Origin of the sequence: Peribacillus frigoritolerans, from assembly GCF_004358755.1 — a bacterium.
Lineage (GTDB): Bacteria > Bacillota > Bacilli > Bacillales > Bacillaceae > Bacillus_P.
In genome coordinates, this window is record NZ_SMZY01000003.1 from 459164 (window position 1) to 516834 (window position 57671).

The following is a 57671-nucleotide window of genomic DNA, read 5'->3' on the forward strand; positions in this document are numbered from 1 at the left end:
TTAAAACTTATTTAGCTTTTTCAAAATTCAAATCCCAGATAATCCCGAATGTATCTTTCACCTTTGCATAAGTAGCCCCCCAGAATGTATCCTGAAGCTCCATTATAATTGTTCCTTTTTCAAGCAGAGCACTGTAAACGGTTCTAATTTCATCCTCTGTTTCAAACTCCAGCACCAAGGAAAGATTGTTGCCCGTTTCAACGGTGTTGCCTGGAAAAGCATCTGAAACCATCAGAAGAAACTCACCTTTCTTCAAGCGGGCATGCATAATCTTATGTTCAGCCTCAGGCGGAGTTGGATAATCCGCTTCGCCATACGTCTGCATTTCAGCAATCTCGCAGCCGAAAACTCCTCTATAGTATTCCAGCGCTTCTTTCGCATTCCCATTAAACATTAAATAAGGTGTTGCTTGATGCTTCATGAACAAACACTCCTCTGCAATGGATGATACCGTCATTATAGTGGACAGCTTCCAGATACTCAATCCAATAATTATCTGAAGAATATGAAAACGTATGGAAAATGTTCACAAAGATGCGACATCTTTTTGTCAAATGCTCCCGACTATTACTTTCCAGTACAAATAACTGTTAATATGTTAGATAATCAAGTATATTAGGTTGAGTTTTGGATTTAAAAAGAAAAGGAGAATTGTGATGAAAAGTACTGAGGTAATCGTAGAGGATTCTCTTTCTATAAAAAGCATCTTTTCTTGGAGTAATTTTAAAGCTATCGTCAAAGACGGCATTGTGAAGTCTAACCTTCTCGGGATGTTTGCCGGCCTTTCTGTAGCATTGTCTGTATATAATGTCAGCTTCGTGGATAATATTCTGGTCGTCATTCTTGCTCTTCTTGGCACAGCAGCTGTTGTAGGCGGTGCCGGTGCGATCAATAACTATTACGACCGCGATATCGACTCCCTTATGAAACGCACGATGGAGAGACCGACCGTTACGGGGTCCATTCATCCCAAGTTCGCTTTATGGCTTGGCACCGCTCTTTCCATAAGCGGAATTGTGTTCTTGTTTATCATTTCACCTTTAACAGCTTTTATTGGTGCTCTTGGCTTATTTTTATACCTTGTCCCTTATACAATGTGGACAAAAAGAAAAACAATCTATAACACTGAGGTAGGAAGCTTATCCGGCGCCATTGCCCCTCTGATCGGCTGGGCAGCCATTTCGTCTGACATGTTCCACCCTGCAGCAATCGGACTATTCGTTTTAATGTTTTTATGGCAGCCTCCGCATTTCTATGCGATTGCCATCAGACGTTTAGAAGATTATAAGAATGCAAGTGTGCCAATGCTTCCTGTTGTCAAAGGAACACCGCGCGCTAAAATTCAAACAATCGTTTATTTAATTTTGCTGCTTGCATCATCATTCCTGTTCCTATCGTTCAGCAAAGTCGTCGCTTTTTCAATGTTTGCACTGACGCTTGCATGGATGCTTGCCGGAATCATCGGCTTTAAAAAGATGGATGATTACAAGTGGGCCACAATGATGTTCATTTTTTCACTGAATCATTTGACGATTATTTTTACAATGCTTATTATTGTTTCTTTCCTATAAGAAAAGCGCAAAATTCTATACTTCTTATCTCTATAAAAAAAGTCAGCCCTTGGGCTGACTTTTTTCTATTCCGTCATGACGCCCCATCCATCTGCATAGCCGCCAAGAGGCTTGGTGATGGCATCTAGCTTCTTTTGCATGGCCGTAATCTCGTTATGCTTTAAATGCATCTTAACAGAGCCAAAGCATGTCCATTCTTCCACATCATCGTCATACTCCATCATAAATTTGTAGCCTTTATCAGCTAGTGCTTTCAAGATGGCTTCTCCATTCTTCTGATCCGGAACCGCCACATAAAAATCAACCATATGGGGCTTTTTAAAATTAACGCCCTCTTTATAAAGCATATTCAGAACTTTTCCATCTTCATCCTTTGGAAAATTCATATGAATCCCTCCATTCATTAAAAAAAGTGCATCTTCATTATCTTATAACAATCAAAAATTGCAATCCCCATCTAAAGTCTGAGAAAACTTCAATCCAATGATGAATTTTCCCACGCAAACTTTTCCATATAATGAAAGTAACAAAAGGAGGCGGAAACGATGGATACAAACAACTTTTACGTTTTAGAGGAACTTAGAAAATTGGAGCAGGAGAAGCTTCATAAAAAAATGCAGTATAACGAAACATATCAATTATATTCTGATGTACCAAGAAAGAAAGTATGCGCGGACTTTATCTTGTTTAAAATTTGCATTTAACGGAGGAACAGCCAGAATTTAAATCTGGCTGTTTTCTAATTCAAAAAATCGCTCAATTTTTATAAAATTCTCATCTAAATTCGAGCTGCCGTCCACATGTAAAACTTTAAATCCCAATCTCAGCGCTTCTTCATTCACAAGCTTTGCGAATAAGGCATCTCTCTTCATCCAATTATTAAAAGCAATCTCAGGGTCTTCAGTATCTTTGAGTACACCTTTAATCCAATCACGCTTCTGATAATGCTTTCTTTGAAAAGCCTCAGTTGGGATCAGCCAGATGGCTTTATGATTTTCTTTTATATAGGACGCTGCGAGTGAAGGCATTAACTGATTCCCTTCGACAATAACCGGCTTGTTGATCTCTTGGAGGTCTTGTAAAACAAATGAGAAATCTTCCTGAAAGGATTGAATGTAGACCCTTAATTGATCATCAAGGCTTCTTGAGTAAAAAGCTTCATTTGGATTCATCTCTGCAACTTTTTTCATAGCCAGGTGCTTCTCAGGCGAGATGAATTGTACATGCTTATAAAAGTGATCATCACATGAGTACAGCTGAAGACTATGTTTTTCAGCAAGCATTTTTGCTAGCGTACTTTTGCCGGAACATGAAGAGCCGCCAATCCAGTATATCATTCAGGTTCCCTCCTCACTTTAAAAACGGCGATCCTCTCAGGAATCGCCGTCCCTCTTTATTTTTTATGGTTATCCGCGTAAACTGCCATTGCATTCCGCATGTAAGCAGCTAATCCTTCACCGAACTTATCAATGTTTTTCGTAAACCGTTCATCATCCACATACATTTGCCCGAGTCCTTTAAAAGCATCAAGGGAATAATCACCAAACTCGTTCAGCAGTACATACCATTCTCCGATTGCAGCCTGTGACTCTTCTGAAGAAGGTGATTCATGACGCAGATCTGCAAGCTTTCTATAAAGATCGTTAAAGTTCTCCTGTATTTCTTTTGGCATGCCGGCAGCTTTTGCGTTTGCCTTATCAACCGCCTCGTCTCCCCAGCGTTCACGCGCTTCCTGTTCATAAGGATTTTGACTGAAGTCAAAGCCTTCAAATTTTTCTTTTTGTGACATCTTAATTTCTCCTTTCGCATGTTTGATTGTTTTCTCAACCGTTGCAATCATCTGATCCAGCCGGTTCCGCTTCTCAAGCAGCATTTTTCTGTGCAGCATGAGCGCTTCTTCCCGGTCAAATGAAGGACTGCTGATAATTTCTTTTATTTTCTTTAAAGGGAAACCAAGCTCTTTAAAAAATAAGATCTGCTGCAGCGTTTCGAGGTTTTTGCTGGAGTAAAGCCGGTATCCAGAGGCGGTCATCTCATCTGGCGTCAACAATCCGATTTCATCATAATGATGCAGGGTGCGCACACTAATTCCAACTAAATCCGCGACTTCTTTTACTTTCATAAGCTGTCAGCCTCCCTTCACTTTTCACTTTAAGGTATGACGTAACGTTAGAGTCAATATGTTTTTATTTTCCAAAAGGCTGTTTTCGTATAGATTGTTGTTTTTCATTATAAATGTTGCCCGTTCCTTGCAGCGAGAGGAACTTGCTTTCCGCGGGGAGCATGGGAGCCTCCTCGGCGTTGCCTGTGGGGTCTCCCAATTTGCTCTATTTTCCGCAGGAGTCAAGTTCCTTCCGCTGCAATCCACTTAGGGTTTTTACATTTTGTCTAATAGCAACAATATTTACTAAAAGAGCCTTCCAAATAAAAAAGACTTTAGCATCATGCTAAAGTCTAGTTGGTCAGACTGCCTCTGTCCCCCACTTCTTCTCATCCTGCACAAACAGAATGCCAAGCTCGTGGTGTTCGCCTTTGTAAATGGCTCCCTGGACATAGCGGATCTCTCCGTTTAAGCCGATGACTTCCATTTTGCAGAAAGCACCGTTAATTTGCAGGGCCTGGTAAAACTCATCGACCGTCTTGACCGAGGCTCCATTTGTTTTCATAATGATTTCGCCAACTTCAAGCTCAAGCTTAACGGCAGGTGAGTGCGGCAAAATGCCGAGCACCATCAGACCATGATCCCGCTTTGAGAAATAGAAGGCTGCCGAGTTATCATTCATCCGCTGCTTTACGGTCAAAAATTCCCTGCCGATGATGGCAAGCAGTGCTGCTGCGAATGCAAGCGGCATAAACCAGACACTTACGACCGCTACGGCTGAAATAATCAATCCCAGCCAAATGACGCGCTTAGACGTCACCATAATACTTTCTTTAGGCAATGAACCCTGAACTCTTTGATGAAACCCAATGATGTAAGGAATGAACACAAAAAGAAACGGCTCGTCTCCGATGGTAATCACAGGCCACCAAGACAGGCTTTCCGTTAATGAGCCGCCTGGAATGAGCAAAAACAGCGGCAGAAGCCATGTGCGGTTTGCGACATGATTTCCGATCGGAAGTCCCCTGCTGCTTTTTAATAGAAACGGAGAAGTCTTTAGATGCGCTGTCCGGTAAGCAAGAACACCTTCCGCGATCATAAGCAGTCCCATTACGATTGCAAGTATGGAAAAGCTTGTCTCATTTAAATCAGGTAAAAAAGAGACGTCATCTGCCTGCATAAAGAGAAAAACAGCAAAGATGGTCAGCCCCATCGTATAAGCAGGCGAAAGAAAACGCAGCTGAAAAGTAAGCGACAGAATGACGGTCACAGCTGCCAGCAGAATAATGGAACCCAGCGGAATCATCATGCCAAGTCCAAATGTAACGGCAGACAAAAGAAGACCGGCCATCAGCCCTTTAGAATATGTAAACCGCACTTCTTCATAGATATCTTGAATTCTTGTATGGAAGGATTTACGCTCCCGCTTAATGCGAATAAACCCTAGCACAAGTGAATAAATAAGGAAAAAATAAACGAGAGGATGAATAAAAAACCTTCCCATTGCCAAAAGAAATTCCAGCAACCAGTTTTCGAGCAAACTTCATACACCACCTTGATTGCTTTCGTCTGTTTATTAAGTAAACGATTAATGCTATTTTATCAGAAATAGAATAGGATGAATATCATATTCTGACCCAGTTTACTTTAATTTGCTCCAAAGATGCAAATTCGAAAGTGAAAAATCAAGGAGTGAATCATCTACTTTAAAATCCAGCACTTCTTCAATCAGCTGCATAGACCGTTTTATATCCGTGAGGTTTAACGAAAGACGCTTGTAGTTCTCCGTTAAATAGTGAAAGTATTCTTGAATGCAAACTTTATCGATTTCCTGCAGTCTCTTAACATCTGTGTAGTTTGCCAAGTACATGCAGAACAGCTGAACCCATTTGCTGACCTTCGCATGTGAGGAATTTGCAGTTTGTAGTCTTTCTTTAAATTCTTCTGTCAACTGTCGATAAGTTTGTTCTCTCATCACACTTGCCCTTTTTTTCAATTGATCTCCCCATCTTTCTGTGTTTAGAGTGTGTTGTAGAACAGTACTTCCATCGTAAAACTATTATCCCGATTAATCAACTAGCTAAAGTTTCATTTTTATGTGCGCGAAAAGTCTCTACTAATTATAAAAATACGGAAATCCCTTCTGATTTTCGTCGTTTTTCACACAAAAGATTTGAAAATCGTCCTAATTATAGTTATTTTGTTAGTAAATTCCATAAAAATAGAGCCAGCTCACTAGTTTGCAAGCTGGCCCTGTTTTTATTTAGATAATGTTTCAATAGCTTTCTCAAGCTGAAGATCATGTTTTCCATCTAAACGCTGCTCAGAAACCTTTTGATTAATGGTTTCTGCTGTTTGAACATCAATATTTCCTGTAGCTGCAAGCTTGTTTTTCTTTTGGAAATCCTTTACGGCTTCAGCCATTTTCTTGCCAAAATATCCATCTTCTCTGCCTGGTTCATAGCCTAATCCTTTTAAAAGAATTTGGGCTACTTTTATTTGCTCATCATTCATATCGACTGCGAGCGGTTTTTCCAGCTGAATCGGCGGGGTTGTCAGATGTTTAGGCTGTGAAACCCTGATGGTTGGTTCAACCCCTTTTTTATGAATCCAATTGCCTTCAGGTGTAAGCCATTTATAAAGAGTCAGCTTGATGTTGCTGCCGTCGCCCATAGGAACAGCCTGCTGAACAGTGCCTTTTCCAAATGAGGTCTCGCCGATAATCTCATACTGCCCGGCTTCCTTTAAAGCTCCCGCAAGAATTTCAGAAGCAGATGCACTTCCTTTATCAATCAGGACTGTAACCGGATAGTCCTTTTTCTCAGTTAAGCTTGAGAAATAGCGTTTCTTATCACCATTGCGCTCTTCAATTTGAATATATGGCTGATCCTTTGTCACAAATTGCTTCAGAATTTCTTCAACACTTTGTAAGTATCCGCCCGGATTTCCACGAACATCAAGGACTAGTCCCTTCATGTTTTTTTGTTCGAGCTTTGCTAATTCCTCGGTGAAATCTTTAGCGGTATCCTCTGAGAAAGAGGTAATTTCTATATAGCCGTATTTAGATTTCCCTTTCGTTTTAACAGAGCTAAAGACTGTTTCGATTGGAATTTCGTCACGTGTCACATCAAAGCTCAGTTTTTCTTTTGAACCAGTCCGCAGCACTTCAATTTTAACCTTTGTCCCTTTTTTACCGCGAATTTTCAGAACCGTATCGTTCAAGTCGCTGCCGACTACAGACTCGCCATCAATGGCAATGACCTGATCGTTCGGCTGCAGGCCTGCTTTTTCAGCCGGTGAATTTTTAAATGGAGAGACGATAATGATTTTGCCGCCATCCATTCCCACTTCAGCTCCGATGCCTTCAAAAGAAGAATCAAGACTGTCAGAGAATTGTTTGGCCGTTTCTTTATCCATATAGACAGAATAAGGATCATCCAGAGTGGACAGCATGCCTTGAATCGCACCTTCAAGCAGCTCCTCCTCATCGACTTCTTCCACATATTTGCTTGAGATTAAGTCATAGGCCTGTTTCACTTTTTCAAGTCCTTCAACTTCCTGATCCCGATCTTGCTTTAACACATCAGTCACAGCAGGAACGGCAAGCTCTTCTGCTCTTGTCTCCTGCTGATCATGCTCCATAAACTGCTGACCTGCGTACATGCCGCCTGCCCCCAGTGCCACTGAGAGAATCATCATAAGAGCTGTGACTTTTTGCTTCATCTTGTTCCTCCTTCTAAAAGGTAAAGTATGTACGGTCTTTTGAATAAACTCGTATCTCTAGTATATGTGAAAAAAGGATAAATCATGTAGGACAAGATGATTTCTCTGAAAAATACGGGAGCATGAAAAAAGAATCCTATTGCTTAGTTTCATTTGTGGTTCTTCGATAGATGTTTTGGTTATCATTGGTACCCGTTCTTTTCCGCTCCAGTCCCTTCCTTTCCGCGGTCCGGCTGGGAGCCGCCTAGATTAAAGATAGTAGTAAAAATGGCCACTCTCTATAGGAGACAAATAAAAAAACTCCTAAAACACAATGTTTTAGGAGTTTGATGACTATTGTAAGAACTGCATTGGGTTAACAGGGTTTTTCCAAGCACCATCGTGAATTTCGAAGTGAAGATGCTTGCCTGTTGAACGGCCTGTGTTACCCATGAATCCAAGCTGCTGACCTTTGCTTACAGATTGTCCGCTGCTTACATGGCGTGCATCCAGATGAGCATATAACGTTGTATATACTTTGCCGTCAATATTATGCGAAATGAACACTACGTTACCATAGCTGCTTGAGTAGTAAGAACGGATAACTGTTCCTGCTGCTGATGCTACAACCGGTACATTGCTTGCTCTGTTTGCAATATCAATACCAGCGTGCAATTTGCCCCAGCGATGGCCATAACCTGATGTAAATGTACCTTGTGCAGGCCACATGAACTTACCTCCAGTTACTGCCGGTGCAGGTGCTGGTGCTGGCTCCGGAGCTGGTGCAGGTGCCGGCGCTGCTGATTCATTAGATGAACTGTTAGAAGAAGATGCTGCCGGCTTTTTAGCCGCTGCTTTTGCTGCTGCTGCTTTCGCTGCCGCCGCTGCTTCAGCTTCCTGCTCTGCTCTTAAAGCAGCTTCTGCCGCTTCGCGTTTACGCTGTTCTTCTAATTGTTTTTGACGTTCCATTTCTTTTTGGATCGCTGCTTCCTGCTCTTTCAAGAATGCTGCTTCGTCTTCTAATTCATAGATAGCAGCTTCCGTTTCTTGATGCTGAGCTTTCACTTGCTTAATTAAGCCTTCTTTTTCTTTTGCTTGCTTTGCTAACTGTTGTTTTAAAGATTCTAACTCAGTTAATGCTGTTTCAAGCTTCTGAAGCTGGCTACTTAGTTCTGCTTCACTTTGCTCTAGAAGTTTTTTGTCTTCCTCGTGGGCTTTGATAATTTCTTTATCTGCATCAACAATCGTTGTTACTGCACTTACGCGTGTAACAAGATCACCGAAATCCTGAGCACCTAGTAGCACATCTAAATAGCTTACTACACCGCCGCTCTCCTGTAGAGATCGCACACGGTCCTCTAGAAGTAGATTACGTTTTTTGATACGCTCTTTAACTTCTTCAATTTGAACCTTTAATTCTTCGATTTTTTGTTTTGCTGCTTCGATTTCAGCTTGACGCTCACGAATCTTCTCATTTGTATCAGCCGTTTGCTTATCAAGTCTTTCGATTTCGTTATTCAAGCTTTTCTCTTTTTGTTCAAGCTCTGATAACTGACCTTGTTTTTCTTGGATGTTTGAATCAATGCCGGAACGCTCATTTTGAATATCTGCTTTTTTCTTTTCAAGATCAGCGTTTGCATAAGCTTTTTCTTGGGTAATTGGAATAATAATAGAGCTTGTCCCTATTAAAGCAGCCAACCCAAGCGATAAGATTTTCTTTCTCACTCTCTAGTTCCTCCCTTTATCTATCATCCTCTGAACGAGGAAACCAGCAATCTATCAGATTGCCAGTTTATACTCTTAAGAACTTGCGGACAGACATTAAGCTTCCCCATACTCCGATTAATCCGCCTATTAAGATCAGAATAGCTGATACTTGGAAGACGAATGGACTAAACGGCAGTAATTGAACAAATGAACCTGCAACTTTCGGTTCAACCCATGTAAATAAATAGTTGTACGTGGCCATTACGAGTACAATCGGAATGATTGAGCCCATAATTCCAAGCATTAACCCTTCTAAGAAGAACGGCCAGCGGATGAACCAGTTTGTCGCGCCTACTAGTTTCATAATCTCTATTTCATGCCTTCTGGCAAAAATCGTAATTTTAATCGTATTTGAGATAAGGAACATGGCTGTAAAGACTAATCCAATAATCAATGCGATGCCGATGTTTCTTGAGATTTCAACAAAATTGAACAGTTTTTCTACTTCTTCTTTTCCGTACAGAACTTTATACGCTCCATTAAATCCCTCAATCTTCTTCGCGATTTGAGGTGTATCTCGCGGATCTTCGGTTTTGATGACGATCACATCATTCAAAGGATTGTTCTGTTCAAAAAGCTGATACGATTTACCCTGTTCTCCCATGCTGCTGATCAGGTTATCAAGCTCTTTTTCTTTCGGAGAAAGTTTAATAGATGCGATGCCGCTCAGGTTGTCTACCTTGTTCCTGAGCTCTTTTTGTTCCTCCGGAGTGCTTGTCACATCAACCAGCACACGTATTTCAACGTCCTCTTCAACTTTAGAAGCAAAGTTGTTTAAGTTCATCATAATAACCAGGAACGTTCCGACAAGAATTAAAGTGACAGTTACGGCACTGACTGACGCAAATGTCATCCAAGCATTACGGCTTAAGCTTTTTAATGTTTCTTTGAAGTGACGCCCAAGGGTTCTAATCATAAATCCCATACTCCCCTCTAGCCTCGTCACGCACAATCTTTCCATCTTCGATCGCGATGACTCGTTTTTTCATGGTGTTTACTATTTCACGGTTGTGTGTCGCCATCACAACAGTCGTTCCTCGATTGTTGATCTCCTCGAAGATGCTCATGATCTCCCAGGACGTATCAGGGTCAAGGTTTCCTGTCGGCTCATCTGCAATGACAACCCCAGGATTGTTAATAATTGACCGTGCAATCGATACGCGCTGCTGTTCTCCTCCTGATAACTCATTAGGGAAAAATCTAGCTTTATGCTTGAGCTGAACAAGATCTAAAACGTCCAGCACTTTCTTTTTGATAATTCTAGGATTCTCTCCAATAACTTCAAGAGCAAATGCAATGTTCTCAAAAACTGTTAACTTAGGCAAAAGTTTAAAGTCCTGGAAAACAACGCCGATGCCTCTTCTTAAATAAGGAACTTTCTTTTCCCGCAATTTAGCAAGATTAATCCCATTGATCACGATTTTGCCGTCTGTTGGTCTTTCTTCACGGTACATCATTTTAATAAATGTTGATTTACCAGCACCGCTCGGACCGACAACATAAACAAATTCGCCCTGATCTATTTTTACATTTATTCCATTAATGGCAAGAACGCCATTCGAATACGTTTTAAAAACGTCTGTCATTTCGATCATATTTTCATCACCCAAAGCTGTTTATTTTGTAGATTACGTGGTGTCCGCTGGTTTGTGTTTAATAGAGAGTCTCGGAATATGTATCCAATATTTTCATATATTAATAAGATTACCCACAAAAAATATTATAACATCAAAGTTCGGCAAAAATAGACTTAAAAATATTACAGTTTCATTTCAACGTCGTAAATTGTAGAATTTTATCGTTTTACAATCGTTTATGGTTCCAATGTTAGAGGGAATGATAACGCTTTAATGTAAATATTAGAACTTTCTGACTAAAAAGACAATCTTTTTTTAGGGAATATATAATGGTAAATTTTTCTGAGTGTCGAAATGTTTTACTTGCGGATTTGGTCCAATTAGGTTAATTAGGGGAAGAAAAAATAGGAAAACCAGCCATGATTTTGGCTGGCCATTATATGCAAATTACTTTTTCTGAGCCAGCCATTCTGCTACAACAGCCGCGTCTGTTTCATTAATAAGTCCAGCTGGCATTCCGCCCTGACCTTTATTAATAATGCTTTCAATTTTCTCTTCATCATATTTAGCGCCTACTTTTTCAAGGCTTGGTGCTGCGCCGCCGCCTTCAAGATTTTGCCCGTGACAGCTGATGCAGTTTTGCTGTGCGATTTCTTCAGCTTTTGCCGTATCATTTGAACCTGTATCGTCCTTTGGCTCTTCTCCGGCATTATCTCCGCCTCCGCATGCTGCAAGCGCAAGTGATGTTCCAAATAATAGTGCGAATAGTTTTGTTTTCATTGCCTAAATCCTCCTCAAATAAGGATATAAAATACATTTCTATTATATCCTATCTACGCCCTCTTGAAACCTTCGCCGAGCACATCAGATGCATCCATAACGACGACAAACGCAGATGTATCAATGCTTTTTACGAGTTGTTTCAATTTGGTGAATTCTGTTTGATCGACTACACACATCAAAATCGGCCGTTCATTATCCGTGTAGCCTCCAAAAGCAGACAGTTTGGTCACTCCCCTGTCAATTTCACTGAGAATCGCCTTTCTGACCTCTTCTTCCTGATTCGTAATGATCATTGTCATCTTAGAACGCCCAAGCCCGACTTGAACGATATCAATCGTCTTGCTGGTAACATAGAGAGCTACAAGTGCATAAAGACCAAGTTCAATATCAAAAACAACGGCTGCTGTCAGCACAATCAGACCATCTATTAAAGCTACACATGTTCCAAGAGAAAGACCCGTGAATTTATGAATGATCTGTGCCGCAAGGTCTGTCCCTCCTGTTGAGGCTTTCCCTCTAAAAACAAGACCGAGACCGAGGCCAACTCCGATTCCGCCGAAAATCGCGCCAAGCAAAGGATCTGTGGTCGCAGGAGCCAGATCTTTTGTTAAAAAGACGACAAATGGAAGGAAAATGGTTCCTATCAGTGTTTTTAAACCAAATTGCTTGCCCAGGAGCAGAACTCCTGCAATAAATAAAGGAATGTTGAAAGCCCACTGAACATACGCAGGTTCAAACCCAAATATCGAATCGGTAATCGTACTGATTCCGCTCACTCCGCCGGATGCTATGCGGTTAGGCAGAAGAAACAGATTAAAGGCGATGGCAACGATTCCAGAACCGAGTAAAATAAATAAATAAGAAGTGATTTTTTCTAAAACAGGATTGTATGTACGAGTGCGTTTACGCTGAAACATCTTATATCCTCCATCTATGAAAACACTTGTTTTTTGACATAACCTTACAGAGTATAGCACCCGTCTGATCAAGCTGTAAATAACAGCGGGATAACGTGCTAAAGAGGTAAAGGGTTGAGGTTAGTTTTTACTATAGATGAAGGATTTAGCCGTATTTAGTTTTGGTCGAAAGAGTTAAAATCTCTGAACTCCCCTGATTTTATGGGATTTACTGTCCGAAATTGGAACTATACTAGCCGAAAAGCGTTTTTTACTTGCAAAAAAAGGAGAAATACTTGCCGATTTGATTCATTTACTATCTTTTTTCCAGACACCTCCTATTTAAGATGAGGATATTGCAGAAAAAAGGATTTTCTCTCGGCCGAGCAGTTGGTCGAAAGAGCAAGACACGAATGTGCAAATCGTATCACCATAAAAAAGCAGCCGCCCAAAGGACAGCTGCTTTATTTCTTTATGAAAGTTTAGAACGCAAGTATGCATCAATGAATGGATCTAAGTCGCCGTCCATGACACCTTGAACGTTTCCGCTCTCCGTACTTGTACGGTGATCTTTTACAAGAGAGTAAGGGTGGAAAACGTAAGAACGGATTTGGGATCCCCAGCCGATCTCCTTTTGTTCTCCGCGGATTTCGTCAAGCTCTGCCTGCTGCTCGTCAAGCTTCAGCTGATAAAGCTTTGCTTGAAGCATTTTCATGGCTCTCTCACGGTTTTTAATCTGTGAGCGCTCAGTTTGGCATGTCACAACCGTATTGGTTGGAACATGAGTGATACGGACGGCTGAGTCAGTTGTATTGATATGCTGACCGCCGGCTCCGCTCGCACGGTACGTATCAATTTTCAGGTCCTCTGTGCGAATATCAATGTCGATTTCATCATTGAATTCAGGCATGACTTCACACGATACGAATGAAGTATGACGACGGCCTGATGCATCAAATGGTGAAATACGGACAAGACGATGAACACCTTTTTCCGCTTTTAAGTAACCGTAGGCGTTATGACCTTTGAATAGAAGCGTGACACTCTTAATGCCTGCTTCATCACCAGGCAGATAATCAAGTGTTTCAACCTTGAAGCCTTTCTTTTCGCCCCAGCGAGTATACATGCGGAGCAGCATGGAACCCCAGTCCTGGGACTCCGTTCCGCCGGCACCTGGATGAAGTTCAAGAATCGCATTGTTTTTATCATGAGGCTCGCTTAATAGAAGCTGAAGCTCAAATTCGCTCATGGCTGTTGTCAGGTCTGTTACTTCACTTTCAAGCTCAGCGTGAAGTTCAGCATCAAACTCTTCTTTTAAAAGCTCATGAGTCATTTCGAGATTTTCATGTGTCTCGTTCATTTCATTGAATTGGTTAACCGCTTCTTTTAAAGCATTGCTTTCATTAATAACTGCCTGTGCTTCACTTTGACTGTCCCAGAAATTCGGATGGGACATCATTTCATCTAGCTCATCAATGCGAGCCTGTTTATGATCGAGGTCAAAGAGACCCCCTAAAAGCCGCTAATTTCTTAGCCATTTTTTCAAGTTCGTTCCGGATATCTGCAAGTTCCATAATAATTCTCCTCTAAAATGGGGTAAAGAGAGGTGCTTAACACCTCTCTTTCCTGATTTACTTACCGCAGCAGTTTTTGTATTTTTTGCCGCTTCCGCATACACATGCTTCATTTCGGCCAATTTCCATCTGCTTTTTCACAGGTTTTTTCTTAGGCGCTTCGTCTCCCTCTTTCGGGTGAACGGCCTCCTGTGGTTTTGCAACTTCCTCACGCTCTAGGTTGTTGCGGATTTCTGCTTTCATGATATATTTTGCAGCATCTTCTTCAATCGATGCAATCATGTTTTCAAACATTGCAAAGCCTTCCATTTGATACTCGCGAAGCGGATCTGTCTGACCATATGCGCGAAGGTGAATACCTTGACGCAATTGATCCATCGCATCAATATGATCCATCCATTTCGTATCAACCGCACGAAGCAGAATAACCTTTTCGAATTCGCGCATCTGCTCTTCGCCGAACGCTTCTTCTTTTTGGCTGTAGCGTGCTTTTGTTTTCTCAAGCACTAGCTCAGTGATTTCTTCAGATTCTTTCCCTTTGAAATCATTCACTGTAAAGATGCCTTCTTCAAGAAGATTGGCATTCAGATAATCAAGCAGTCCTTCAAGATTCCATTCCTCAGGAAGCTCGTCCTTAGGAGTGTACATCGCAACAACACGCTCAACTGTTGATGTCACCATGCCTTCAACGATGCTGCGAAGGTTTTCTGAATCAATAACATCAAAGCGCTGCTTGTAAATGACTTCACGCTGCTGACGAAGAACATCGTCATATTGCAGAAGCTGTTTACGCGCATCAAAGTTATTGCCCTCAACACGTTTTTGCGCAGATTCAACCGCACGGGTAACAATTTTACTTTGAATCGGCTGTGAATCATCCATGCCGAGACGATCCATCATCGCCATCATATTCTCAGAACCGAATCGTCTCATCAATTCATCTTCCATTGAAAGGTAGAATTGAGTCACACCAGGATCTCCCTGACGGCCAGAACGTCCGCGGAGCTGATTATCAATACGGCGGGATTCATGGCGTTCTGTCCCGATAACAGCTAAACCGCCAAGCTCTATTACACCAGGTCCAAGCTTAATATCTGTACCGCGTCCTGCCATGTTTGTTGCGATTGTAATAGAGCCTTGGTGACCGGCATTCTCGATAATTTCGGCTTCGCGCTCATGGTTCTTCGCATTAAGAACATTATGAGGAACACCTTTTTTCTTCAAAAGCTTAGAAATAAGCTCTGACGTTTCAACAGCGACTGTACCAACCAATACTGGCTGCCCTGCAAAATAACGAGTCGTTACATCATCCACAACCGCTTTAAACTTGCCCTCCATTGAACGGTAGACAAGATCAGCGCGGTCATCACGGACAACATCACGGTTCGTAGGAATCGCAACAACCTGCATGTTGTAAATGTTGCGGAACTCCTCTTCTTCCGTTTTCGCTGTACCCGTCATACCGGAAAGCTTCTCGTACATGCGGAAGTAGTTCTGGAACGTTATTGTCGCAAGCGTCATGCTCTCATTTTGAATCTCAAGACCTTCTTTAGCTTCAATCGCCTGATGAAGACCATCACTGTAGCGGCGGCCTTTCATTAAACGTCCTGTAAACTGGTCTACGATGACAACATTTCCTTCTTCGACTACGTAATCGACATCATTGTGCATCACAACATGCGCTCTTAATGCCATATTAATATGATGATTCAATGAAACATGTGTAAGATCAAAAAGATTTTCGATATGGAATGCTTTTTCAGCTTTGGACATCCCGTCTTCTGTCAGCTGAACGCCTTTTGTTTTTTCATCAAACGTATAATCTTCATCACGTTTAAGAGAACGGACAAAACCGTTTGCCTGCACATAAAGCATGGTTGACTTTGCTGCAGAGCCGGAGATAATCAGCGGAGTACGCGCTTCGTCAATCAAGATGGAGTCAACTTCATCGATGACAGCATAATGAAGCGGACGCTGAACCATCTGCTCTTTGTAAAGCACCATGTTATCGCGCAAGTAATCAAAGCCTAATTCATTATTAGTAGAATACGTGACGTCAGCTGCATAAGCTGCGCGCTTTTCTTCTTTTGAAAGGCCGTTTGTATTTAAGCCTACTGTTAAACCAAGGAATTCATAAAGCTTGCCCATTTCAACAGCATCACGGCTTGCCAGGTATTCATTGACTGTTACTACATGAACGCCTTTTCCAGAAAGAGCATTCAAGTAAACAGGCATTGTGGAAGTTAACGTTTTACCTTCCCCTGTTTTCATCTCAGAGATATTCCCGTCATGAAGGGCGATACCCCCCATCAGCTGAACAGGATAAGGATATAAGCCAAGAACACGCTTTGCAGCTTCGCGTACGACCGCAAATGCTTCAGTCAGAAGATCATCGACGCTCTCGCCTTTTGCAATGCGGCCTTTGAACTCCTGTGTTTTCGCCTTTAGATCTTCATCAGAAAGCTTTTCCATATCTGATGCAAGCGACTCTATTTGATTAGCCATTTTTTCATATTTATTTAATGCACGTTTGTTAAAATCAAACACCTTATTTAAGATTCCAAGCATTTTATACGCTCCTCTGTCTAATGAAGTGCCATACATGAACAGTATTCATGAGAACCCGCTAGAAATTTCAAAACTATTATCTATTTTACCATATATTTAATGTTTTCAACAGTATATCGGGTATGTACAAAAAAAGCGTGTTTCCAGTTTGAAAAATAGGGTGTTTTCATATGGATTGTTGTCCCAGGATAAATTTTGTCCGTTCCTTTCCGCTCCACTAAGTTTTTTTAACATTTAGTCTAATAGCAACAATATTTACGAAAAGAGACAATCAAAGACAAAGATAAAATCCAGACAAAGTAAAATGCAGCCCGCTCAAAGAACGGACTGCATTGGGTCGTTTGTATTATTCAGTTGGTTCAATAATCGCATATTTACCGTCTTTACGCTGGTAAACCACATTCGTTGTATTCGTTTCAGCATTTGTGAAAACGAAGAAATTATGGCCCAGCATGTTCATTTGAAGAATTGCTTCTTCACTGTCCATCGGCTTTAAGTTAAAACGCTTCGTGCGGACAACTTGAATTTGATCTTCTTCTTCCTGAACGGCCGTTTGTGCCTGTGCACCTTCCTGCTCGTCTGTTCCATTAGCGAACATGAATTTAGCAGAACCCTGCTCGCGCAATTTGCGGTTTACTTTTGTTTTATGTTTACGGATCTGACGCTCAAGCTTGTTTGTTACAAGATCGATGGCAGCGTACATATCCTCGTTGTATTCCTCAGCACGCAACACTAAATTGGTCATTGGAATCGTCACTTCAATCTTTGATTCTTGATCATTGTAGAATTTCAAATTCACATTTACGTTTGCTTCGATTGAATCCTCAAAATAGCGTTCCAGTTTGCCGATTTTCTTCTCGACATACTCTCTTAAAGCTGGAGTTACCTCAATGTTTTCGCCTCTGACGTTATATTTCAAAATGAACTCCTCCTTTGTAAAGGATATGTAAACTTAATTCTTCTTTTCCCTCTAGTATTCCTGCTCAAACGTAAAAATAATGTTAACAGGATGTGAAATTTGTTGAAGATTGCGGCAGAAGAACTTCCCTAGAAGGATGTGAATAGAATATGCCGGGGAATCTTTATTTATTCTACAGAAAAAATCCCATCCGGATGCAGATGAGATTACTGGAGGATGTATGGCATAAGGTATGCCTGAACCTCCCTTTTCCATTGGAGAAACAAAACGGAAAGCTCTTCTTTAATAAAAATTTGAAATAAAAACGCATCGTCTTTATTTAATGTAAACGGCTTCAATTCTTCAATGATCTGATCAAATAAGAGAATCTGATTTTGGAGATACTCATCATCTCCTGCCAGGTGAAACATGCCGGAATGTGTCGTATCGATTTGGATAAACGCATCCACAAGATCATCCATGACGCGTTCTCCTTCCGTATATTCCATGGATTCAATGCTCTGAATCAAATAGTGAAGATCCTCCTCTATAAAATTCAGCAGCTCGTTATACGAATAAAAAAGCTCATATTCACTTTGAGTGAGCGATTTATTTGCGTTTATCATAGTACATGCCATCGACTGAAGTGTTCTGATAAGGATTAACGTACTTTTGATTCGATGCTTTTTGAACTCTGAGCTTGGTGATATCGTTTTTAATTTCCTGTTTCAGCAGATTCAGCTTCTCATGAATAATGGCATTCCATTCCGTAATCTCTTTGCCAAGCAGCTTTTCCTCACGGTTGTAAGGAGGCTTCAGCTGTTTGATCAGGCTGTCACGCTGCTCAATCCAATCCTGGATGTTAACGATGTGGCTGTCTCTCATGTCTTTATCTGCTGCACCGTGCACTTCCGACAGCAATTGCTTCGTAAGCTGATGCAGTTTGTTAACAGCACTCACTAGACTTGCCCTCCTTGACCGAACTGCTGCCTGCGGGTCGATTGAATCACTTGCTTCCACGTATCGCGAAACTCCGTTACATACTCTTCCACTTCAGTAAGAATGGCCAAGTCGTTTGATATATTAGCTTCTACTAAACGACGATTTATATAGTCATACATCGACATCATCGATTCTGATACAGCAGCCTCAGGATTTAACGTAATCATCAGTTCCTGAATAATCCGCTGTGCTTTTTGAAGATTGAGGTTTTTCTCTTGGGTATTTTTCTGATGAATTGCCTGGCGTGCCTGCTTAATAAATTTAAGACAGCCATTATAAAGCATCAGCGTTAATTCGCCCGGTGAAGCTGTACTGACTGAATTTTGCTGATACGCTTGATAGGGGTTGTTCAGTGCCATTTCTATTTACTCCTTTATTAACCGAATTGCTGCATAAGATAATTCATTTGTTCATTTGAACGCTGAATGGCTTTTTCCATCGCCGTGAACTGCGCCCAATAACGGTCTTCCACTTGCGTTAACCGGTCTTCAAAACGATAAATTTGATTGTCAATCGATGAAAGGTTTCTGCCGATTGTAAACTGCTGGCTTGTTGAGCTTGAAGTTCCGGCCTTGGCATTCAGCTTATCCATCGTTGTTTTTAAGTTGTCATAAAGGTTTGTGATAATTCCCTTTTCACCGCTTGTCGGACCGGTGCTTGTGAAAAGCTTCTCCACACCTTCAGGATTCTCTTCAATCGCTTTTTTCAGCTTCGCTTCATCGATGATCAGCTTGCCGCCTTCACGATAGTTCGAAGTAGTTGAGATGCCAATGTTGGACAAATGAGTGAAAGATGAGCCAGATGCGGCTGATAGAGTAGAATAAAAATCTGTACGCATTTGGCTGAGTGCACCCGTTAAGATGGAGTCTTTTCTGAGCAGTCCACTTTGTGCTTTTTCATCCCATTGTTCCTGCTGTTTGTCCGTTAAAGATTCCCGCTCTTCATCCGATAGAGGCTGGTAGTCACGGTAGCGTGTTTCATCTGTTTTACCCTGGATTTTAGCAATGGTTTCATTATATAAAGTCACGAACTTTTTAATGTTGTCAAAGACAGCGTTCGTGTCGTTTGTGACGTTAATTGATACTGCAGGGTCTGCTGCTGTGAATGTGTCTTTTAGAGTGAACGTAACACCGCTCATTTCAAAGGTGTTAGATGTACGCTCGGTTGATAGACCGTTTACTGTGAATTTTGCGTTTTGGCCGCCCGTCTCCGTTCCAGAACCAAATCTCAAAACATTGTTCAGGAAACCAGCAGAAGTAATGATTTCATTTCCAGCCGTGTTAAAATCACCTGTTTCATTTCTGGTCAGCGTAATTTTATCTGAAAACGAATCGTATAAAGCGGTAACACCCAGCTGAGATGAGTTAATTTTATTAAAAACAGTATTTAAGGATTCCGTTCCCTGGATAAGAAAATTTTCTTTGATTTGCCCTTTGGACGTGTGTGTTTGCACATCAAAAGACATGTAATTGTCTGTACTCTCGATTACGTAATCTACTTTTACTGTACTGCCTTTTTTGACAGTCTCTCCGAATGTGAGATTGCCGTCACTGTCTAACTGTACTTCTCCAGCCTGCGGCGTTCCTGTTACTAGAGTAAAAGATTTCCCGTCCACTTTTACGACTGCATCTTTATCGAAGTTTTTAAGAACTTCTCCGCTCTCTAATGTCAGTTTTAAAGAACTTCCATCGGCAGCAGCGGTAATCGTCTGATTTTTCACCGTACCAGTCTGCCAGTTAAAATTCTGGTTGGCAAACGAATCTTTGATTTCGTAAAGAGATTTTGAAGGATCCACTTTTGATCCGGATGCTGATATTGCACCAGCGTTAACTTTAGTTGCAGCAGTCGCCAGCTGGTCTACTTTCGAAATGCTATAAGAAGATGTATTAGCCGAACTCGTAGCAGTTGCCGTCACTTTTTCGGAATTCGAGCTGTTCGTGGCGCGGGCACGGTAGTTGCTAGAGAGCTTCATATCAAAGGTCGCATTACGGAATGCAAACAAAAGGCTATTCATTTCACGATAGCCGTCCCGCTGCCATTCAAGCGTTTGTTTATTTTGCTTTAATTTATCAAGCGGCATTCTCTCTGCTTTCATTAGATCGGCTACAAGCGAATCAATATCCATTCCACTTGCTAAACCACCTATTCGAACCATGCTGAATCACCTCTCTAAATTTTTTTGTCTACAACAAATCCTAGAAACTCTGTCATTGCTGCATATAAATCGAGCATTTTTCTAGATGGAATTTCTCGTACAATCTCTTTTGTTTGATTATCAACGACTGTCACGTAATATTCATTCAGCTTTTCATGAAGCTGGAATTGAATATGCGTGTTAGCAGGCTGCAGAAAATCATTAATGCCGTTTATCACTTTTTCTAATTCTTCTTTTGGAAATGCAGATATGTATTCTTCTTTTTTATGTTCTGGAAGTTTAATAGGTTTCGTGTCGATTTCTGAGATGCGCGGACCGGGCTGGGATGACATTTTTTCGATCATCATGGTGGGTCGCTCCTTGGGATTAATGTTCTAATGATTATATCGGTTGGACTTATAGGATGTTGAAGGCTTAAAGTTTAAATTCAGCTTAAATATTGAATGGAGGTATCTGCATAAAAAAGACCCGGCATAAATATTCTACACCTAGTTGTATCCATTGTTTCAGCCCATCGCTATGGCAAAATGATATAACATAAAATTTCCCAATAGTTTGGAGCAGAAATGATGAGAAAAGTTATAAAAACATGTTTTTTTATCTCTATATTACTTATCGCTGGATGCAACAAGGAGGATGGAATGGATAAAAAAGAGATTGAAGAAATGGCTTCAAATGTGGCCGCAGAATATCTTCTTGTTGAGGAAGACATAGACTTTGTTGTAACTAATGTCCAGGTCACGAAAGAGGATGTGGGTGTAGCATTTGTAGATGGATATGTAAAAGATGATAAAGATAAAAAAATGTACGTCATGATAGATTACCTGGATGATTTTAAGGTTGGCGGTTATGGAAATCTAGAAGATAAAGAATAAAAAGAGCAGATTCTCAATATGAGACTGCTCTTTTATTTATGATTTTTTAAGATCCCCAGTGCTGTAAAGCATTAGAGTAGTGGGGGTCAGACGCTTTTTTTGATAGTATAATCATTTTATGTAAAATTTCCCAATAGTTTGGAGAAGAAATGATGAGAAAAGTAATAAAATATGTTTTTTCATCTCCATATTACTTATCGCTGGATGCAACAAGGAGGATGGAATGGATAAAAAATATATTGAAGAAACAGCTTCGAATTTGGCTGCCGAGTACATGCTTGTAGAAGAAGATATAGATTTTGTTGTTACAGATGTTCAGATTACGAAAGAAGATGTTGGTGTTGCATTTGTAAATGGGTATGTAAAAAATGAGGGGCGTTAAGAAGAAACAAGCTATGGTCTTGGTAGAAAGAAGACTAGTAAACATAGTATTGAGTATTATGAAGAATAAAACATCATACAGACAGCCTGTATTAGAAAATGAGAGTGCATAAATAGAGACCCTAGGAAAAATCCCTAGAGTCTCTTTCTTTTTTGCTAATCTAAGCCGTGGGGCGAAGATTAACGAAGTAATTGAAGTACACCTTGTGGCTGTTGGTTAGCTTGAGCCAACATCGCTTGAGCAGCTTGAGAAAGAATTGAGTTCTTAGTTTGGTTCATCATTTCTTTAGCCATCGTGCGAACATTAGCTTTCACAAATGACCAGACTATATCTTCACCTCATATTCCCAGGCTCAGCAAATTCTTGGAGTGTGACCTTAATTCTTAATTAAAATAGCCATATATGCCATTGTTGTATATCCGTTATCCCTCAGTAAATTAAAAGCCCTTTTCAAGTAAACATTGTTATGTTCAACTGATTTAGAAAATGATTGGATTAGTGTAATAACTAATTCTATTGTAAGACACTTGTGGAAACCAGCCATACCGATTAGATGAAGTTTAATCATTGAATAATGTAGGATGAGCATTACATAATCTTCGAACATATTTTTATTTCCAAACGGGAAGAGATTCTTGAAGACGTAGTTTACTAAATAGTTTTCGAGAATATACTCATGTTCACTCATAAAAGGCTTATAATACTCCTCAAAAGCCTCTTTATATTTTTCTGCAACTTCTTCAATATTTGATTCGTTCGTATATTCAATGCCTTGTAATGTCTCCGATAAGCAATTTTTGTATCTTTCGCTTCCTATCCCGTGTGCTACCCGATAATCCAGCAACTCTTTGCATAACTCCATTTGAATTGCTAAGTGTGTCGGGTCATTAGAAAAAACAGATTTTGCTCCTCCATTTGCCATCATAGTTGCGTAGTGTGCAATGATGTCTTGAATAGAATCTAATTTACCATGGTCAACCGCTTCTTGCACTTTTCTAAAGAATAATCCTAGGAAAATTAGACGTTCATTTAGAGAGTATGTTCTGTCCTGCAGTACTTGTATGGTAAAAATACGAAGTTCCCAGAAATATTTAATTGGTTTATTCATTAAATTCGGATTACTCGTATCTAATTCTTTAGCGATAAAAACTTGTCTATTTAATTCTTCTGTCTCATCAAATTCAATTCCATTCGGGTTCAATAAAGCTAATCTTGCCGCTTCGGGACAAGACATCGTTAGTGATTTCTCAACAACACCGTTTATTCTATTCAAAGATCGTGGGAAAGTCGTACATGTATTCGATAGAAAGTCCTCTCCAAGATTTAATTGTACCTTACATAAATTCTCTTCAGATAAAAAAGAGCATCTTCCTTCTTTACCCATTTTAATTTTGGCAAAATCATCTGATGAAGGATTAGATCTGTTCCGTATAATATTCTTTTTGAATAAGGGTTTTAGTTCTTTATCTTGATCTCTTTTATATTTTTTATATGTAGCCTCATCAATATTTACTCGCCAACCAGTACAACACGAATCTTCACAAGCAGAGCCAATACATGAAAATTCTTTTACATATTGTGGAATTAACAAAGATCTTGTTTTTTCAGTCATTTTTTTCTCTCCCTCTTGCTGTTACATTGACTAACATAAATTTCCTCATTTAGGGAAGGAATTTATGTTAATCATGTAAATCTAAAAAAGGAGTGGGAAAACCCCACTCCCTAACCAGTTTATTAACGCAATAATTGAAGAACGCCTTGTGGTTGTTGGTTAGCTTGAGCCAGCATGGCTTGAGAAGCTTGCGCCAAGATGGAGTTTTTGGTTTGTTCCATCATTTCTTTAGCCATATCTACATCACGAACACGTGATTCAGCTGCGGTCAAGTTCTCAGAGGCATTGTTCAAATTACTGATTGTATGCTCCAATCTATTTTGAATAGAACCAAAAGTAGATCTTTTTTCAGATACTGTTTTAATAGCAGCGTCTACAGCCGCGATATCAGTATCAAATGTTCCTTTTGTACCATCCGGTTTAACAGCATTTACAGCTAAACCAGTCGCATCCATATCAGTAGCAAGTTTAACGTTTAATTGTTGAGTTTTGTTAGCTCCAATTTGTAAATCGATATCTAAGGTACCATCAAGTAATTTTTTACCGTTAAATTCAGTACGATCTGAGATTCCAGTAAGTTCTGAATTAAGCTGAGTAATTTCATCATTTATTGACGATAAATCTTCAGCACCTAAAAATCCATTTCCACCCTGTACTACTAGTTCTCTCATTCTTTGAAGAATCGAATGAGTTTCACCCAAAGCACCTTCGGCAGTTTGGATTAATGAAATTCCATCTTGAGCGTTACGAGCGGCTTGATCCAACCCACGAACTTGTCCACGCATTTTTTCAGAGATTGCAAGACCTGCTGCATCATCACCTGCTCGGTTAATACGTAGTCCTGAAGATAATTTCTCCATTGATTTACCTTGAGCTGTAGAAGCACTGTTCAACTTGTTGTAAGTATTAAGAGCCGCAATATTATGATTAATTCTCATTTTAAATTTTCCTCCTTGAAATAATTGTAGTAATCCACATCCATGTGAATTCTTATATACTCGCAGTCGCAACAGCCGGCCGCCTGTTGGTTCTGCTTGTTACACTTCTTATATCGTCATGATTGGGAGTTGTTTTATAGCATTTAGAAAATATTATAATAAAACCTTAAGCGAATGTGCTTAAGGTTTTCTGTTCTTTAATTGAGCAAGCATATCTAAAGATACTTCTGCTGCTTTGTTATTTTCTTCCTGAATTGAGAGGTAGATTTCTTTGCGATGGATATCTACGTTTTTAGGAGCGTTAATACCGATTTTCACTTGGTCGCCAGCTATAGATATTACTGAAAGTTCAATATCATCGCCAATTTGAATGGCTTCTCCAGTTTTCCTAGTTAAAACAAGCATTATGCTCCCTCCCATAAACGGTGCTTAGTTGTGTACTCGGACTTATTTAGGATGAGTTGCTTGCCTAATCTTTTTCCTTTATTTAAAATCAACGGACCTTGCAAATTCGCAGTTGAGTTAGTAAACGGATCACTCACTGTTAAAATAACAAACACTTCAACATCATCTGGAGATTCTATCATTAATAATTCTTTTGATGATTCATCCAAATCAAATTCATAGTCTTTAAAAAAGAAAAAGGGACTAGTGACGACAAATGCGGTGTTTTGCGATTGAATGGATTGAAGAATAAAGAAAGAAGATCCTTCTTCAAGTGGAAGCATGATAAAGTGCTTCTCTTCAATAAACCCTGGAATCCCATGTTCAAAGGTAATCTTGTGTGCTTCATCAATTGCTGCTTCCCCGTGATATTTCGTTTGAATTAACATGCTTCACATTCCTTTGTTTGAGTCTATTAAATCTTTTTGTCTATTGAAACGAAGTCTATCTTCAGCTGGTTTCTCTCAGCAAGTTCAACTTTGACCTCTCCAGCTTTATAATCCATGATCGGCTTGTTGATCTTGCTCTCAATAATTGGGGTATTGGTCTTCACATCAATATTCACTTCTGCAGGCTGATAGTCGAGCTTGACGCTGAAATGTGATGGAATAAATCCAATGTTAAATTGCTTGATTTCACGTTCGCTGTTTTGTTTCGCCTGAGCTGTAAGAGGCCTGCCGCCATTTTCAATTCTCATTTGTTCATCGCCTTGCTGGATTCGTCTTGCAATCCCGGCGAGAACGTCTTGGTGCCCTTGATCAGCTGCTTCAGCTATCCGCTTAGAAATATGCTTTAAATCAACATCTTCTCTGGCTTTTGTCTGATCTATCGTCAGCTTACCTGGTGTAGTTTGAATGGTTAGCTCTGCTTTTGGCTGCTGGATGGACAGATCCGCTTTTGGCTGCTGCATTTCCAGTGTAGCATTGACCGTGTCTAAACCTATTTTAGCAAATCTGCTTTCCAATCTTATTTGAGGAATGTTCATGTTTGTCCTCCTAGTAAAAAAGCTATCTTATAAAAAGATAGCTTATCTTAAAAAGTCCATTAATGTTGGCTGAATGATTCTGGCACCGACCGATAACGCAGCGCGGTGGATGCTTTCTTGTGCTGTTAAGTTCATGATGACCTTTTCTAAATCTGCATCTTCGTTTTCGGATAGAATGCGAGTCGACACAATTTCTTGTTTTCCAACCCGATCTTCTATGAGTTCCAAACGATTGTATCTTGCTCCAAGTTCTGCTCGTTCCGCAGACATTGAGTCCATTTTCTCGTCAAGTTCAGATAATAGACCGTCTAATCCAGATGCATCACCCAAAGTTAAAGCTTTCTCGATGGAACCCATCACCGCAAATAAATCTTCGCTGAAAACATTATCCGAATTTATATTCGCCTTCAACTGAACACCTTTAGAAACCTCAATTTCAAACGGAGACTTATCAATATTTACCGTCACTGTTCCATCAGCATTCAAAGTAACAGGGGCTTCCTTCGTCTGCGTCCCATTAAAAATATAATTCCCTGCCACCTGCGTATTCGCAGAACCAACTAAATCTTCCTTCAGCTGTTTAATCTCCGCACCGATTGCTTTTAAATCCTCAGGTCCATTCGTTCCATTACTGGCCTGAACCATTAACTCACGCACACGCTGCAAAACTTGTGTTCCTTGTTCAATTCCAGCCTCTGAGTTTTCCATCCATTGATAGGCCTCTGAGATGTTGCGCTGGTATTGTTCGACTTCGGTTAAGTTCGTGCGATAGTGCATCCCCTTCATGGCTACCACTGGATCATCTGAAGGACGGTTAATTTTTTTGCCGGTTGCAAGCTGATCTTGGTAGGTGCCCATTTTTTCATAGCTTTTGCTTAAGTTGCGAAGTGAGTTGCCTGCCAGCATGCTTTGGGTTACGCGCATGATTGTTCACCTACCTTCTTAGTCCGTTAATAATGGTATCGAGCATTTCATCCTGCAAAGAAATCATTTTGGCAGAAGCATTGTATGCGTGCTGGAATTGGATCATGTTTGTCATCTCTTCATCCAATGAAACGGCACTGACTGATTGGCGGCGCTGGTCGACTGCTGAACGGAGCACATCGCTGTTGCTGACTAAGCGGTTTGCTTCCTGTGCATCAACGGCCATGCCTCCGATTAAGCTTTCATAGAAATCCTGGATCGTTGTCGTTTTGCCTCCGATTGAGAAGGTCTGATTCTTCACTTCTGCTAGTGCAAGCGCATTTTTGCCATCACCCATGTTGCCATTTGAAGAAGCTGCAATGTTATCAGTTGAGTCAATGATAGACTGATGAAGGGTTAACAAAGATGCTGCATCTTTTGGCGGATCTGTCATGTTAGTAAAATCAAAAAATGGTGTACTGCTTGCCCCGCCTTCTTCAATTCTTTTGATGCTGTATCCAGCTTCCTGAACTTTGTTCACTTCAGTCGCAAAGCTGTAGGCCAATTGATCAAGCTGCCCCAGCATTTCTGGATACAGCCCGGTTGCTTCTCCGGCAAGATTGTATCCGTACGAATCGATTAGACTGCGGATTTCTCCAACACTGCCAAAATCTTTTACATCTATTGCATTTGATCCGATAGAAACTGAGTCTACCAGTTCATTATCAGAAGAAAACCCAATGCTGATTTCATTGACAGCTTTATTTTTACCATCAACTAGCGTTCCAAGGGATTGACCGTTTGCACCCATGATTTCAATCGTGACAGCACCTTCTGCAATAGAAAGCGAGTTTCCGCCGCTTTTTTCGTTCGAAATTTTAATATTTGCAAGACCTGATAGCTGATCAAGCAGGCGATCGCGTTCATCATACAGATCGTTTGCCAGATAGCCATGCGGTTCAATTTCAGAGATTTGTTTATTGATGCTGTTAATCTGTTTTGCCAGTGAATTGATTTCTTTTGTCGATACTTCTAATTCACTTTTCAATTCTCCTTGAACAGCTTTAAGGGAAGTTGATAAGTATTTGAACGTTTCTGCCACTGCAGCACCGCGTTCGCGTACAACAGCACGTGCGCCTGCATTTGTAGGATTCAAAGCGAGATCCTGCATCGACTGCCAGAAGCGGTCAAAGCTTTTGGAAAGGCCCGTTTCCGATGGTTCGTTCATGATCTCTTCCATTTTCAAAAGAGAATCGGCACGAGAATCCCAGTAGCCTACTTTGTTATTTTCATAGCGGAATTGTGTATCGAGAAAGCTGTCTCTTACCCGCTCAATGGTTCCCGCTTCAACACCTGTGCCAATCTGTCCCGGAAACTCAGGTCGGTTCATGGATGGCGCAGGATATGGTTCTGTCTGCACAAAATTAACACGCTGTCGTGTGTAGCCTGGCGTGTTGGCGTTTGCAATATTATGTCCAGTTGTATTTAAGGCGCTTTGCTGTGTAAACATACCTCTTTTTGCGATTTCAAGACCTGAAAAAGTCGAGCGCATGGTTCATTCCTCCGAGCATTAGGCTTTTGAGTCAAATAAGGATCTTCGTTTCGGTGCTGAAGCCGATCCGCCCGGAGGCTTATAGGCTGGAGATTGTTCCTTCGGCATCAGCATGTCCATTGATATCGAGACAAACTGCAGGGCCTGGATGGTAAGCTGCTGATTCAGCTTGTTGGCGTTCTTCAGCTGCTCCATTACTTCCGTTAATGACTGAAGAAGTAGAGAGAATTTTTCTTTATCTGCTGGCTCTGCTTTTTCAATGCATGCCGATAAGGTTAAATCATCTTCCCGGTTTAAATAAGCCGAAGCAAGAGCGATCCGTTCATTTTCCACTTGCTTGATGGCCTGTATATAGATTTGTTCCTGCTTGAGTGTTTGCTGCAACACAGTCAGGTCTTCTGTCTTCAGGGCTTCTGTTTTCGTTTGTGCTAATTGATATAGCTTGTGATTTAGCCCGAGCAGCTTCTCAAGCTTTAGAATTAATGACTGTGCTGACACTGCAAGTCCTCCCGAATCTATTTTTGATAGTGTTTAATCACGCTGTTTGCGATAGCCTTTGGATCAATCGTATAGGTGCCGGTTTCAACCTGTTTTTTTATGGATGCAACCTTTTCCTGTCTTGCCTGATCAATGGCATTTTGCTGCTGAAGCTCTTTAGCCTGTGTTGAAATTTCAACCTTATCCTGCTTTTTGGCTGGCTGCGCTGCTTCCTGCGGCTTTTCTGTATTGCGTTTATAAGGGTTTATCCCTGCTGAGTTTAAGTGATTGATTTTCATCCCTTTTCCTCCATTCTTTCGTTCTTCTCGTTACTATCTATATCGGCTGAAAAAAATTGTTGTTAATATCTTTAGTTGTTTTTAGGCTGAATGGTATAGTAGGTTGCCTGCTTTTCTGTGACTTTTTGCCGGCGTTCTTCTTCCTGTTCTAATTCAAACAGCTGAGTTTTGATGTCTTTTCCGCACGAAGTACAAAGCTTATTTTCTCTGATCAGCGTTCCGCATTTCTGGCACGGATATCCAAGGTTCGGAAAGTTAGCCAGCTGAATTCTGCCTTGTCTAATGAATTTTAGAATCAAGTCTTCTTCCACGTCTGTTTGTTCTTCTACCTCGAAAAGTGTTGCCATACGATTTTTACTTTGCTTTAAAAAGCCGTAAACTACTTCGAATTTTTGTTCTTCTTCTTTATAACATGCATCACAGACGGTTTTAAACTGTGTTCTCACAAATAGCTGGTAACATTCCGGACAGTTCGATAGTTCTCCCATAGATGATTCTCCTATCATTGTACTATATCTTTACTATCGGAAGCAGGCTGAAAACGTTTAGCCCCGGACAAGCGTAAGAGAAGAAACACTTTCGGCGCCATGACCGATAAGCAGTTTGGCTGCGTGTCTGATTGTTGTTCCTGTTGTATAAATATCGTCAATCAGAAGCAGTTTTTTTCCGTAAATATCAATGGCATCATCTATGAAAAAAACATTTTCAGTCTGAAGGCGTTCCATTCTTGTTTTCTTGGATTGTTTTTCTAAGTGAATTCGCATGAGAGGTTCGTGAATGGGGGCATTGAGGAAATCAGCAAGCAAGCGAGCCTGGTTGAACCCTCGTTCATAAAGCCGCTCTTTACTTAGGGGAATGGGGACGAGCAGATGAACCTTTGAGAAGTGTTTCGAGAAGATGTTTCGGAGGGGCTCGGAAAAGAGGTCAGCTAATTGGGCATCCCCTCTATATTTGTATCTGGCGATTAACTCTTTCATAAAATCATTGTACTGATAAACAGATCGATTACCCGCAAGAGCGCTGCTAAACACGGGATCTGCTTGCCATCGTTCACAGTCATAGCAGGGTTTTGCTTCCGATTGCGGCCGATCACACATCGGACACACAGCACCTTCTATCAAACTGAATTTAGATGAACAATCAGAACAGCATGCACTTCCTTGCTCATCTAAAAAAAATACACTTCGCCATGTGACAGCTTTCTCAAGCTCAGCATGGCAAATGAGACATTTGCTCATTTCTCACCTCTCACATAATTTTCACACCGCGGCATGTCTGAGACCATTTTTGCACATTCAGCTAAATTGACGATTAATGTCGTCATTTGCTGTTTGTCGACAAATTCCGCTTTTACATATGCAACCTTTTCAGGATTGGTTACATATCTTGGCTGAACACGGTTTAAAACAAGGGCAAGCACGTCATTTAAGCATTCTTCACATGTACAAGTCATCTGCAGAGCAGTCATATATTCATATAATAAATCAATCATGATTCGTTCCATCGCATTTACTACCAACGCTCTATCCCCTGTCTGTTCATCTTTTAAATGATTATGCCACAGAAGGAATATGTTGGATAGAAATAATACCTTAAACAGTTACAAAGTCACTTTTTTCGCATCTTCATTCATCATTTGAATATGCTTTTTGGCACGAATCATCGCTTCTGTTTTCCCGTAATGAAAAAAGCGCACATCACCGCTTGGATGCTTCGCACTTCTGCCGACTCGCCCGGCAATTTGCACAAGTGCGCTCTCTGTAAATACGTTGTCCTCTGCACCTAACACAGCGACATCAGAATTCGGAATGGTGACACCTCTTTCTAAAATTGTGGTTGTAATAATAATGGGAACTTCTCCATTTCGGAAGCGCTGAACCTTTTCCTTGCGGTTCGGGTCTTCTGCATAGACCCCTTCTATCAAAGGGTTCTGCTTTTTCAAAAGAGCCGTTGTTGCTTCTAATACTGGTATGGATGGAACGAACAGAAAGGCTTGTTTTTTAAATTCCAGTTGGGAAGTGATCCATGCTTGAACATTTTTTGGAAGGCATCCTTTTTGAAGGGCGCGTTTGTAATTCCCGCACCATGAAAAGACAGGTACAGGCAGCGGATGACCGTGGTATCTTTGAGGGATTTTGACTTGATTGACGATCTGTTTTTTCAGGGCATCGGATGGGGTTGCGGTTAAATAAATGAGGGAGCTGTGTTCTTTTCTTGCCCGTTCAGCAGCAAACTGGAGACTTTGATCAGCTGAGTAAGGAAAGGCATCAACTTCATCTATGACCATTAAATCAAACGTTTGTTTAAAACGGAGAAGCTGGTGAGTCGTGGATATGGTGAGGTTGGCCTGCTTAAACCGGTCTTCGCTTCCTCCATATAGAGCGGCAATTTCCGCTTGAGGAAAAACGGACTTAAGTCTCGGGGCAAGTTCGAGAACAACATCCATGCGCGGGGTAGCAATGCAGACTTGCTTGTTTTCAAGCAGAGCTTGTTCAATTCCTTTGAAAAGCATTTCTGTTTTCCCTGCACCGCACACAGCCCAAATGAGGAGGTCATCTTTATTTTTTAGAGCATCAAGCATGCGGTCTGACCCTTTTTGCTGCTCTTTTGATAGCTGCCCCTCCCATTGCATCGCTTTAAATTCAGGCTGCCGGATCTCTGATTCAGGACCCGTCCAGTTAAGAAGAGGTGTACATTCGCTGACTCTTCCCATAAGGATGCAGGCGCGGCAATAAGAGCAATGTTCACCGCACCTTGCACACTTAAATGAAGCAATCATGCTTTGATCCCTGTTGTTACAGCGATTACATCTAAACTGTTTATTCGATTTCTCCAAGCCATACTCATACTCAATATAGCCGTTTTCATAATGCCGGTGGATGAGTTCAAACGGAAATGGAATTTCATCGATGAGCAGCTTTTTTCCCTGAAGATGTTTTTGGAGGTCTGTGGAATAGGTAAACGATGGATTGATTTGGCTAACACGGAGGTGATGCTTTGAAAACGGAAGTCCTTCTTCGTCATTCTCTGTGGGTTTCAACAATCCATTATGTATGTGAAATCTCATTCTGCATCGAATTTTGTTTGTTCGATTTTTCTGAATCTTTTTTCCACACTGATGGGTGTACGGTTTAGATGTCTTGCTATATCACGGAATTTTATCCCTTTCTTTCTTAAGTCAATCAGCTTTTTATCTTCTAGTGTTGTCCAGTGACGGTAGGCTCTTTTCTGTAAATCAATTTCCTGCAATAAGACCACTCCTCTAATTTAATGTAGCATTATCTTAAGTATGTTAAATTTTGCAGAAATTGTCTAGTCTTGTCATATGATTAAAAGATAAGGAAATCAAATTTTCGGTGCTAATTTCGTTATTTTTGCGTTGATTTTCGGATTTTGTTGTTTCGGCGAACGAAATAGTTTTGCGAGTATTCCAAATTAAGGTAAATATGCAGTGGTGAGCATTATTTTAATAAATTAATTCTTCATTTTAACTATCGAAAATTTTTTTTCACTTGTGGATTAGTTTTGGTGTGATTTATGACTATGCAAATCAATTCTCTCAACAAAAAAACTGACCCCACAAGCCGCAAGCTGCAGCCTTAAGAGTCAGTCTCTCATTCCATTATCTCTTATACCACCCAAGTCCCATCGCACCTTCACCTAAATGCGTGCCGATAACCGGTCCGAAATAGCTGATGGAGTATTCTACATGGGGATACTTCGCTTCTAGTTCTTCCTTCATTTGCTGAGCTTCATCCGGGCGGTTGGCATGTATGATGACCGCGCGCATTGGTTCTCCAGCACGTGCGACTTCATCAAAAAGATCGTAGATGCGGTTGATTGCTTTTTTGCGTGTGCGGATTTTTTCAAACGGGACGATCAGTTTATCGACAAAATGCAGGATAGGTTTGACCTGCAGGAGGCTGCCGATCATAGCCTGCGCACCGCTTAAACGTCCGCCGCGCTGTAAATGTGATAAATCATCTACCATGAAATAAGCTTGATTTGTCTTTTTCACTTCGTTCAGCCGTGCCATGATTTCCTCAGGTGATTTGCCTTCTGCAGCAAGTTCCGCGGCCTCAATAGCATAAAACCCTTGAACCATGCAGCTGACTTCTGAATCGAATGCATAAACCTCAATGTTATCAACCATTTGGCCCGCTGAAACAGCTCCGTTGTAGGTTCCGCTGATTCCGCTTGATAAATGAACACTGATGACCGCATCATTTTCTTTAGAAAGCTCTTCGAATAATTCAACAAACTTTCCCACTGAAGGCTGTGACGTAGTCGGAAGCTCGCCTCTGTTTTTGACTTCTGCATAAAAGTCTGCAGCTGTAATTTCAACTTCCTCCTGGTACACTTCCCCGCCAAAAATCACGCTCAGCGGAATCATATGAATATTTAACCGCTCCCGTGTTTCTTTTGGAATATAAGCTGTGCTGTCCGTAACTATTGCCGTTTTCATATATGTACCATCCTTGTAATCGACTTCTCTTATTGTTCTTTTATTTTATAAGATAATCCTTTTCATTTCATTACTTTGTTAGTAAAGGCTGTTTTTTCATAGATTGTTGTTTTTTATTATAAATGTTGTCCGTTGCTTTCCGCGGGGAGCATGGGAGCCTCCTCGGCGTTGCCTGTGGGGTCTCCCAATTTGCTCTATTTCCCGCAGGAGTCAAGTTCCTTCCGCTACAATCCACTTTAGGTTTTAACATATAGTCTAAAAAAAGCACTGTTTACGAAAAGAGCCTGTGTAAATAAACGAAGAATAAAAAAATAAATCCCTGCTATCTACTATAACAGGGATTTGAGCGATATAGAAATGCATTCTAAAAAAAGAGCTGTTAAAAGCAAAAAACCTGCCGAAGCAGGTTTTATCGCACTTCCACCCAGCCGTTTTTGATGGCAACGACTACAGCTTGAGTACGGTCATTAACGTTCATTTTTTGAAGAATGTTGCTTACGTGATTTTTAACGGTTTTCTCACTGATGAAAAGGGCTTCGCCGATTCCGCGGTTGCTTTTTCCGTCCGCAAGCATTTGCAGCACTTCGCATTCGCGGCGAGTTAAAATATGTAATGGACGTCGGATTTCAGTCGTGATGGTTGTTGTGCCTCCGCCTGATCCGCTTGTCGCAAGACGTCTGAATTCATTCACAAGGTTATGTGTTACTTTAGGATGCAAGTATGATCCGCCATCAGAAACGACTTTAACAGCTTCGATCAGTGTGTCTGCATCCATTTCTTTTAACAGATAGCCGCGAGCGCCTGTTTTCAAAGCGTGAGTTACATAGTTCTCATCGTCGTGAATCGACAGGATGATGACCTTTGTTTCTGGATTTGCTTCCACCAGCTGTTTTGTAGCTTCCACGCCGTTTACTTTTGGCATGTTGATGTCCATGATGACAACATCAGGCTTGCTGTCTTCAACGATGGCTAATGCATCTTCGCCGTCATCGCCTTCTGATACAACTTCAAAGCTTGGTTCGAAATCCAAGATTCGTTTGACGCCTTCTCGGAATAATTGGTGATCATCGATTATCGCAATTCTTGTCTTCATGCATACGCCTCCCATTTTTTTATTCTAGTCTATTACACAGTGATGCCGTCAATATGTCTTTGGTCTATTTTTTCAGACGTTGAGAGGCACTTGTATCATGATGAATGTCCCAAGACCTATTTTAGAATCAATTGTAATTCGGCCGTTTAAGAGCTCTACACGCTCTCGCATTCCAAGGAGACCGAACGATTTGTTCTGATTTTGCTTCATTTCTTTCGTATCGAACCCTTTTCCGTTATCCTTGATCATCAGAATGATATTATTCTGATTCACCTCAACCTTAACCTGAATCTCACGGGCTTCTGCGTGCTTCAAAGCATTTGTGACTGCTTCCTGAGCCAGTCTGAACAGTGCTACTTCAAAACGCGGCGGAAGCCGGTTTTCTTCAAAATCGCCGAGGCTTGAAAATAAGATGCGGGTTTTACCGTTATACTCTTCGATTGTATAAAGGTACTTTCTGAGGGTCGGTATGAGTCCAAGGTCATCCAGTGCCATTGGCCTTAAATCATAAATAATCCTCCGAACCTCATACAGGGCATTGCGAACATTTTGGCGAAGGCTGCGGATTTCTTTAAATCCTTCGTCAGAACCCCGCTCTCTGAAGATCCGTTCAATCAGCTCAGAACGCATCATGACGTTAGCAAGCATCTGCGCAGGGCCGTCATGTATTTCTCTCGAAACACGCTTGCGCTCTTCTTCCTGAGCTTCAATGATTCTCAGACCGAAATCCTGCTTCTGCTGTGCATCTTCAATCAGCATGCCTACCTGACGAAGATCCTGATGCAGATAATTCAAGACAACAGAGATTTGGCTCACAAGCACCTCAGCCCGTTCAATCGTCTCCTGAAGCCCAAGCAGCCTTCTCTCTAAATCATCACGCCGGTCTCTGAGCTGCTTCTCTTTTTGCTGAAGCATGGTGAGCTCCACCTGAAGCTTGTGGGCTTTCTCATAGGCTTCCCGGATCTCTTCCTCGCTGAATTGCTTAAAGTGCTTGCTCACCTCAGACAGACGCGATCTTGCAAACCTGGCATGGACCTCAAGCTTGTCTCCCTGTTCGATCACATCATTAACTTGTATTTTAATTTGTTTTAGTTCTTCTACAAGCTCTTCATATTGCTGACGGGACTGTTCGCCGATTTTAAAAATCTCGCCTTTGCTGCCGTCAACCGTCTTTACCATCTTATCCAGAATTTGATCAAGCACTTTGCAGTCAAGCTTCTTGGAGTCCACTATATCTCCTCCACTAATGGGTTAAAATAAACTTCACACAATATAATGATTGAAGTGAAAATTTTGTCGCTTTATAATATAAGAATGTGCATTTATAATTCCATTTGCCTTCTATAAGCTTGCAAGGAGGTGTACGAGCATGCTTTCACACTATTATACCGTAAAAGGATACGGAGAGCATGAAATATCCATACAGAAATCACGTTTTATTTGTTATATAAACCGCGCAGAAACCGAAGAAGAGGCGCAGGCCTTCATTCAGCAGATAAAAAAGAAGCATTGGGATGCGACACATAACTGCTCAGCCTATTTAATCGGCGAACACGATCTGATCCAAAAAGCAAATGACGACGGGGAACCAAACGGAACCGCAGGAGTGCCGATCCTTGAAGTACTTAAAAAGAGACAGCTGAAAGATACCGTTGCCGTTGTCACCCGTTATTTCGGCGGCATAAAGCTCGGTGCAGGCGGATTGATCCGCGCATACGGAAGCTCAACCTCTGAAGCCCTGAACGCAATCGGCATCGTCGAGCGTAAGTTAACGCGCGTGATGCATACTAAGATTGATTATACATGGCTTGGAAAAGTGGAAAATGAACTGAGAAATTCACACTATCAGCTTAAAGAAATTCATTATCTTGATACCGTTGAGGTTGAGACGTTTGTCGAAGAAGGTCAGAAGGATCAATTCATAGAGTGGATGACGGAGCTTACAAATGGCCAGGGTGCAATCAGCGAAGGTGCTCAAATTTATTTGGAACAGCCAAAAATTTAAATGGACAGAGGAGTAACTTATGAATAGGCAGGAAGTTAAAAAAATAAAGAAAAAGAAGAAGAAAAGTGTCTTTAAACGAATTTTATTTTTGTTCTTCATACTATTTTTATTAGTCGGCGGATACGCTGGATATGTTTTTTATCAAACCTATCAGGCAGCAAACAATTCATTTGATGATTTAGGAAGAGATAAATCAAAGCTCCGCGATGAGGCGGTCACCATTTCCAACGATCCCGTTTCCATTCTGTTAATGGGTGTTGAAAACTACTCGAGCGGCGGATCTGGAGGACGGGCTGATACACTGATGGTTGCTACGTTCAATCCAAAGGATCAAACGATGAAATTGCTGAGTCTTCCACGTGATACTCGCGTAGAAATCCCAGGTAAAGAAACAAAGCGAAAAATCAATTCAGCCTATTCAGCAGGCGGAAAAGAATTGACGATTGAAACAGTCGAAGGATTCTTGGAAATTCCGATCGATTACTATGCAACAGTCAACTTTGAGGGCTTCAAAAACATCATCGATATCGTTGGCGGCATTACTGTTGATGTTCCTTTCGATTTCACTCAAAACAGTGATGATCCAAAGGCTGAGAAACTCGAGTTCACCGAAGGCCCTATGAAAATGGACGGAAGATACGCATTGGCCTATGCAAGAATGAGGCTGCAGGATCCTAATAATGACATTGGACGTAACGAAAGACAGCAGCAGGTTGTAAAAGAAGTGATCAATGAAATCGTATCAGCAGGCACTCTGCTAAAGGTTGACAAGCTGACAAACGAAGTTGGCAAGAACGTTGAAACCAACATGAGAATGTCCGAGCTATTAGGCTTCTATAAAAAGTACAACAACTTTAACACGAATAAAATTGAAACTGTAAAGCTTGAAGGCGTGGGAGAATACATCGGCAACGCCGCTTACTGGATTCCGGATGATGAAAGCCTTGAAGAAGTAAGAGATGAACTGAGAGAGCATTTAGAGCTTCAAACATCTCAGGACGATACGTTAGAGAGCAATTAATACAGAGAATCCCAAGCCTTATTGGCTTGGGATTTTATTCTATTTACTGAAAGTTTATCAACTCGTAAAAGACTTGGTCCAACTTTCAGCCTTCATTACCAGCAAAGAAAACATAAAAAAACCGCACAGCAGCTGCTATGCGGAATTAATTATCTTTTTGAGGCTTTGAGTTTTCTGAATGCGTTGATAAGCGGTTTATGGCCTTCCCCGATCAATCCGATGAGTTCAGCTGTAATCTGGATGAAAAACAGCAGAATCATCATAATCAAGAGAGCCATCCACATCGTTGCATTTGAGAAAAGAATAGCTGACAGTCCAAAGCATGCACTGAAAAAGTAAATAAGCAGCACGGATTTTCTGTGGCTGAATCCCATGTCCACTAAACAATAGTGCAAATGCAGCTTATCAGGTGCAGCAATATTCTGTCTGTTCACCAGTCTTCGCACAATCGCAAAGAGTGTGTCGAAAATAGGTATAGCCAGTACAATGATCGGTATAATAAAACCGAATAATGTGATGTTCTTAAATAACCCCATTGTCGAAAGGATCGCGATGGAGTATCCGAGGAACAGCGCTCCGGTGTCTCCCATAAAAATCTTCGCAGGGTAGAAATTGTGAATCAGGAATCCGAGTGTGCTTCCGATCAGAATGACACATAGAGATACAACCGCAAACTGAAAATTCGTAAACGCCATGATCAGAATGCTGGTCATCGCTATAGATGAAACGCCAGCAGCAAGTCCGTCCAATCCATCGATCAGGTTGATGGCGTTTGTGACGCCGACAATCCAGAGGATGGTTACAGGATAGCTCCAGTAATCAAGGTAAATCAGTCCGAGAAACGGAAGGGTAATCTTGTTAATGAGCAATCCGGATGAGACAACGACTGCAGCTGCAGCCAGCTGCCCTGCAAGCTTATACTTTGCTGAAAGAGTAAAGCGATCATCAAGGATACCAATAAAGATAATGATGAAAGCACCGATTATTATCTCTTTCATATACATTGATTCAGGACGCAGGTAGAGGTAACCTGCCACAACGCCGATAAAGATGGCGAGACCGCCAAGCCTTGGCATTAGGCCCTGATGAATTTTTCTGCTGTTGGGCTTGTCTACCGCCCCGATTTTAATTGCAAGTTTTTTTATAAGTGGTGTAATAGATACAGCCACTATAAACGATACTATAAAAGCTATAATATAATTAGAATAATCTAACATGCTTACACCAACTTGTGTGAGATATTTTCACTTCCTCCATCATAGCAAAAATATATAAACTTGCAATTATTATTTTGTTAAGATTCTGTACGGTTTATTCTAAGTATGAACTCTTTTTGAACAAAATAATAATGGCTATTGCTGCTTCAGCAATTTTTTATAAAACGATACTAACTTTCTTTCTTCAGTTTCCCAATTATAGGTCGTTTCGAAACTCATTCTTCCATTTACACCAAAATCTTTTGTCATTTCAGGGTTATCAAGCAGCACATTCAGCGCATCTGCAATGGATTCAGGCTTCTCAGGATCAATTAAAAGGCCGCTGTCCGAATTCTCCACCACTCTTCGGTAATGCGGGAAATCTGAAGCCAGAATGGCAACACCTGCTGCCATGTATTCAAATAATTTATTTGGCAGACAGACCAAATGATTGGGCTCAGGCAAATAAGGAATAATTCCTATTGAAGCCTTTGAGAGATAGGTTTCGATCTCTGAATAAGGCACACTTCCCATAAACTCCACACGGTCAGCAAAACCGTATGCTTTTACCTTTTCTTTGATTTTCCGCTCAAAGGCTTCAGACTCAAATCTTCCAACAAAAAGAAATTTCGCATCCGGGTGCTTGTCCGCTGCTAATGCAAAGGCCTCTGTTAATTGTTCAATTCCTCTGATAGGAGTGATACCCCCAAGATAAAGAACCATGTCTGGGTCTTTCAGGGCATAATGATTCAGCTTAAACATTTCAGTCAGAGGATAATTTTCAATCTTGCAGGAGTCATAGCGCTGATATCTTTCTCCTACTTCATCCGTTGTATAAATAACTCCTGATAAAATGGGAAGACATATTCTTTCAATTGCCTCGTAGATGAGACGAACAGGTTTTTTCATCCAGCTTTTCAAGTATTTTTTGCTCATAATCGCATTCGGATAATGCTCATGGGCATCAAAAATGACAGGTTTCCCGGTGAAAATACGAAGCAGAACGCCTGCTGGGATAAGCTCTGGATCATGGAAATGATAGAGGTCTGCATTTGTTTTTCTTGCAGCTTTAAAAACCGTAAACGTATGTAAAAAGCGCTTCAATTCCTGCTTTGGCTTTTCGATTGGAATAAGCTTGATTGAATCATCCAGGATCATTTCAGGCTTCGGTGCGACAAGCGAAACATCATACCCCGCCTTAACTAGAGACTTGCATTGCTTATGATAAATACGTCCGTCATATGCGTTATGAACAGACGTGATGACACAGATTTTCTTCATGATATCCATTCCTTTTTTGAAGTTATAGCAGAGTATTACTTTTAGCGCATTGATGTCCAGCTCCAGCGCCTAGCTCCTCGGTCAGAACGGATCCGCCAAAAAAGTCAAACCCGGACTTTTCCGTCGGATCCTTATCTGCCTTTCGGAGCTGACCAAGGCACTTCCGCTTTTCTTAACTCAAAGTTGTAACTTTTCAATTTATACTTTACACTATTATATTGACATATCCTAATTTTTAATGGAAAGGGATCACTATGAAAATCGTTTATATAACACAGCACTTTCCGCCTGAAATTGGTGCCGCACAAGGCCGTGCCTTTGATATGAGTACGAATCTTTCAAACCTGGGGCATGATCTGCATGTGCTGACGGCCTTTCCAAATCATGAATCAACTTCTAAATTGTACAGCAAAGAGAAGATGAACAAGCTATCGGTTTATCGCTCTTTTCGCATACGTGATACTAAAAAAAGCTCAATCCGGCGTTTGGCCAACTACTTGTCGTTCATGTGCTCAAGCATCGCAAGCGGCTTGCTCGTCAAAAAGCCGGACATTGTTTATGCAACCTCTCCTCAGCTTTTTCAAGGGGTTACCGGGTATGTGCTGAGCCGCATTCATAGAACAAAGTTCGTTTTCGAAGTCCGTGATTTATGGGTCGACTTCGCTGAAATTTTAGGTCAGTTTAAAAACAAAAAATTGCTGAATCTTGCCAGAAAACTTGAAAATTTCATTTATAAGAAAGCCGATCTGATTGTTGTCGTCACACACGGCTACAAAGATCGTCTGATAGACCTGGGTATTTCAGCAGATAAGATCATCGTTATTCCAAATGGAGTGAATCCAAATTCCTTAAAACCTGTAATAAAAAGGAACGATGTGAAAAAGGAATACGGGATTGAAGATAAATTTCTCGTCCTATATACAGGCAACATTGGTGCAGCGCAAGGTCTTCAGACCATCATAACGGCCGCGGTGAAGCTGAAGGATGACCCTTCTGTCTGCTTTATGTTCATAGGTGAAGGCGTTGAAAAAGAAGCTTTAATGGAACAAGTAAAAGCAAATCATTTAACCAACGTGCACTTTCTGGACAGCAAAAGAAAAGAAGAATTGGCTTCCTACTATGACAGCGCCGATCTTGGCATTGTCAGCTTAAAAAAGCATCCGCTATTTGAGATCACCATTCCATCCAAAGTGTTTGATTATATGGCTGTGTCACTTCCGGTACTGATTGGCGTTGAAGGTGAAGCAAGGGAGATCGTAGAGAAAAATCATGCCGGCTTCACGTTTGAACCTGAGAATCCGGAAGACTTTATCCGCGCACTGAAGCTCGCTCAAAGCCAGCCTGAAACACTTAAAGATATGAAGAAAAACCTGCGTTACCATCTCCTTCAATCATTTAACAGAGAAACACAGGCAGCAGAGCTTTCGGAAGCCCTGCAGGACTGCAAAGAATCTCATAGTATAAACCATATAAAAAAGACGACCTGATTTCAGAATCAGGTCGTCTTTTTTATCTAAAAGAAATATTGTGTTTCGCGCTTTAATTGTCCAGCTCCTCGGCCAGAACGGTTCCGGCAAAAAAGTCAAACCCGGACTTTGGATCCTTATCTGTATGTCGGAGCAAAACGGGCGTCTCCGCTTTTCTTATTATACCTCAAAAGGCACAGGCTTCTCATCACGCTTTTTAAAATAGTGCAGAATCGCTTCCACAATACGTCTTGAAGCTTCTCCGTCCCCGTATGGATTAGAGGCTTTCGACATCTCTTCATAGCGTTCTTTATTGTTAAGCAGCTCGTAAGCAAGCTGATAGATTGTTTCCTCATCTGTGCCTGCAAGCTTCAATGTTCCTGCTTCAATTCCTTCAGGGCGCTCAGTTGTGTCGCGGAGAACAAGAACCGGTACTCCCAGAGATGGCGCTTCTTCCTGCACGCCGCCTGAATCGGTAAGAATGATATGAGCTTTAGAAGCGAAGTTATGGAAATCATAAACGCCAAGCGGCTCGATCAAGTGAATTCTTGGATCATTTCCGAGAATTTCATCTGCGACTTCACGAACAGCCGGATTTAAATGGACAGGGTAAACAACCTGCACATCATCATGCTCTGTGATTAGACGCTTAATCGCACGGAACATGTTGCGCATTGGCTCTCCTAAGTTCTCGCGGCGGTGAGCTGTTAATAGAATCATGCGGTCTGATCCTACTTTTTCAAGCACTTCATGAGAGTAGGAATCCTTAACAGTTGTTTTTAAAGCATCAATCGCCGTGTTGCCAGTTATGTAAATGGTCTCGCCTTTTTTATTTTCCTGAAGCAGATTTGCCTCCGCTTTGTTCGTTGGGGCAAAATGAAGATCTGCGATTACGCCTGTAATTTGACGGTTCACTTCTTCAGGGAATGGAGAGTATTTGTTCCATGTTCTGAGTCCTGCTTCTACATGGCCGACAGCAATCTGATTGTAAAAGGCAGCTAAGCTTGCTACAAAAGTTGTCGTTGTATCACCATGAACAAGTACAAGATCAGGCTTAACGTCCTTCATCACTTCATCTAAGCCTTCAAGCGCCTTTGTTGTCACACCTGTCAGCGTCTGACGGTCCTTCATAATGTTCAGATCGTGATCTGGAGTAACTTCAAACAATTCCAGAACCTGATCAAGCATTTGACGGTGCTGGGCCGTTACAGTAACGATTGAATCAATTTCATCCGGGTACTTTTCAAGTTCAAGCACAAGCGGTGCCATTTTGATGGCTTCAGGTCTTGTACCGAAAATAGTCATGACTTTTAATTTGCGATCCATATATACGAAACTCCTTTTATAGTTCATTTTAGGCAGCTATTGTTCATTATATCACGTGCCTGAAAAGAGTATTTTTCTTTATTATTAGGATTTCATTACAATATTATTAGAAAAGCGGAATCGCCCGGTTAGCGCAGGCAGGCAAGACATCAAAGTGCAAAACTTTAAAAAAAGATGTGGTGCCTTAAACCCCACATCCACTACGAAAAATTCTCATACATCTGTATCAGCTTTTTGCTTTCTGCCTCCCAAGTTAAAACCTCTCGTGCACGCAGACAATTTTGCTGATAGTAAGCATATTGGTTCATAATCTCTAAAATTCCATTTACAATGCCTTCTGGCGTTTCCTCTGCCAGCACGCCGGTTTTGTACTCATCAATAATGACAGACTTGCCGGGGTGGTTGGAAGATACGGCAGGAACGCCTGCCTGCAGATATTCAAAGATTTTATTTGGTGTTGAATAATAGTTGTTTTTAGAAACCTTCTCATACATGACAAGGCCGATGTCAGCCTTCAAGGTGTAATGAATTAAATTCTCAGACGATACCTGATCGTGAAAAAAGACCCTGTCTGACAGTCCAAGTGAGACTGTACGGCTGACTAGCTCATCCTTCAAAATACCCGAACCGATCATTACCAGTTTGTAGGTTTCAGGAAGCTTTGCCATTGCATCGATAATCAATTCCAGTCCGCGGTACGGAGAAAATCCGCCTTGATAGAGCAGAATCGTATCATTTTCATTGAATGAATAATCCCAGTCAATCGCTTTCTCCTGTTTAAGGACATCCTTGTGAAAAAGAGGGATATTTTGAATGAGCACGCATGGTTTTTCTCCATTTTTTTCAAACAAATAATCTCTAAGATAAGGATTAACTGTTACAAGGTAATCGATTTTTTGAAAAAGCCGTTTTTCCATGGCGTACCCTGTGATGCGGTCGAGCTGATTGCGCCCGGCCATCTCATTGAAGATTTCATGTGAATCGTAGATGAGCTTCGCAGAGAAATCCTTTGACAGCATGTGCCCCTGCCACAGCGTATTTAAATCATGACAATGAACAGCGTCAATCGAGATCTCTTTCAAATGCACTTTGACCTTTTTATAAAACTCATAGTAGGCCAGGTAGTCTTTAGGAATTTTGACAAGCGGCAACCTCGCCGTGCGGACGATCAGCTTTTTAACTGCAGATTGCCTTGTTTGCGCACTTGCCTTCCCTTTAGACATAGTAGCTTTCATGCTTTTTACCGAAATGCCAATCCGAATCAAGTGAATGTTTTTATGTAAAAAAGGATCAGGCTCCTGGAATTCTCTGACGCAGGCTAAGTATACGGCATGTCCTGCTTCAGCTAATGCCAGGGCCTCTCTTTTTACTCTCGCATCATAAGGAATATCCTTATACAGCAGCATGAGGATATTCATTTTCTTGCCAGTTTCATAAACTCATCATATTCCTTGACGATCGGCCCTGTTTCGCCGACTGCTTTTTGCTCACCAAGATGAATCCATACAACACGGTCGCAGATCGCTCTTACTAGATTCGATGAGTGGGTTACAAGAATAACCGTTCTTTCTTGTTTGATTTTCTCCATAATTGCTTCACGGCATTTTTGCTGAAAAGCTGTGTCGCCTACTCCCAGAACTTCATCAATGAGAAGAATCTCAGGATCAAGTGAAATAGCCGTAGCAAATGCGAGTCTTGATTTCATTCCCGCAGAATATGTGCGCACAGGTTTATAAATAAAATCGCCAAGCTCGGAGAATTCTATAATATCATCGATTTTTTCATCAATGGTTTTCTTATTATGACCAAGCAGCAAGCCATTTAAATAGATGTTTTCGATTCCAGGCAGCTCCGGCTGAAATCCCGCTCCTAATGAAAGGAGAACCGGGTGTTCCTCGTCCATAATGCTGAATTCGCCTTTATCAGGAGAAATCAGTCCGCTGAGCAGCTTTAAAAGCGTACTTTTACCCGAACCGTTACGGCCGATAACGCCAAGAACCTCGCCTTTTTTCACTTCGAAGTTCAGGCCTTTCAGCGCCCAGAAACGGTCATCTTTTTTATGAAGATTCAATAGTTTTTTTAATGGTTTTTCTGTATGCTCCGGATAAGATACCCAGAGATCTTTAACTTCAATTATATTTTCACTCAATTAAATCACCTTAGCATATTCTTTTTCATTTTTGTTTAACAGGCGTATTCCTAAATACAAGATAGCAAGTGAAAGAATGGTCAAGATAAGCATCGGTAAAAATTCAGGAGGTCTGCCGTAAATCAGTACGTCTCTATAGGATTCCAAAAATGTTGTAAAAGGATTCAAATAGAGATATGGAACTAAACTAGCAGGTACGTCTTTCATTTCAAACAATACAGGTGATAGATACATTAAGACCCTTGAAATATATTGCATCATATTTTTCACATCCCGGATAAAGACGCCAAGATGGGCAAGGAAAATCATAACGCCTAATAGGCAGAATGCATTTATCAAAAAGATGAACGGGAAATAGAGAATATTCCATGAAAAGTCAATTCCGTATATCGCCAAAAATAAAATAAGCACAACGGCGCTGATTATAAATTTAATGCAGTTAACAAGTAAGCGAACGATAATAAAAATAATTTTCGGTACATAAACCTGCTGCAGAATATTCCCTTTGGATGAGATGGCGTTCGTTCCATCTACAAGAGCAGCCGTTACAAATTTCAGCGGAATTAAGCCAGTAAAGATAATCACTGCATAATTCTCTCCGCCTCTATCAAGGATAACCACGACCAGCAAGTAAAAAATGGCCATATAAAAAATCGGATCCAAGATCCACCATAGAAAACCAAAGTATGTTCTTGAATTGTTTGCTTTAAAATCAGAAGCAGTCAAATGATAGATCAAGTCTTTGTTGTTTTTTATGGCCTTTAATGTATCTAATAGCATAAGATGTTCTCCTAACTAACAAAATGTTGCACCTTAATAATAATATACTTAGTTAAATCACCTTTCAAGTTTTACAATGAAATGTAAACGTTTTGACATGATTTGAAACAGGCTTGTGCTGTATGGTGATAACTTCGAGCACATAATTAGGTTACGGTTGATTCCACTTTGCGCTCAAGAATCAGATTTGAGGAATCATAGCATGCGGTTGATTCCACTTTGATCCGCAAATATCAAAATTAAGGAATCATAGCGTACCGTTGATTCCACTTTCCTGCGCAAAACCCAAAATGGTGGAAGCATAGCGTGCGGTTGATTCCACTTTGATCCGCAAAATCCAAAATAGAGGAATCATAGCATGCCGTTGATTCCACTTTCCTGCGCAAAACCCAAAATGGTGGAATCATAGCGTGCGGTTGATTCCACTTTCCTGCGCAAAACCTAAAATGGAGGAATCATAGCGTGCGGTTGTTTCCACTTTGATCCGCAAAATCCAAAATAGAGGAATCATAGCATGCGGTTGATTCCACTTTCCTGCGCAAAACCAAAAATGGTGGAATCATAGCGTGCCGTTGATTCCACTTTCCTGCGCAAAACCCAAAATGGTGGAATCATAGCGTGCCGTTGATTCCACTTTCCTGCGCAAAACCCAAAATGGTGGAATCATAGCGTGCCGTTGATTCCACTTTCCTGCGCAAAACCCAAAATGGAGGAATCACAGGTAGTGGTCGATTCCCTATTCCAGCACAAAACTAGCAAGCACCTTTACAACCTCAAAGTGCCTTTTCCTAGCGAAAACCTACTGCCAGCAAAAGGGGTTTCTGCCTAGTATCTGTCTCTATTACCCCATACATTCTTTCTTCAAAACCTTACAGCTGAATAAAAAAAGACCATAAACGAATATGGTCCATTTTCACATTAAGTTGTGTCTTACTTTACGAATTTATAAAGGTTTCCGAAGTTGATGTATGTGATCTCTTCCGGGCAATCCTTCACAATGTTTTTCGTGTCGAAAATTCTTTTTGTTTTCATGCCTGTGAAGTCAGCTGCATCAAGTGATTTAAATTCGTTGTGATCTGTCAGAACTAAAACAAGATCTGAATTGTTCACAGCTGTTTGAATGTCTTTTTCTACCCAGTCTTTTTGAACATGCGGGTCGTAAGCAATCACTTCGTTGGCACCAGCCATTTTCAGCTGCTGGTAGATATCCATTGCAGGACTTTCACGAATGTCATCTACGTTCCCTTTGTATGTCAGACCGAATACCGTGATTTTTTTATCGTCTAAACCGCCAAGCATTTTCGATACGTTTTCTACAACAAATGATGGCATAGAAACGTTGATGTCGCGTGCCTGGTAGATCAGCTTCGCTTGTTCAGGAGCTTCTGCAACGATGAAATACGGGTCAACCGCTAAGCAATGTCCGCCAACGCCCGGTCCAGGGTGATGAAGGTTAACACGCGGATGCTTGTTAGCCATCTCGATAACGTCAAGAGCATTGATATCAAGTTCTGTACAGATTTTCACAAGCTCATTTGCAAGGGAAATGTTCACGTCTCTGAACGTGTTTTCCATTAATTTTGACATTTCAGCTGTCTTCGCATCCGTCAAAATCAGTTCGCCTTCAACAAATGTGCTGTATACTTTTGCTCCTGCTTCTTTACATGCTTCTGTCACACCGCCGATGATGCGGTTATTGTGAATAAGCTCATGCATGATTTGGCCAGGAAGAACACGCTCTGGGCAATGGACTAAGAAAATATCTTCGCCGATTGTAAAGCCATGCTTCTCAAGCAAAGGTTTTACATGGTCGTCTGTTGTACGAGGCGCGATTGTTGATTCTACGATGACTGTATTGCCTTTTTCAAGGTAAGGAATCATCATTTCAGTAGCGCTTAATACGTATTTTAAATCTACAGATTTATATTGATCATCTTTATTTGGAGTTGGAACAGCAATAATGAATACATCTGCTTTTTCAGGCTGTGTTGATGCTTTGAATTTGCCAGATGACATGACCTCTTCTAGTGCTTCTTGAAGGCCAGGCTCTTCAATATGAATTTTACCTTGGTTTAATGAATCTACAACATGCTGCTGAACGTCTACGCCAAGCACGTCTACGCCATGCTTTGCAAACATAATAGAAGTCGGCAGTCCAATATAACCAAGACCAAGTGTTGCGATCTTCATGTGAATTCTCCTCCAGTAGGTTGTTCATAAAATTTCTCTCATACAACAGTACAGCTTTGAAAACATCGTGTCAATGATTTCAGTTACAGCTGCTCTAAGAGAACTTTTTCTTCCTTCGTTTCTGTGATTTCTTTTAGTTCTGCCTGAATCATTTTATGCTTGCCGCATTGGTACCTGACGATATGAGCAGCTTCCTCCGATTTCTGAAGGAAGGCTTTCGGATTGTAGTAAAGGTATTCAATGGCTTCTGCAAGACCCATATAGTCTTCGCCTTCTGCTAAAAATCCGCAGGAGTCATCGATGAATTCAGGGATTGCATAAACACCGGACGTTACTGGCACAAGGCCGCTCGACATCGCCTCACCAAGAGAAACACCCTGGGAGTCCATTCTTGAAGGACTTAAAAAGACGCCGTGTGATTTATGCTGCTCCGCTATTTCTGTCTGAGACAAGAAGTAGTTGTGAAGATGAACGTTTGGAATGCCCCGGATCGGTTCAACGGTTTCATTCCATAAAGGACCCTGGCCATAAATGTCAAACGTGAGTTCTTCGAAGAAGGGCTTGTCTTTCAGCGCAAGGATCGCTTTAACGGTCAAATCGTTCGCATACGTTCTTGAAGCAAACGGACGGATCGTTAAAATCCGCTTTCGCTGCTCTTCCGTTTTCTCTACATAATTAAACAGCTCGTCATCAATGGAATTATGAATGATGCTGTAATTTTTGATAATCGTATTGGTATCCTTTTCAGCCACATTCTCTTTGTACCATTTTGAGACGAAAATAAACTTAATATCGTCATCATCTTCAGTATAAAGATCTGCCATGAAATCAAGCTGGTCCTGATTGCGTTTCGCATATTCAAGGCTGCTGCGGATTTCTTTTGTGCTCTGATAAAAGTTAAACCAGCGGCGGTACCATTTTGTTGTCTCAAAACCGTGCACCCATACAAGCTTTGGCGTGTAGCGCGCATCTGACTTCCGGACAGCCCGGTACATTCTTTCATTGATAAAGTGAAACAATACTTTCTTGTATGGCTTCGCATTCAAAAGATTTGTCAGCGCATCTTCTCCGCCAATGTAGACCGGCACACCTTCATAAACATAGTGAGCCACGCTTGCAGGTGACGTATTTAAACGGTAGATGGCACAATTAATGCCATTTTCACGATATCCAAGAACGCGCTTATGCACAAACATGTTCTGATAATACGTGTTTTTTTCGGGATAGACATTTGTGACAATCAGGTAATCAGCCTCCGGATATCTTAAAAACAGTTCCTTTTGGCTTTCTGCAGTTGTCACCTCATAGGCAGAAACGGAAAAATCCGTAATCACGGCTTCTCCGGTTCCTGAAAGCCTGATTCCCAATGAATAGCTGGAAACATCGCTTGGGAAACTCAAGTTCATTTCACTGCCAAGCGGATTGTACTGAACGTACACCTTATTGTTATCCCGGTCATATCCCACGATGACCTGCTGAACCTGAACACCGCTGTGCACAGTTCCGTCTATTCTTGCAATGTAAGAATGATCAGCATTTAAATTGCGGTCTACCTTATTGTTATGATCATAGTAAAGAATGATTGGCTTTGCATCTTTTGTCAGCTGGCTGATTTTAATATCCAGCTGGTCGCCGCCCTCAATCTGAACGTCATAGCTCGTGATTTTTTTCTTTGGCCATTTATCAAAAAAAGTACTTACTTTAACCGGCTCGTTTGTTAGCAAGACTGTCCCCTCCCGTCAATTGAAAAATATGAGACATACTTTTATTTTCTGCGTTTTAGTCCCCAATATTTCATCTGTAATTTCCCAAGTTTGGAATTCTGCAGTCTTGTCAATTTTGTTCTGAGCTCGTTTATGGCCCGTTCTTTTTCTTCGAGAAGCTTTTTCTGCTCTTCCTGGCCTGCAGAAATAGACTCGATAGAGATCCCTGATGCCTTTAGGCCTGCAGCCTGATGTTTACTGATCAGCTGACCAAGATTTTCACGTGATTCCACGTCATCAGCAATTGCTGTCAGTATGGTTTTAAATTCCTGTTCCATTTCTTTTTTATCCTGGATCAGGCGATCAGCAAGCTCTCTTACACGCTCGAGCTCATCCTGGTCAGCGGCGCCTGTACGCTGAAGATCAGTCTCTCTCTTTTTCACCCAGCTCTTTTCAAAAGCAATACCTGTTTTTGAAGCACTGCCGCTTTCTTTAGTTTCCACGGAGATAGCAGCTTGTTTATGGACAGGTTCAGATTCCATAGCGGCCTTCTTTTCTATGCGGGCATTATTGCCGGAAAATTTCTTGGCAACCATCTTATCAAATACAACGCCTGCTGCTTTCGCATCATTTAATGGGGACAAGTACGTGATGCCTTCACTTTGACCCAGTATGCTTCCTTCTTCATAGACGCCCCAAATGTCCGTGCCGCTGCCTTTATAATCACTTAATTTCGACGGCAGGTAAGGGTTTATTGGCTTGTTATCTTTCGTCGTCGAATCATTCACAACTAAGCAATCAAATTTCGTACAGAGGTTAAGGAACGTGTAGAAATCTACAAAGCCGTTGACGATGATGGAATCTTCAAGCGGATCGTTTTTAAGCTGATCCTCGAGCTCTGTCGGTTTAGCCGTGAAGACATGGATAAGCACCTTGCGCTGAGTATCCTCATTCGCTTCTTTTAAGCCAGAGAACAAATCGTTCAAGTTCCGCTTGCTGTAGAAGTTTCCAAAATAGGCAACATTTACATGGTCATCCGATAGAAGTGGATAATTGAACTCCTCCATGTGGTAATAATTTTCCGGCAGTGTAGGATGCGGCTCAATGACCGCTTTTTGCTTGATGATTGGCTTGATTTCCTCGATCGGGAACATATCCATCATGTATTGGTACTGGTTTTTGTTTGTAAAAATTAATTCATCCGCAAAAATATACGGCAGATACTCACACCATACGAACATGCTTGCATCGTTCGGAGACGGAAAACCTGCTTTTTTCACATCAGCTTCAAGCTGCTTTAAATACCCTTGATCTGTAATATCAACCAGGCGCTTCTTAGCTTCAATATCATAGATTAATGGATCTGAAAACTCAGCGATCCATTTTGTCTGCGGGTATTTCTTTTTGTATTCATACGCCAGAAAGTGGGAAGCAGCCCACATCGCACGGCTGAATACCTGCTTATGAACGCCATTTTTCTCTACCAGTTCATTCGCGCCTTTCATGCCCAAATCCATAAACGTTTTGATATGTGCCCAGTGAGAAAAGCTTGAAGGCGAGTTGATCGGAAGTCTTGTATGAATTAAATCATCCACCATTTGGTTCAGGGATGTATTTTTTGTCCGGACTTTGTCCATTGTATTGTAGATGACATCTGAAACCTTGCCTGCCTCTCTCATACGTTTCGCCATAACGTTTCCGGCTGTGTCGTTATACGGCGGGAAACAATAGGAAACAACCAATTGCTCAACTTTGTCTTTGTTAAGCAGGTGATAAGGGAAGTAAGTCAGCCTTCTAGATGAAATTTCTTTAATTATCCGGTCGTATTCATCTTGATGCTGTTCGTAATAATTCACAATAAATGAGCTTTGCGCGTTCGTTTTCCGCTCGATAAAATCACGTTTTTCAGGTGAAAGATCAGAAATCAGCAGAAGATCATTCATTTTTTCAATACAATCCGCACGCTGTTTTACATTAAAATCAAACGTCATAGCCTGGCGGGAAATGGAGTTTTCTCTGAGTGTTCTATAGTAGATCACTTTCTTTGTTATAGGAGCTACCACGAACTCAAGGTCATTTTTTATCAGCAGTTCTGAGAAAAAGACAACATCTTCGCCGCTATTCAGACTTTCATCAAACTTGTATTTTTGGACATATAAAGTCGGTATCAGCTTGCATGCGTTAATGGTTAACACCGTGTGCAGCTTCATGTAAGGACTTTGCTTACTTATTACGGATTTTAAAATCTGGCGGTTAATCGGATTGGAAGATTGAACATTTCCGTCCGGCTCAACGTTAAAGATTTGAGAAATCACTATAGCGTTCGGCTTTGCCTGCTTGAACATTTCCTCTAAAAAATTGTCAGAGAAGTAATCATCGTCATCAAGGAATGTGACGTATTCGCGAGTAGCCAGGGAAATCCCTTTGTTTCGTGCAATGGATGCACCAGCTTCATCCATTATGACAACACGGATATTCGTCAAGTTTCTTTCTGAGATCAGCTGATTGATAATCTCTTCCGTTCGGTCTTTTTCTCCGTTAATCACCACAATGACTTCAAATAAGGCAGGATCAAGTGTTTGATCAGCCAGTGATTTTAAGCATTTGCCAATGACATTTTCACCTTTGTAGGTAGGGATAATAACGCTGATGCCTTTGTCATAAAGAGGCTTTTCGTTCTTCCGCACATGCTCCTTTTCGATGTCATACCCCATTTTCATAGCTCGTGTTAGTCGGACTTTCTCTAAACGTTTGAGTATTTCCACTTTAAGCATTATTTCTTACCTCTTCCGGCTAGTTTTTTCTTCAATGCCCAGTATTTCAATTGAACTCGGCCAAATCGGGATTTTCTCAGGACATTATAACGGTGTTCGATATTTGCAGCTTTTTTGTTTGCATCCTCAATTTTCCCAGTCGCTGCAAGAGCTGCTTTCAGTGCATCTTCTTCACGGTTCAGCAGCTCAACTGTTTCAATTTGCAGCTGGCGGATATATTCATCCTTCTGTGCAATTTGTGCTTTTAGCTCTTCATACAGCTTGTCAGGCGATTCTTTTGGCTGCTGAAATTCTTTTATTTGTTTCTCCAGTTTTGACACTTGACCTGCTAGAGTTCCGATGCGCTGCGTGTATTCTCTTTCCAGCGAATAAAATCCCTGCTCTAATTTCTTTGTGTTTTCTGCTGTATAAAAAGTTTGGTTATTTTCTTGAACAGCTGTGCAAATTACGCCTGTCCATCTTCCCAAATACTCAAAGGATTCAACTTTGAAATGAGCACCTAATTGTTCAGCTAATAATGAGTAATAATAAGTGCGTTTATGATCTATGAAATCATTAATGCCAAAAGGAACCGTTACGATTAATCTTCCGCCCGGCTTTAAATGCGACAATGTTTTCTTCAAGAACGAATCAGGGTCACTGATATGTTCTAGTACTTCAGTAAGCAAAATCGTGTCGTAGTCAGTGTCTATGTCATGATCCGTCATAAAATTAGAAACTTTAAATGAAACGGCGGCTTGTACAGAGGGGTGTTCTTTACCAAGTTCTGTCTTTGCGTATTCTATTGAATCATGAGAGATATCGATTCCATCTACTTTTTTGCCTTCCCGACCTAATAGTATGGCATTTATACCCTGTGAGCAACCAATATCAAGCACTTTACTGCCTTGGACATGTGTAACAATCCAATTTATGCGCTCTCTTGTTTTCTTGCTGAAATCTGTTCCTAAAGCTCCATAATATGCTTCATTAACACGATCTATAATAAGTTTACTCAAAGAAACTCCTCCAATTAGCTGTGTGTTATGGCAATGACGTATTTTCAATTCTCTTTGATTGTAGTTTTTGCAGATTTATTCTATGTATTCTGTAAGGCCCTACTTATTATATCGAAAACTGTCTTTCGTTAACAACCATAAATAAAGCCTGCAATCAAAATCGAAGATTGCAGGCTTTTGTTATTAGTTCGTTTTCTTCCATTGATAGAAGTCGTTGATTCCCTGAGCAATCGCTTCGGCAGCTCCATCCCTGCCATCATTTGTTTTAAAGATAGATGCATCATTTTTATTTGAAATGAAGCCCATTTCAACCAGGACTGATCTTGTATAATTTTTATCAATGACATAAAAAGCTTCTTCTTTTATCCCACGATTTGTTGTATCTAGCGCCTTTACTAACCGTGACTGAATAAAAGCTGCAAGTTTTGCACTGTCTGCTTTTTCTTTGTCAGTCATAGACGCCGTGCTAAAGCTGCCGCTGCCGTTTGTTGCAAACGTTTCTGTTCCATTAGCTGATGGAGCCGTGCTTGAATTCATATGAAGGCTGACAAAAACGCCGGCGTTCTTGCTGTATGAAAAATCAGTCCGTTCGTTTAAAGAAAGAAACGTGTCATCTGATCGGGTCATCTGGACGTCATAGCCTAATTTCTTAAGCTTGTCAGCTGCGATTTTACCGACTGCCAGAGTCACATCTTTTTCCTGCAGGCCATTCCCAATTGCTCCAGGATCTTTTCCTCCATGACCAGGATCGATCACAATGACTTTGTTCAGCTCTGTATCTTCTGCAACAGGTTCAAGAGTTAAATATTTTGCTGAGACATATCCTGTTTTTCCGCTGTATTTAACTGAAACCCAGTCATCTTTAAGTTCCGCAGGATTCAGCACTTCTACCTCTTTGCCTTGCGGGATTGTAAGAATAATGGCTGAGCTTGTACTTTTTTGGGAGCGAAGACTCAAGTTCTCGCGTACATAGTACTTTAGTTCCTGGGGTGCAATTTCTTCGACAACGACTGGTTTGTTTACAATATCCGATGATTTTATATATCCTGTCTTGCCATTATGATCAGCTTCAGCCCACCCATTTGCGATCCCGCCCTGTCTGATCTTTATTTGATCATTGGCTGTCAGTGACGCGAGCACGGAAGAAGCTGTGCTTTTCGAAGTATACACTTTCGTGTTTTTATTTGCGTAATAGGTAAAGTAAACAGGTTTGCTCGCAATGCTGCTGTACGGTGTATACCCTTTTATACCATTGTATTCAATTCTGCTCCAGCCGCTGATGACACTGCCTTTTTTCACTTTCACAGCAGAACCGGGCGCAATTTTTGTCTTAGGTGTTTTTGTATTTCTCTCATTATATAGGGTGACATTTTTAACAGCATAGTATGTGAAATATACCGGCTGGGCTGATGTGAGTTTTGAGTAATCAGCATAATACTTTGTTCCCTTATGATTAATTTCTACCCAACCATTTAGGACCGTTCCTTTAGCAACCTTTATGACAGCATCCTCTGCTATAGATCCGAATCTTTTCGTCTGAGTCCCTCTGCCTCCGTAAAAACTCACAGGTTCCTTAGTATAATAGTTAAAGTAAACCGGCTGGGAAGGCTTTTTGTTCGTAATGTCTGCAGCTTTGGCATACATGGTTTTTCCGCCAAGCTTAATTTCAGCCCATCCGCTGCTGATTCCGCCTTTTTTAACGGTAAAGGCTGTCTGAAACTTGACTCTTCCCGCTTTTGAAAAACGATCTCCAGGGCCGGTCCGAGCTTCAAACTCATTTTTTGCATAGTATGTAAAGGTAACAGTTGAGGCTTCTGCTTTTTGTGGCGTCCAAAATTCAATCATTCCTGCAGCAAGTAAAAAAACGGCAATCACACTGACTAAAAGCTTTTTCATTCCATACGTTCCTCCCGGGTGTTTGTAAACTGGCAAACTGCCCGGGACTTTCCGCACAGCCTGCTCAGTTTATATATCGAGTCAATCCGGGAAATCTTTAGCGATATTTAGAAAAAAATGTATGGGTTTTAATTAGGAGACAGATGGAAAAAGGAAAGTGAATCACTGAAATCGGCAAGTATTTAACTCTTTTAGAAAGTAAAGTACTCATTCCGGAAAGTATTTTTGCCGTTTTAGAAAGCATTCAGAAGCTGGACCAAAAGAAGACCATCCTTAAGTGTTTGAAACCACTTAAGAACGGCCTTTTATTACTTCTTTGCGTCCTACTGAAACATAAGTCATCCATTCGGGAATATCTCTCAGCGGATAGATGTTTCTGCCATCAATTAAGATGGGGGTGTTCATTTTTTCCTGATAGAGGTTCATTGGGAACGTGCGGACTTCATCCCACTCCGTCACAATAAATGCAGCATCTGCATCCGTGATTGCTTCAGCAATCGTATCGCAATATGTAATCGATTCCTTTAACACCTTCCGTGCTTCATCCAGTGCGATAGGATCGTACCCAGTAACGACTGCACCTTCCTTCACCAATTCCTTCGCAATGACAAGCGAAGCAGCTTCTCTTACATCATCTGTATTAGGTTTGAAAGCTAAGCCGAGAAGAGCAATTTTTTTCCCTTCAAGAGAACCCAAATGCTTTTTCGCTGACTCGATTAACTTTAACGGCTGCCGGTTGTTTACGGTGATGACCGAATTCAGCAGATCGAATTTATGCTGCACGTTGCCTGCTAATTGAACTAATGCCTTTGTATCTTTCGGAAAACAGGAGCCGCCATATCCGATACCGGCTTTTAAAAATTGCGAACCGATTCTGGCGTCTTTCCCAATTCCTTCTGCCACATCTTCAATGTCTGCGCCTAATTTTTCGCATATATTGGCGATCTCATTGATAAAGCTGATTTTCGTAGCCAAAAATGCATTTGCAGCATACTTAATCATTTCCGCACTTCTAATATCCGTCCTGACTACTGGAATGCCAAGCGGTTTATAGATTTCTTCAAGCTTATCCCCGGCAAAAGGAGAGCTTGATCCAATGACGATACGGTCCCCGTGGAAAGTATCATGGATGGCAGAGCCCTCTCTGAGAAATTCAGGATTAGATGCGACTTCTGCATGGATGGATGGTGCCTTATACTGTTTGACGATCTGTAGAATATGTTCATTTGTACCGACGGGAACGGTGCTTTTTACAACAATAATCACATCGTTTTGAATTTGTTCAGCGATTTGAACAGCTGCCGCTTCAACATACGTCAAATCAGCAGATCCGTCTTCCTTTTCCGGTGTGCCGACAGCGATGAAAATGATTTCACTTTCCCCGTAAGCTGTGCGGGAATCTGCGGTAAAAGACAATCTTCCTGACTGGACATTTTTCTTCATTAAGTCCTCTAGACCAGGTTCATAAATAGGAGAAACTCCATTGTTCAGAAGATCCACTTTCTTTTCATCGATATCCACACACCTTACCTGATGGCCGATCTCAGCTAAGCATACACCTGTGACAAGCCCGACATATCCGGTTCCAGCAACTGATATTCTCACTGAGTAATCCCCTGACCTTTCTCTATCCGTTTGAAACTTTATTTTTTATGTACTGCAAAATATCTTCTCTCAGCTCATCGTTATCCATGGCAAAATCGATTGTCGCCTGAATAAAGCCAAGCTTGTCTCCGACGTCATATCGTTTGCCGCTAAAATGAAAAGCCGTTACCTCTTCTTGATGGGCAAGTTCTTTTAGAGCATCCGTTAATTGAATTTCTCCGCCTGAACCCGGTTTAAGATTTGCGAGAATGTCAAAAATCTCCGGGCGCAGGATATATCTTCCTAAAATAGCCGTAGTGGACGGGGCATCTTCCTGCTTTGGTTTTTCAACTAAATCTTTGACTTTATAAACATGGTCAGCCATTTTTGCATTTTCATCATAGCTGACGATTCCATACTTCGAAACATCTTCAGGCTTTACATTTTGCACGCCGATCACTGTGCTTTGAAATTGATCATAAATGTCGATTAATTGCTTTAAGCAAGGAACCTCAGATTGAACAATGTCATCACCAAGCATAACAGCGAAAGGTTCATTGCCTATGAATCTTCTGGCGCAATAAATCGCATGCCCGAGACCAAGAGGCTCTTTTTGACGGATATAATGAATATTGGCCAGCTCCGAAATGCCCTGGACCTTGCTGAGCAAATCCCATTTCTCT

57 protein-coding genes and 1 pseudogene (1 of these 58 cut by a window edge) are annotated in these 57671 nt (G+C 41.1%); 7 read left to right on the forward strand and 51 right to left on the reverse strand.

Annotated elements, in window-relative coordinates; genetic code table 11:
* Positions 1–7: 7 nt before the first annotated feature.
* Entirely contained in the window at positions 8–421 is a 414-nt protein-coding gene (locus tag E2R53_RS15800) for a VOC family protein (protein ID WP_133312690.1), read from the reverse strand.
* A 235-nt stretch (positions 422–656) separates the two neighbouring features.
* On the opposite strand from E2R53_RS15800, the gene cyoE reads away from it, so the two are divergent.
* A complete protein-coding gene (cyoE, locus tag E2R53_RS15805) occupies positions 657–1571 on the forward strand; it encodes a heme o synthase (protein ID WP_133312691.1) in 915 nt (304 codons plus the stop codon).
* Positions 1572–1636: 65 nt separating this feature from the next.
* On the opposite strand, the gene E2R53_RS15810 is transcribed toward cyoE, so the two are convergent.
* The gene (locus E2R53_RS15810) at positions 1637–1957 is read right to left on the reverse strand and encodes a ribonuclease E inhibitor RraB (protein WP_133312692.1); all 321 of its coding nucleotides are present in this window, start codon (positions 1955–1957) and stop codon (positions 1637–1639) included.
* A 159-nt stretch (positions 1958–2116) separates the two neighbouring features.
* On the opposite strand from E2R53_RS15810, the gene E2R53_RS23340 reads away from it, so the two are divergent.
* Complete coding sequence (locus E2R53_RS23340) at positions 2117–2275, forward strand: hypothetical protein (protein WP_165971007.1); 159 nt, start codon at positions 2117–2119, stop codon at positions 2273–2275.
* Between the two features lie 18 nt (positions 2276–2293).
* Here the strand turns inward: E2R53_RS23340 and E2R53_RS15815 are convergent, their stop codons facing one another.
* The 18 genes from E2R53_RS15815 to flaG form a co-directional block, all read right to left on the reverse strand.
* Positions 2294–2908 carry a hypothetical protein gene (locus E2R53_RS15815; RefSeq protein ID WP_133312693.1) on the reverse strand — a complete coding sequence of 205 codons (615 nt, stop codon included), beginning with the start codon at positions 2906–2908 and terminating at the stop codon, positions 2294–2296.
* A gap of 56 nt (positions 2909–2964) precedes the next feature.
* Positions 2965–3693, reverse strand: a complete 729-nt coding sequence (locus tag E2R53_RS15820) for a MerR family transcriptional regulator (protein WP_133312694.1) — start codon at positions 3691–3693, stop codon at positions 2965–2967.
* 340 nt (positions 3694–4033) lie between these two features.
* The gene (locus E2R53_RS15825; RefSeq protein ID WP_133312695.1) at positions 4034–5212 is read right to left on the reverse strand and encodes a PDZ domain-containing protein; all 1179 of its coding nucleotides are present in this window, start codon (positions 5210–5212) and stop codon (positions 4034–4036) included.
* A gap of 102 nt (positions 5213–5314) precedes the next feature.
* Positions 5315–5668 carry a swarming motility protein SwrAA gene (locus E2R53_RS15830; protein ID WP_286166235.1) on the reverse strand — a complete coding sequence of 118 codons (354 nt, stop codon included), beginning with the start codon at positions 5666–5668 and terminating at the stop codon, positions 5315–5317.
* Between the two features lie 263 nt (positions 5669–5931).
* A complete protein-coding gene (locus tag E2R53_RS15835; protein WP_133312696.1) occupies positions 5932–7395 on the reverse strand; it encodes a S41 family peptidase in 1464 nt (487 codons plus the stop codon).
* 333 nt (positions 7396–7728) lie between these two features.
* Positions 7729–9099, reverse strand: coding sequence for a murein hydrolase activator EnvC family protein (locus E2R53_RS15840; protein ID WP_133312697.1), 1371 nt, complete (start codon positions 9097–9099; stop codon positions 7729–7731).
* Positions 9100–9166: 67 nt separating this feature from the next.
* Positions 9167–10057: a permease-like cell division protein FtsX gene (ftsX, locus tag E2R53_RS15845; protein ID WP_133312698.1), complete on the reverse strand. Its 891-nt coding sequence runs from the start codon at positions 10055–10057 to the stop codon at positions 9167–9169.
* Positions 10050–10736 (reverse strand): cell division ATP-binding protein FtsE, encoded by a 687-nt coding sequence (ftsE, locus tag E2R53_RS15850; protein ID WP_133312699.1) that lies wholly within the window; start codon positions 10734–10736, stop codon positions 10050–10052. Before ftsE ends, ftsX begins: the two co-directional genes overlap by 8 nt.
* Positions 10737–11165: 429 nt before the next feature.
* On the reverse strand, positions 11166–11498 hold the full coding sequence (gene cccB, locus E2R53_RS15855) for a cytochrome c551 (RefSeq protein WP_133312700.1): 333 nt from the start codon (positions 11496–11498) through the stop codon (positions 11166–11168).
* 53 nt (positions 11499–11551) lie between these two features.
* The gene (locus tag E2R53_RS15860; RefSeq protein WP_133312701.1) at positions 11552–12418 is read right to left on the reverse strand and encodes a YitT family protein; all 867 of its coding nucleotides are present in this window, start codon (positions 12416–12418) and stop codon (positions 11552–11554) included.
* Positions 12419–12869: 451 nt separating this feature from the next.
* Positions 12870–13971, reverse strand: a protein-coding gene (gene prfB / locus E2R53_RS15865) for a peptide chain release factor 2 (RefSeq protein WP_133312702.1) whose coding sequence is annotated in 2 segments (ribosomal slippage) — positions 12870–13898 and positions 13900–13971 — 1101 coding nt in all. Because the reading frame shifts where the segments join, the coding sequence is not laid out codon by codon here.
* Between the two features lie 57 nt (positions 13972–14028).
* Entirely contained in the window at positions 14029–16539 is a 2511-nt protein-coding gene (gene secA / locus E2R53_RS15870; RefSeq protein ID WP_133312703.1) for a preprotein translocase subunit SecA, read from the reverse strand.
* A gap of 346 nt (positions 16540–16885) precedes the next feature.
* Complete coding sequence (hpf, locus tag E2R53_RS15875) at positions 16886–17458, reverse strand: ribosome hibernation-promoting factor, HPF/YfiA family (protein ID WP_133312704.1); 573 nt, start codon at positions 17456–17458, stop codon at positions 16886–16888.
* Positions 17459–17664: 206 nt separating this feature from the next.
* Entirely contained in the window at positions 17665–18063 is a 399-nt protein-coding gene (locus E2R53_RS15880; RefSeq protein WP_133312705.1) for a hypothetical protein, read from the reverse strand.
* A complete protein-coding gene (locus E2R53_RS15885) occupies positions 18047–18397 on the reverse strand; it encodes a hypothetical protein (protein ID WP_070878194.1) in 351 nt (116 codons plus the stop codon). The genes E2R53_RS15880 and E2R53_RS15885 overlap by 17 nt, the downstream gene beginning before the upstream one ends.
* Positions 18397–18798 (reverse strand): flagellar export chaperone FliS, encoded by a 402-nt coding sequence (fliS, locus tag E2R53_RS15890; protein WP_133312706.1) that lies wholly within the window; start codon positions 18796–18798, stop codon positions 18397–18399. Before fliS ends, E2R53_RS15885 begins: the two co-directional genes overlap by 1 nt.
* A 17-nt stretch (positions 18799–18815) precedes the next feature.
* The gene (locus tag E2R53_RS15895; RefSeq protein ID WP_133312707.1) at positions 18816–20594 is read right to left on the reverse strand and encodes a flagellar hook-associated protein 2; all 1779 of its coding nucleotides are present in this window, start codon (positions 20592–20594) and stop codon (positions 18816–18818) included.
* Positions 20595–20608: 14 nt separating this feature from the next.
* Entirely contained in the window at positions 20609–20941 is a 333-nt protein-coding gene (flaG, locus tag E2R53_RS15900; RefSeq protein ID WP_133312708.1) for a flagellar protein FlaG, read from the reverse strand.
* A gap of 294 nt (positions 20942–21235) precedes the next feature.
* On the opposite strand from flaG, the gene E2R53_RS15905 reads away from it, so the two are divergent.
* The gene (locus tag E2R53_RS15905) at positions 21236–21469 is read left to right on the forward strand and encodes a hypothetical protein (protein ID WP_133312709.1); all 234 of its coding nucleotides are present in this window, start codon (positions 21236–21238) and stop codon (positions 21467–21469) included.
* Positions 21470–21692: 223 nt separating this feature from the next.
* Entirely contained in the window at positions 21693–21851 is a 159-nt protein-coding gene (locus tag E2R53_RS23345; protein ID WP_165971008.1) for a hypothetical protein, read from the forward strand.
* A 179-nt stretch (positions 21852–22030) separates the two neighbouring features.
* Here E2R53_RS23345 and E2R53_RS15910 read toward each other — a convergent pair.
* From E2R53_RS15910 to E2R53_RS15995, 18 genes and pseudogenes are all read right to left on the reverse strand, one after another.
* Positions 22031–22144, reverse strand: a pseudogene (locus E2R53_RS15910) (flagellin); the annotation flags it as partial.
* Between the two features lie 83 nt (positions 22145–22227).
* Entirely contained in the window at positions 22228–23463 is a 1236-nt protein-coding gene (gene fliB, locus E2R53_RS15915; RefSeq protein WP_133312710.1) for a flagellin lysine-N-methylase, read from the reverse strand.
* A gap of 122 nt (positions 23464–23585) precedes the next feature.
* Positions 23586–24401: a flagellin gene (locus E2R53_RS15920; protein WP_133312711.1), complete on the reverse strand. Its 816-nt coding sequence runs from the start codon at positions 24399–24401 to the stop codon at positions 23586–23588.
* Between the two features lie 180 nt (positions 24402–24581).
* Positions 24582–24806, reverse strand: coding sequence for a carbon storage regulator CsrA (gene csrA / locus E2R53_RS15925; RefSeq protein WP_133312712.1), 225 nt, complete (start codon positions 24804–24806; stop codon positions 24582–24584).
* A complete protein-coding gene (gene fliW, locus E2R53_RS15930) occupies positions 24806–25234 on the reverse strand; it encodes a flagellar assembly protein FliW (protein ID WP_133312713.1) in 429 nt (142 codons plus the stop codon). Before fliW ends, csrA begins: the two co-directional genes overlap by 1 nt.
* Positions 25235–25260: 26 nt before the next feature.
* Positions 25261–25830 (reverse strand): DUF6470 family protein, encoded by a 570-nt coding sequence (locus E2R53_RS15935; RefSeq protein ID WP_133312714.1) that lies wholly within the window; start codon positions 25828–25830, stop codon positions 25261–25263.
* A 42-nt stretch (positions 25831–25872) separates the two neighbouring features.
* Positions 25873–26754 (reverse strand): flagellar hook-associated protein FlgL, encoded by an 882-nt coding sequence (gene flgL / locus E2R53_RS15940; protein ID WP_133312715.1) that lies wholly within the window; start codon positions 26752–26754, stop codon positions 25873–25875.
* Positions 26755–26764: 10 nt separating this feature from the next.
* A complete protein-coding gene (flgK, locus tag E2R53_RS15945) occupies positions 26765–28285 on the reverse strand; it encodes a flagellar hook-associated protein FlgK (protein ID WP_133312716.1) in 1521 nt (506 codons plus the stop codon).
* 18 nt (positions 28286–28303) lie between these two features.
* Positions 28304–28783 (reverse strand): flagellar protein FlgN, encoded by a 480-nt coding sequence (locus E2R53_RS15950; RefSeq protein WP_165971009.1) that lies wholly within the window; start codon positions 28781–28783, stop codon positions 28304–28306.
* Positions 28784–28800: 17 nt separating this feature from the next.
* Entirely contained in the window at positions 28801–29061 is a 261-nt protein-coding gene (gene flgM, locus E2R53_RS15955) for a flagellar biosynthesis anti-sigma factor FlgM (protein ID WP_133312718.1), read from the reverse strand.
* Positions 29062–29132: 71 nt separating this feature from the next.
* Positions 29133–29549: a TIGR03826 family flagellar region protein gene (locus E2R53_RS15960; RefSeq protein ID WP_133312719.1), complete on the reverse strand. Its 417-nt coding sequence runs from the start codon at positions 29547–29549 to the stop codon at positions 29133–29135.
* A gap of 57 nt (positions 29550–29606) precedes the next feature.
* Complete coding sequence (locus E2R53_RS15965; RefSeq protein WP_133312720.1) at positions 29607–30299, reverse strand: ComF family protein; 693 nt, start codon at positions 30297–30299, stop codon at positions 29607–29609.
* Positions 30296–30580, reverse strand: a complete 285-nt coding sequence (locus E2R53_RS15970; protein ID WP_133312721.1) for a late competence development ComFB family protein — start codon at positions 30578–30580, stop codon at positions 30296–30298. Before E2R53_RS15970 ends, E2R53_RS15965 begins: the two co-directional genes overlap by 4 nt.
* A gap of 81 nt (positions 30581–30661) precedes the next feature.
* A complete protein-coding gene (locus tag E2R53_RS15975; protein ID WP_133312722.1) occupies positions 30662–32128 on the reverse strand; it encodes a DEAD/DEAH box helicase in 1467 nt (488 codons plus the stop codon).
* Positions 32125–32310: an SANT/Myb-like DNA-binding domain-containing protein gene (locus tag E2R53_RS15980; RefSeq protein ID WP_165971010.1), complete on the reverse strand. Its 186-nt coding sequence runs from the start codon at positions 32308–32310 to the stop codon at positions 32125–32127. The genes E2R53_RS15975 and E2R53_RS15980 overlap by 4 nt, the downstream gene beginning before the upstream one ends.
* Before the next feature lie 373 nt (positions 32311–32683).
* Positions 32684–33526: a DegV family protein gene (locus E2R53_RS15985; RefSeq protein WP_133312724.1), complete on the reverse strand. Its 843-nt coding sequence runs from the start codon at positions 33524–33526 to the stop codon at positions 32684–32686.
* 409 nt (positions 33527–33935) lie between these two features.
* Entirely contained in the window at positions 33936–34619 is a 684-nt protein-coding gene (locus tag E2R53_RS15990) for a response regulator transcription factor (RefSeq protein WP_070878231.1), read from the reverse strand.
* Positions 34620–34691: 72 nt separating this feature from the next.
* The gene (locus E2R53_RS15995) at positions 34692–35849 is read right to left on the reverse strand and encodes a sensor histidine kinase (protein WP_133312725.1); all 1158 of its coding nucleotides are present in this window, start codon (positions 35847–35849) and stop codon (positions 34692–34694) included.
* A gap of 139 nt (positions 35850–35988) precedes the next feature.
* Here E2R53_RS15995 and E2R53_RS16000 point away from each other — a divergent pair, with 139 nt between their 5' ends.
* Together E2R53_RS16000 and E2R53_RS16005 are read left to right on the forward strand one after the other, a co-directional pair.
* The gene (locus E2R53_RS16000; protein ID WP_133312726.1) at positions 35989–36624 is read left to right on the forward strand and encodes a YigZ family protein; all 636 of its coding nucleotides are present in this window, start codon (positions 35989–35991) and stop codon (positions 36622–36624) included.
* A 19-nt stretch (positions 36625–36643) separates the two neighbouring features.
* Positions 36644–37645 (forward strand): LCP family protein, encoded by a 1002-nt coding sequence (locus tag E2R53_RS16005; RefSeq protein WP_133312727.1) that lies wholly within the window; start codon positions 36644–36646, stop codon positions 37643–37645.
* 149 nt (positions 37646–37794) lie between these two features.
* On the opposite strand, the gene E2R53_RS16010 is transcribed toward E2R53_RS16005, so the two are convergent.
* A complete protein-coding gene (locus E2R53_RS16010; RefSeq protein WP_133312728.1) occupies positions 37795–38862 on the reverse strand; it encodes a glycosyltransferase family 4 protein in 1068 nt (355 codons plus the stop codon).
* 135 nt (positions 38863–38997) lie between these two features.
* Positions 38998–40122: a glycosyltransferase family 4 protein gene (locus E2R53_RS16015; RefSeq protein WP_165971011.1), complete on the reverse strand. Its 1125-nt coding sequence runs from the start codon at positions 40120–40122 to the stop codon at positions 38998–39000.
* A 254-nt stretch (positions 40123–40376) separates the two neighbouring features.
* Between E2R53_RS16015 and E2R53_RS16020 the strand changes: the two genes are divergently transcribed.
* On the forward strand, positions 40377–41609 hold the full coding sequence (locus E2R53_RS16020; protein WP_133312730.1) for a glycosyltransferase family 4 protein: 1233 nt from the start codon (positions 40377–40379) through the stop codon (positions 41607–41609).
* A gap of 159 nt (positions 41610–41768) precedes the next feature.
* Here the strand turns inward: E2R53_RS16020 and wecB are convergent, their stop codons facing one another.
* The 11 genes from wecB to galU form a co-directional block, all read right to left on the reverse strand.
* Positions 41769–42914: a non-hydrolyzing UDP-N-acetylglucosamine 2-epimerase gene (wecB, locus tag E2R53_RS16025; RefSeq protein ID WP_133312731.1), complete on the reverse strand. Its 1146-nt coding sequence runs from the start codon at positions 42912–42914 to the stop codon at positions 41769–41771.
* Positions 42915–43114: 200 nt separating this feature from the next.
* Positions 43115–44332 (reverse strand): glycosyltransferase, encoded by a 1218-nt coding sequence (locus E2R53_RS16030; protein ID WP_133312732.1) that lies wholly within the window; start codon positions 44330–44332, stop codon positions 43115–43117.
* Positions 44329–45063 carry an ABC transporter ATP-binding protein gene (locus E2R53_RS16035; protein WP_070878247.1) on the reverse strand — a complete coding sequence of 245 codons (735 nt, stop codon included), beginning with the start codon at positions 45061–45063 and terminating at the stop codon, positions 44329–44331. The genes E2R53_RS16030 and E2R53_RS16035 overlap by 4 nt, the downstream gene beginning before the upstream one ends.
* On the reverse strand, positions 45064–45843 hold the full coding sequence (locus tag E2R53_RS16040) for an ABC transporter permease (protein ID WP_133312733.1): 780 nt from the start codon (positions 45841–45843) through the stop codon (positions 45064–45066). It abuts the gene before it with no gap.
* A gap of 930 nt (positions 45844–46773) precedes the next feature.
* Positions 46774–48033 (reverse strand): nucleotide sugar dehydrogenase, encoded by a 1260-nt coding sequence (locus tag E2R53_RS16045; RefSeq protein ID WP_133312734.1) that lies wholly within the window; start codon positions 48031–48033, stop codon positions 46774–46776.
* A gap of 83 nt (positions 48034–48116) precedes the next feature.
* Complete coding sequence (locus E2R53_RS16050; protein ID WP_133312735.1) at positions 48117–49757, reverse strand: glycosyltransferase family 4 protein; 1641 nt, start codon at positions 49755–49757, stop codon at positions 48117–48119.
* Positions 49758–49798: 41 nt separating this feature from the next.
* Positions 49799–52510, reverse strand: coding sequence for a glycosyltransferase (locus tag E2R53_RS16055; RefSeq protein WP_133312736.1), 2712 nt, complete (start codon positions 52508–52510; stop codon positions 49799–49801).
* Positions 52510–53508, reverse strand: a complete 999-nt coding sequence (locus E2R53_RS16060; protein ID WP_165971012.1) for a methyltransferase domain-containing protein — start codon at positions 53506–53508, stop codon at positions 52510–52512. The genes E2R53_RS16055 and E2R53_RS16060 overlap by 1 nt, the downstream gene beginning before the upstream one ends.
* A 183-nt stretch (positions 53509–53691) precedes the next feature.
* Complete coding sequence (locus tag E2R53_RS16065) at positions 53692–55404, reverse strand: N-acetylmuramoyl-L-alanine amidase (RefSeq protein ID WP_133312738.1); 1713 nt, start codon at positions 55402–55404, stop codon at positions 53692–53694.
* Between the two features lie 291 nt (positions 55405–55695).
* The gene (locus E2R53_RS16070; RefSeq protein ID WP_133312739.1) at positions 55696–57009 is read right to left on the reverse strand and encodes a UDP-glucose dehydrogenase family protein; all 1314 of its coding nucleotides are present in this window, start codon (positions 57007–57009) and stop codon (positions 55696–55698) included.
* Positions 57010–57031: 22 nt separating this feature from the next.
* A protein-coding gene (gene galU, locus E2R53_RS16075; RefSeq protein WP_133312740.1) for a UTP--glucose-1-phosphate uridylyltransferase GalU crosses the window boundary here: on the reverse strand, positions 57032–57671 show its 3' portion. Its footprint extends 239 nt past the window's final position; 640 of the gene's 879 nt are visible here — the last part of the coding sequence; its start codon lies beyond the right edge, outside the window; it ends in the stop codon at positions 57032–57034.

Excerpts from the sequence above, each read along its gene's own strand:
- E2R53_RS15800 (WP_133312690.1), bottom strand. The coding sequence starts at position 421 with ATGAAGCATCAAGCAACACCTTATTTAATGTTTAATGGGAATGCGAAA.
- cyoE (WP_133312691.1), top strand. The coding sequence starts at position 657 with ATGAAAAGTACTGAGGTAATCGTAGAGGATTCTCTTTCTATAAAAAGC.
- E2R53_RS15810 (WP_133312692.1), bottom strand. The coding sequence starts at position 1,957 with ATGAATTTTCCAAAGGATGAAGATGGAAAAGTTCTGAATATGCTTTAT.
- E2R53_RS23340 (WP_165971007.1), top strand. The coding sequence starts at position 2,117 with ATGGATACAAACAACTTTTACGTTTTAGAGGAACTTAGAAAATTGGAG.
- E2R53_RS15815 (WP_133312693.1), bottom strand. The coding sequence starts at position 2,908 with ATGATATACTGGATTGGCGGCTCTTCATGTTCCGGCAAAAGTACGCTA.
- E2R53_RS15820 (WP_133312694.1), bottom strand. The coding sequence starts at position 3,693 with ATGAAAGTAAAAGAAGTCGCGGATTTAGTTGGAATTAGTGTGCGCACC.
- E2R53_RS15835 (WP_133312696.1), bottom strand. The coding sequence starts at position 7,395 with ATGAAGCAAAAAGTCACAGCTCTTATGATGATTCTCTCAGTGGCACTG.
- ftsX (WP_133312698.1), bottom strand. The coding sequence starts at position 10,057 with ATGATTAGAACCCTTGGGCGTCACTTCAAAGAAACATTAAAAAGCTTA.
- ftsE (WP_133312699.1), bottom strand. The coding sequence starts at position 10,736 with ATGATCGAAATGACAGACGTTTTTAAAACGTATTCGAATGGCGTTCTT.
- cccB (WP_133312700.1), bottom strand. The coding sequence starts at position 11,498 with ATGAAAACAAAACTATTCGCACTATTATTTGGAACATCACTTGCGCTT.
- E2R53_RS15860 (WP_133312701.1), bottom strand. The coding sequence starts at position 12,418 with ATGTTTCAGCGTAAACGCACTCGTACATACAATCCTGTTTTAGAAAAA.
- secA (WP_133312703.1), bottom strand. The coding sequence starts at position 16,539 with ATGCTTGGAATCTTAAATAAGGTGTTTGATTTTAACAAACGTGCATTA.
- E2R53_RS15880 (WP_133312705.1), bottom strand. The coding sequence starts at position 18,063 with ATGATAAACGCAAATAAATCGCTCACTCAAAGTGAATATGAGCTTTTT.
- fliS (WP_133312706.1), bottom strand. The coding sequence starts at position 18,798 with ATGGCACTGAACAACCCCTATCAAGCGTATCAGCAAAATTCAGTCAGT.
- E2R53_RS15895 (WP_133312707.1), bottom strand. The coding sequence starts at position 20,594 with ATGGTTCGAATAGGTGGTTTAGCAAGTGGAATGGATATTGATTCGCTT.
- flaG (WP_133312708.1), bottom strand. The coding sequence starts at position 20,941 with ATGATGATCGAAAAAATGTCATCCCAGCCCGGTCCGCGCATCTCAGAA.
- E2R53_RS15905 (WP_133312709.1), top strand. The coding sequence starts at position 21,236 with ATGGATAAAAAAGAGATTGAAGAAATGGCTTCAAATGTGGCCGCAGAA.
- E2R53_RS23345 (WP_165971008.1), top strand. The coding sequence starts at position 21,693 with ATGGATAAAAAATATATTGAAGAAACAGCTTCGAATTTGGCTGCCGAG.
- fliB (WP_133312710.1), bottom strand. The coding sequence starts at position 23,463 with ATGACTGAAAAAACAAGATCTTTGTTAATTCCACAATATGTAAAAGAA.
- E2R53_RS15920 (WP_133312711.1), bottom strand. The coding sequence starts at position 24,401 with ATGAGAATTAATCATAATATTGCGGCTCTTAATACTTACAACAAGTTG.
- csrA (WP_133312712.1), bottom strand. The coding sequence starts at position 24,806 with ATGCTTGTTTTAACTAGGAAAACTGGAGAAGCCATTCAAATTGGCGAT.
- fliW (WP_133312713.1), bottom strand. The coding sequence starts at position 25,234 with ATGTTAATTCAAACGAAATATCACGGGGAAGCAGCAATTGATGAAGCA.
- E2R53_RS15935 (WP_133312714.1), bottom strand. The coding sequence starts at position 25,830 with ATGAACATTCCTCAAATAAGATTGGAAAGCAGATTTGCTAAAATAGGT.
- flgL (WP_133312715.1), bottom strand. The coding sequence starts at position 26,754 with ATGCGCGTAACCCAAAGCATGCTGGCAGGCAACTCACTTCGCAACTTA.
- flgK (WP_133312716.1), bottom strand. The coding sequence starts at position 28,285 with ATGCGCTCGACTTTTTCAGGTCTTGAAATCGCAAAAAGAGGTATGTTT.
- flgM (WP_133312718.1), bottom strand. The coding sequence starts at position 29,061 with ATGAAAATCAATCACTTAAACTCAGCAGGGATAAACCCTTATAAACGC.
- E2R53_RS15960 (WP_133312719.1), bottom strand. The coding sequence starts at position 29,549 with ATGGGAGAACTATCGAACTGTCCGGAATGTTACCAGCTATTTGTGAGA.
- E2R53_RS15965 (WP_133312720.1), bottom strand. The coding sequence starts at position 30,299 with ATGAGCAAATGTCTCATTTGCCATGCTGAGCTTGAGAAAGCTGTCACA.
- E2R53_RS15975 (WP_133312722.1), bottom strand. The coding sequence starts at position 32,128 with ATGAGATTTCACATACATAATGGATTGTTGAAACCCACAGAGAATGAC.
- E2R53_RS15985 (WP_133312724.1), bottom strand. The coding sequence starts at position 33,526 with ATGAAAACGGCAATAGTTACGGACAGCACAGCTTATATTCCAAAAGAA.
- E2R53_RS15990 (WP_070878231.1), bottom strand. The coding sequence starts at position 34,619 with ATGAAGACAAGAATTGCGATAATCGATGATCACCAATTATTCCGAGAA.
- E2R53_RS16000 (WP_133312726.1), top strand. The coding sequence starts at position 35,989 with ATGCTTTCACACTATTATACCGTAAAAGGATACGGAGAGCATGAAATA.
- E2R53_RS16005 (WP_133312727.1), top strand. The coding sequence starts at position 36,644 with ATGAATAGGCAGGAAGTTAAAAAAATAAAGAAAAAGAAGAAGAAAAGT.
- E2R53_RS16010 (WP_133312728.1), bottom strand. The coding sequence starts at position 38,862 with ATGTTAGATTATTCTAATTATATTATAGCTTTTATAGTATCGTTTATA.
- E2R53_RS16015 (WP_165971011.1), bottom strand. The coding sequence starts at position 40,122 with ATGAAGAAAATCTGTGTCATCACGTCTGTTCATAACGCATATGACGGA.
- E2R53_RS16020 (WP_133312730.1), top strand. The coding sequence starts at position 40,377 with ATGAAAATCGTTTATATAACACAGCACTTTCCGCCTGAAATTGGTGCC.
- wecB (WP_133312731.1), bottom strand. The coding sequence starts at position 42,914 with ATGGATCGCAAATTAAAAGTCATGACTATTTTCGGTACAAGACCTGAA.
- E2R53_RS16030 (WP_133312732.1), bottom strand. The coding sequence starts at position 44,332 with ATGAATATCCTCATGCTGCTGTATAAGGATATTCCTTATGATGCGAGA.
- E2R53_RS16040 (WP_133312733.1), bottom strand. The coding sequence starts at position 45,843 with ATGCTATTAGATACATTAAAGGCCATAAAAAACAACAAAGACTTGATC.
- E2R53_RS16045 (WP_133312734.1), bottom strand. The coding sequence starts at position 48,033 with ATGAAGATCGCAACACTTGGTCTTGGTTATATTGGACTGCCGACTTCT.
- E2R53_RS16055 (WP_133312736.1), bottom strand. The coding sequence starts at position 52,510 with ATGCTTAAAGTGGAAATACTCAAACGTTTAGAGAAAGTCCGACTAACA.
- E2R53_RS16065 (WP_133312738.1), bottom strand. The coding sequence starts at position 55,404 with ATGAAAAAGCTTTTAGTCAGTGTGATTGCCGTTTTTTTACTTGCTGCA.